The following is a 55,696-nucleotide window of genomic DNA, read 5'->3' on the forward strand; positions in this document are numbered from 1 at the left end:
TAGTCCTGGGGCACTCGGGGGTCGAACCGCACGGAACCGGCCTGCCTTCCTGGTGACCCATGCGTAAACAGCTCCTTCTCCTGTTTGTCGGGATGCCAGAACCGAGTGCAACTGGTGCAGTACCAGAACCAGTTGCCGGGGTCACGATCAGTGATCCTGGTCGTGTCCTTCCACATCAGAGGCGGGTTCGGGCAGCAGGGGCAATGCGGCGGCGTCAGCACCTGAGATGTTCCGTAGGACATGCCATCAGCCTCGTTTCCTTGCCCTGGCATGTCTGGGCGAGGTGCCATAGCCACCTGTTCGGGTGACGGCTGTCCGGGTGGACGGCCTGACCTTGCATCGCGGGGCCCGATTCGGTCGCCCTGAGCCATCGGCGACCGAATCGGGACTTGCCCCGACCCCGCCATGTCCGAATTTCCGTGAGGTCGGGGATTCGGCTGGTCCGGCAGAGGCGGGAGTTCATAGGGGTGTGTCAGTCGTGAGTCCGGAACCGGTGCGACAGGCGCCATTCCTTGATCAGTTGGTCAGCCTGTGCCCGAGCGGCCACGTCCAACGGGTCGATGTACTGCCAGTCGCACCGCCCCGGGTGGCCCTTGAAGATCGTGCATCCCGAGCCCATGGGATTCGACCTCTTCAGGCAGACCTCGACGTCCTCGATCCACTGTGCGACCTCGCCGTCACGCCAGCAGAGGAAGACATCAGTGCACGGGTCCGTGTTCGCGCCACTGCGGAGGAAGGCCGCGTGATGGTCGTGGGGCGCGCCTTCGACCACGCACTGGAACGAATCGAACGGCGCCCAGTCGATGTCCATGTGCGGGGATGGAATCAGCGCCGCACGGACTCGAACGTCGTCGTCCAACTCGACTTCGGCAGTGCACCGGAACATCAGATCCACGCTCCCGGCTCGAACCGGTAGGGGCGAGTGATCACTTCCTGGTAGGTCAAGTGGCCCGGGTTGGCCTTGAGATGACCGGCAGCCCAGTCCGAGCCGTCCTCCTGAGTCTCACTGCCGTCGCTGCGCTGCCCGCACCCCTTGCACACCATGGCGTAGAGGCTGGGGGCGGCTTCCTCGGTCCGGTCAGGCGTCAGCGTGTGCTCACGGAACCGGTACGTTGCCCGCGCCCTCACGCGTCCCTCCCACACGACGCGGCCTCCGGCTCCGGGCACATGCCGTAATGCACGTACGGGCGGCCGGACGGCTCCTCACCGTTCGGCCGCACCCTCCGGACCACCTCCAAACTCCCGAACGGCGTCCGGCACTTGCGGCACTGCTCGCCCTTCGGCGCATAGGTCTTGTACTCGACCTGGAGCGCGTCGGTCTCCTCCTCCACTCGCTGGTGCCTCTCGGGCGGCTGGGATGTAGCTTTGGGCACTGTCGTCAACCCCTTGTCGGTTGGTGACCACGCCCCCGGACGTTCGCCCGTCGCGGGGGTCTCTCGTTAAGTGAACGTCTTTGTCCGACCGGCGACTTGCACACTTCTTGCACAGTCGGCGGGCACAGTGCACGACGTTTTGGGAACATGGATGTGGCAACGTCACCGAGCGGGGAAGACGCCAGGTATGAGCGCTACGCAGGTACCCGGACCAGGCGCGAACGTGGCCGCGCGCCGGAAGGAGCACGGACTGAGCCAAGTAGCCCTCGCCCGAAGGGCAGGGGTGTCGGTGTCTTTACTGAGCAAGATCGAGGTCGGGGACCGGGCGCTCACCCAAGGGGTGGGGGCTGCCATTGCTCGGGCCATGAACCTCACTCTTGATGAACTGCTGGGCAGTGCACCGGAAGCAAACCTGAGTGAACTCAACTACGTCATTCGCAGGTTCGACATCCCAGGAGAACCGCCCGAGCGCCCGGAGAGGCTTCAAGGGGAAGTCGATGGATTGAACCAGCTCCGATGGAACACGGAGCTTTCCAAGGTTCTCCAGAGGCTTCCTGGAGTTCTTGCCCGGGTTACGAACCACGCTCATCTGACGCGACAACCAAAGGCATGGACTTTGGTGGCCGACGTCTATGGGATCGTCTATTGGCTAGCCGCGCGTCACAGGTGGATGCACCTTGCCGAATTGGCCACCATGAAACAGCGCGTAGCGTCTGAACGGGCCGATCCCATTGCGGCCATCGTTGCGGCACGCGATGACGCGGGTACGTTCCTCAACTCAGGCGATTTCTCTGGCGGTCTGGCTGTTATTGACCGTGCGATTGCCCAGGCCGAGTCGACACTCACCGGACGGGATCGCGCGTACGGTCTGGGCATTCTGCATCTGCGAGGCTTGACCCTTGCCGGACGGCTCAGGGACAAGCAGACAACTGATCGCCACATTGCGGCAGCCTGGCGTGCCGCAGGCGAGTTCTCCGAAGATATTGCCGAACATGGAATTCATTTCGGCCCCGAGAACACGGCTACCCACGTAATCTCCACAGCCTCCGACATGGACCAGCACCGCAGGGCATTGGATACCGCAGAAGACTTGATTCGAGAGGGCCTCACTCTCCCGGCAACGCGAGTGGCGCCGCTCTATCTGAACCTCGGACGCTCTCAACTCGCCTTGGGAGACCAGGACAGCACCCTTGGAAGCCTTGAAACGGCGTGGGAGGTGGCTCCCGAAATGGCCGCTGTTCACCCGACATCCCTTGAACTGACCCGAGTTCTGGTATCCAAACACAAGCGGAGTAACGAACGTCTGAGCAGGATTGCTCGGAGGGCCGGTCTCGCTGTCTGATTCCTCACGGACTTTCGGGGACCAGCCCCAGCTTGACCTCCAGACGGACCGAGCGTCACGCTTCCAGTTGCGACGGCCTCCACGGTGCCGGTGGCTGTCCGAACCGTACGGCCCGTGCGAAGAGTTCATCCGCTTCCGGGGTCAGACGCGCGGGCACGCGTTCCCGCTCCCTCGGCCACCGGCCCTGAGACACCGGCAGACCCGGGGAGAATCGCCTGAGGTACCTGACGTGTTGTCATACCGTTGGCCACGGGAACGGGGATGTCTCCCGTTCACCACAAACCAAGGCAAGAGATCTAGCGGCGGCGGCCGGGGCCGCCACCCCCCACAGGAGAGGCCCCGGCCGTCGCACGGTACGGGTCGCTCGGCGGCCCGTACTCTCTACTGCGTCGCGGATGCGTTTTCTGTCACACCCGGCGCTGTCATGGGTCGGCCGTACGGTGTGAGGGACATGGACGGCCGACGGTTTCAACCCGTAACGTGCCTTTCGCGCCGACGCGGACGACCGGTCAACGAGGACCCGGGCCGCCGAAGCGGTGCCGGTACGGGCGCACAGAGGGGCAGTTCGGGGTAGTGGGGGACGACGCGGAGCTGACGGCCGCGGTACTCGCGGCACGGGGCGGGGACGAGACCGCGTTCCGGACCGTGTACCGCGCGGTGCACCCGCGGCTCCTCGGATACGTACGGACGCTGGTGGGTGAGCCGGACGCGGAGGACGTCACCTCCGAGGCGTGGTTGCAGATCGCCCGCGATCTGGAGCGGTTCGACGGTGACGCGGACCGGTTCCGCGGCTGGGCCGCCCGGATCGCCCGCAATCGCGCGCTCGACCACATACGGATGCGGGGGCGCCGTCCCGCGATCGGCGGCGACGAGAGCGAGCTGGCCGGGAAGCCCGCCGAGTCGGACACGGCGGGCGAGGCGCTCGAAGCCCTCGCCACCGGCCGTACGCTCTCCCTCATCGCCCAACTCCCGCAGGACCAGGCCGAGGCCGTGGTGCTGCGCGTGGTCGTGGGGCTGGACGCCAAGAGCGCCGCCGAGACGCTCGGCAAGCGGCCCGGCGCCGTACGGACGGCCGCGCACCGCGGTCTGAAGCGCCTCGCGGAGCTGCTCGGCGCGGGGCCCGGGACGGATTCGGAATCGACCGGCATACTCGGCGCGATGCCTCCCCAGCGGGATGTGCGACGGCGCGCGGTGTCGCCCGCCGGTGTGACGCATTGGCGTTCGCGGACGCAGAAGGACATGTGATGGCCGACGAGCAGTACGAGTGGCTGGACAGCGACGCGGCGGAGCGTCTGCTGCGCGGCGAGCCGCTGGACGCCATCGACGCCGACGCGCGCGCACGCGCCGCGAGGATCGCCGAGGCCCTCGCCGCACTCGCCGGACCGCCCCCGATACCCGAGGTCGAACTGCCGGGCGAGAAGGCCGCGTTGGCCGCGTTCCGGGCCGCCCAGGCGAACGGCGCGGAGACGGCGCCCGCTCGCGCCGCCTCCGTACGGGTGGCCGACGCCGGGGTCGTCCGGCTCGGGGAACCCGGCCGGGGCGGGCGCCGGGTCCGCTGGGTGCGTCCGGTGCGCTTCGGGATGGCCGCCGCGGTGGCCGCCGCGATGGTCGGCGGGGTCGCGGTGGCGGCGGGCACCGGAGTCCTGCCGACGCCGTTCGACCACGAGCCGGGACCCGCCACGTCCGTGTCGGTCGCCGAGACCCCGGAGCGGCTCACCTCCACCCCGACGCCCGGCGACACGGAGACCGAACTCCCGGCGCCGCCGCCCGACGAGAAGAGCGGCGACCCCGAGAAGAACGGCTCCTCCCCCGCCGAGGCGCGCGAGGACGCCACCGCGACCGGGCAGCCGCAGGGCGGCTCCCCCGACGACGCCGCCCAGGACCGGACCCGCGCGTGGTGGACCGCGGTGCGCTCCTCCTGCCGCGACATCGCCGACGGCCGCGAACTCGGCGCGGACCGACGGCGCGACCTGGAGGACGCCGCGGGCAGCAGCGGCCGGATCAGGGCGTTCTGCAAGGGCGTCCTGAACGGCGGCGACGACCGCGGCGGTACGGGCGGCAACCAGGGGCGGGGCAACGGCCACAACGGGAACCAGCAGGGCCGCGGCAACGAGAACGACCAGGGCGACCAGGACGGCAACGGCGGTGACGGCGACAGCCACCAACGCCCCGGCCGCGGCGGCGTGGGCGGCAGGACCGACACCTCGTCCGACACGCACACCCTGGACCCGGTCACGCCGAGCGAGAGCGAGACGGGCCGCCCGAGCCCGGCGTACAGCGCGGTCGCCCGGCCCGCCGGAGCGGCGTCCGCTCTCGCCGACCGGCGCACCACCACCCGCTGACCTGCGGTTTCCCAAGTCTCCCGGCCCGTTTCGCGCCTGCCGTGACGCACGGTGTGACACTTTCGGCCGCCCCGGCGCAGTACTGAGTGAGCCGACTGGTCATCGGCGCTCGCACAGAGCCGGGGTTCCCCCCGTACCCACGGCTCGGTGCATCGGCGCGGGCGGGACACGTTCCCCCGGTCCCGCCCGCGCCCCCGTACCTCTCCTGGACCCCTGGGTCTCACCGATAGACGACGACCTTGTCACCGGTCCGCACCTGGGAGAACAGCGCCGCGATCGCGTTCTCGTCCCGTACGTTCACGCACCCGTGCGAGCCCCCGGAGTAGCCGCGCGCCGCGAAGTCGTACGAGAAGTGCACCGCCTGGCCGCCGCTGAAGAACATCGCGTACGGCATGGGCGAGTCGTAGAGCGTGGACACATGGTGGCGTGACTTCCAGTAGACGCTGAACACACCGTCCCGGGTGGGTGTGGGCTGCGAGCCGAAGCGAACCGCCATCGTCGAGACGGTCCGGCCGTCGATCATCCAGCGCAGTGTCCGGCTCTCCTTGCTGATACACAGCACGCGGCCCGTCAGACAGCGGGCGTCCGGCGCGGCGGCCGGCTGCCCGCCCATCAGATACAGCTCCCACTTGCCCGGTTCATGGGTCATCTGCCGCAGCCGCTGCCAGGTGACGGCGTCGACGGCGCCCGTCCGCGGCAGCCCGCGCTTGCCCTGGAAGCCCTGGACGGCCTTCTCGGTCAGGTCGTCGTACGACCCCGTGGGCCCGTCGAACAGCCAGGCCACCTGCCGCAGCCGGGCCTGCAGCTCGCGGACGCCGGGGCCCGAGTCCCCGCGCTTCCACAGGACGGCGGCCGGGGCAGCGGGCGCGGCACCCGGCGTGCCGCCGCCGGAGCCGGGCGTGGCCTGCGGGATCTCGACATGCACGGGCGAGCGGCCCTGCCCGTCCGTACCCTCGGTGCCCATCGGCTGGGCCTTGCAGGCGGCCGTCGCGGCGAGCACCGCGACCGAGCCGACTGCGACAAGTGCTCTCCCCATGACCTTGGTACGCATACCGCCCCCGTCGTCTCGTCGGTCCGCTCGGTCGCGGTCGACCGGTGTCCATGGGTGCCACCGGCCAGGGTGCCGGTGACATGCTGTCCGCGACAGTCCTTCGAGAGGTTTCCCGCGCGTGACCGTCGGCGAACTACGAGGCATGGTTGTGAGCAAGGTCCCAGTCTGCGGCTCTCCACCGGTCGCGCGGCCACCGCTACAGTCCGTCGCGAGGGCCGTCTGTACTGGCCGGTAACGAAGCCAGGTCACCGAAGCCAGATCACCAAGCCGAGTATTCGAAGCAACGCGGAGGCACAGAGCATGGCGCGCGAGTCGGAGTCCGGACTGCCCATCGAGCCGGTGTACGGGCCAGCGGCCCTGGACGGCTGGGATCCGGCCGAGAAGCTGGGCGAGCCGGGCGCGTACCCGTTCACCCGGGGGGTGTACCCCTCGATGTACACGGGGCGCCCGTGGACGATGCGCCAGTACGCGGGCTTCGGCACGGCGACGGAATCCAACGCGCGCTACCGGCAGTTGATCGCCAACGGCACGATGGGGCTGTCGGTGGCCTTCGACCTGCCCACCCAGATGGGCCATGACTCCGACGCGCCGATCGCGTCCGGCGAGGTCGGCAAGGTGGGCGTGGCGATCGACTCCGTCGAGGACATGCGGGTGCTGTTCGGCGGAATCCCGCTGGACAAGGTGTCCACGTCGATGACGATCAACGCGCCGGCCGCCGTCCTGCTCCTGCTCTACCAACTGGTGGCGGAGGAGCAGGGCGTCCCGGCCGACCGGCTGACCGGCACGATCCAGAACGACGTGCTGAAGGAGTACATCGCCCGCGGCACCTACATCTTCCCGCCGAAGCCGTCGCTGCGGCTGATCGCCGACATCTTCAAGTACTGCAGGACCGAGATCCCGAAGTGGAACACGATCTCGATCTCCGGCTACCACATGGCGGAGGCCGGGGCGTCGCCCGCGCAGGAGATCGCGTTCACGCTGGCCGACGGCATCGAGTACGTGCGCACGGCGGTCGCGGCAGGCATGGACGTGGACGACTTCGCGCCGCGCCTGTCGTTCTTCTTCGTGTCCCGCACGACGATCCTGGAGGAGGTCGCCAAGTTCCGCGCGGCGCGCCGGATCTGGGCGCGGGTGATGCGCGAGGAGTTCGGCGCGAAGAACCCCAAGTCGCTGATGCTGCGCTTCCACACGCAGACGGCGGGGGTCCAACTGACCGCGCAGCAGCCCGAGGTGAACCTCGTCCGGGTCGCGGTGCAGGGCCTGGCGGCGGTGCTCGGCGGTACGCAGTCGCTGCACACGAACTCCTTCGACGAGGCGATCGCGCTGCCCACCGACAAGTCCGCGCGGCTGGCGCTGCGTACGCAGCAAGTACTGGCGTACGAGACGGACGTGACGGCGACGGTGGACCCGTTCGCGGGCTCCTACGTCATCGAGAAGATGACGGACGACGTGGAGGCGGCTGCCGTCGAACTGATGGACAAGGTCGAGGAGTTGGGCGGCGCGGAGGCGGCGATCGAGCGCGGCTTCCAGAAGAGCGAGATCGAGCACAACGCGTACCGCATCGCGCAGGAGACCGACGCGGGCGAGCGGGTGGTCGTCGGCGTCAACCGCTTCCAGCTCGACGAGGAGGAGCCCTACGAGCCGCTGCGCGTCGACCCGGCGATCGAGGCCCAGCAGGCCGAGCGCCTCGCGAAGCTGCGCGCGGAGCGCGACCAGGCGGCGGTGGACACGGCGCTGGCCGATCTGAAGAAGGCCGCGGAGGGCACGGACAACGTCCTCTACCCCATGAAGGACGCGCTGAAGGCCCGCGCGACGGTGGGCGAGGTGTGCAACGCCCTGCGCGAGGTGTGGGGGACGTACGTACCGTCGGACGTCTTCTGAGCCGACCGGTCACCACGCGCGGCACCGGGACACCCGGCACCGGAACCAGCGGTTCCGAGGCCGGGTGTCCCGTACCCGGATGTTGCGTACCGGCCGCGTCTGTCAACTCACCTTGTCCGCCAGCTCCTTGAACTGGCTCCACGGCAGCGACGGGGTTCTCGCGTCCCACAGCTTCTGGGCCGTCGCCCGCAGCGGCATACGGATCCCGGACGCCACCTGCTCCTGGGTCTGCGCGCCCGCGCGGTCGGACCAGACCGCGAACACGCCGCCGAGGATCTGCGCGTCGTAGCGCTCGGGCACCGCGGTCGTGCCGCGCAGGACGCGCGGGGTCCACTGCTCGTAGATCCGCTGACCCGTGGGGTAGACGAAGGTCTGCGGCTCGCCGAGGACGTAGTAGAGGAACTCGTCGTTGTAGTTGATCATCTTGCGGCCGGTGCCCAGATACTCCGTGGGCTGCCGGGCGCCGATCTCCTTGCCGGTCCAGTACGCGACTTCGAGGTCCTGGTCCGGTGCCACCCCGCTCGACCGGTAGAAGCCGTCGTTCCACGCGCGCATCGTCCGGCCGTGCCCGCGCATCGTGCGCGCGCGGTCGTTCATCCAGCCGGTCGCGAGGTCCGCGACACCGGCCCGCGGCCCGAACCTGTCCCGCGCCGCGGCGGCGAGCTGCGGGAAGGACGCGGCCGGGTCGGACACCGTCAGGGCCTGGTACTCGTCGCCGCCCAGGTGCCAGTAGGAGCCGGGGAACAGCTCCGCGTACTCGTTCAGCAGATCGTCCACGATCTTCGCGGCGGCGGGCTTGGAGATGTCGATCGCTCCGCGCACGGGGGCGCCGGAGGCGTTGCGCAGTTGGAGGTCGGGGTGCGCGGCGAGCACCGCGCCGAGGTGGCCTGGCGAGTCGATCTCGGGCACCACGGTGATGTGCCGGCTGGCGGCGAGGTCGACGATCCGCTTGACCTCCGCCTTGGTCAGATGCGGCGAGGAGACGATCTCGGGGTGCGAGGAGGACTCGATACGGAAGGCCTGGTCGTCGGAGAAGTGCAGCCCGAGTTCGTTGTACTTCAGATCGCCCAGCTCCCGTACCCGGTCCTCGATCCAGCCGGCCGAGTAGGGCTTGCGCGCGATGTCGACCATGAACCCGCGCCGGGGCTTGGCGGGCGCGTCGCGCACGACGCCCTCCTGGGCCGTGCCGCCGCCGCGCACCTCCTGCTTGAGGGTGCGGGTGCCGTAGAAGACGCCCGCCTCACCCGGACCGGTGATCTTCACCCGGTTCTTCTCGACCGCCATCGTGTACGACTCGCGGTCGCCGCTCCCGGCCACGTCCAGTTCGACGTCGCCGTCCCGGGCGCCCTCGCGCCCCGCGTACGCCATCCCCAGCTCGTCGGCCAGCAGCCTGCCCGTGCCGGCGAGGGAGTCGCTGCCGACGACCACCCGGGAGCCGGAGCCGGGCCGCCAGCCCGGACCGTGCGCGGGGACGTGCTCGCGGACGGCGGGGACGGTGCGCGGGGTGTGGGAGAGGGGGTAGGTCGCGGAGGCCGTGCCCAGCGAGGCACCGGACCCGTTCGGCGAGCGGTCGCCGGAGGGCCAGAGCGCCACGGTCACGGCGACGGCACCCGCGACGACGGCCGCGCCGCCCAGCAGCAACCCGTTGCGCCTCCGGGACGTCTTCCTGTCCGGAACCCGTCGCCTGCGGCCGGTCACCGCGTCCCACCTCTTCCTGTGAACGGCCCTGTCCCGACCGTTGTCCCGACCGTGTGTCTCCGTCGTGCCTGACCTGCCACACCCGCCCGTATGCGCATTCGTCCGACTGTGTCCCGCATGTCACTCACCTCCGTACATGACCCCCTCTCCGAACCTATGGCCCCTGTCCGCTCCGCCTGTCCACCAGACGTTCCGAACCTCTTCCGTACGGGTGAAATCCTCCCCGTCGACGGACCGTCGACCGGCCGCCGTCGCTAACGTGACGCCGCGTCCCCCTCGTCCTCCCCTGCCGACCCGCATGTCCCGTTCCCAGGACGTCATGCACGCCACTCGCCGAGGATCCACGCTGCCTTCGCACCGTCTTCCGTCCCTCCCCGGCCGCACCGCCACGCCCGCGCGCCACCGTATACAGGCCCCGCCCGACCTGGAGCGGTTCAACTCCGCGGCCGTCGGCGAGGCCCGGCGCGCCCTGCTGAGCTGCTGCGGCAGCCTGCGCTGGGCCCGTCGCGTCGCCGAGCACCGCCCCTACCCGGACGTCGACTCCCTGCTGGCCGCGGCCGACGAGGCGGCGTACGACCTCACGCCCGCCGACCTCGCCGAGGCCCTGGCCACCGAGCCGCTGACCCTACTTCCCGACGGCGTGTACTCCGCGGCCCACATGGCTCTGAGCGCGGCGCACGCGGCCTACGAGAGTCGGTTCGGGCACACGTTCGTCATCTGTCTGGATGACATCGCGCCCGAGGAGGCCGCCGACCAGGTCCTGTTCGCCATCCGGTGCCGCCTCGCGAACGACCGGGAGGAGGAGCGGCTGCTCGCCGCCGAGGAGCTGCGCCGCCTGGCCCGGGGAAGGCTGACACGCCTGGTGCGCGGAGCCCGGGGACACCCCGCGGCGCACCGTACCCCCTCCGGCCCTTGACGCGCCGCGCCCCACAGGAATCGGACGACACGATCGGCGCGATCCGCGCCGTATCCCCGCATACCCCCAGGAATCGCCCGGCCATAACACCGCGAATAGCCCGTACGTGCCCCTTTGCATGCCAGTTTGATCACACAGCCAGACCCGCCGTGAGCCCCATGGCCGGCCGTCGCTAGGATGCTGGGGGCCGGTGGACCGTACCCGGCCGGGCCCGACCGACACAGAAGCCGGCGCGGCCCTAGTCCCCGCTCCCGGAGGGTTCTTCCGTGCCGGCTGGAACGCTGTACCGCGGCCGGGAAGGAATGTGGTCCTGGGTGGCTCATCGAGTCACCGGCGTCCTCATCTTCTTCTTCCTGTTCGTACACGTGCTGGACACCGCTCTCGTGCGTGTCTCCCCCGAGGCCTACGACAGGGTCGTGGCCACGTACAAGACGCCGATCGTCGCCGTGCTCGAATACGGTCTGGTCGCCGCCATCCTCTTCCACGCTCTGAACGGTCTGCGCGTCATCGCCGTCGACTTCTGGTCGAAGGGCCCGCGCTACCAGAAGCAGATGCTCTGGACCGTGATGGGCGTCTGGGTCGTGCTGATGCTCGGGGCCATCTACCCCGTCCTCGGCCACGCCGCTCGTGAACTGTTCGGGAGCTGACGCACATGTCCACGACTGAGACCACCGCTTCCGGCATCGGCCCCGTGGAGGGCGCCGCGCTGTACGACGTCGACAACCCGGCGCCGGTCATCGAGCCGCCGCGCAAGCGCACCAAGAAGACCCCGAAGTCCACCCGCGGCAACTTCGAGATGTACGGCTGGCTGTTCATGCGCCTGTCCGGCATCGTGCTGGTCGTCCTGGTCCTCGGCCACCTGCTCATCCAGCTCGTCCTCGACGGCGGCGTCTCCAAGGTCGGCTTCGCCTTCGTGGCCGGCCGCTGGGCGTCCCCGTGGTGGCAGATCTGGGACCTCGCGATGCTGTGGCTCGCGATGCTGCACGGCGCCAACGGCCTGCGTACCGTCATCAACGACTACGCGGAGCGGACCAACACGCGCCTGTGGCTGAAGGGCCTCCTGTACACCGCCACGGTGTTCACCATCCTGCTGGGCACGCTGGTGATCTTCACCTTCGACCCGAACATCCGCTAGGCACGGGGCTGCGAGAATCATGAAGATCCATAAGTACGACACCGTCATCGTCGGCGCCGGTGGCGCCGGCATGCGCGCCGCGATCGAGGCGACCAAGCGCAGCCGCACCGCCGTGCTGACGAAGCTCTACCCGACCCGCTCCCACACGGGCGCCGCGCAGGGCGGCATGGCCGCCGCGCTGGCCAACGTGGAGGAGGACAACTGGGAGTGGCACACCTTCGACACGGTCAAGGGCGGTGACTACCTGGTCGACCAGGACGCCGCCGAGATCCTGGCGAAGGAGGCCATCGACTCCGTCCTCGACCTGGAGAAGATGGGCCTGCCGTTCAACCGGACGCCCAACGGGACGATCGACCAGCGCCGGTTCGGCGGTCACTCCCGCAACCACGGCGAGGCGCCGGTCCGCCGGTCCTGCTACGCGGCCGACCGCACCGGCCACATGATCCTCCAGACGCTGTACCAGAACTGCGTCAAGGAGGGCGTGGAGTTCTTCAACGAGTTCTACGTCCTCGACCAGCTCATCACCGAGGTGGACGGCGTCAAGCGGTCCGCCGGTGTGGTCGCCTACGAGCTGGCCACCGGTGAGATCCACATCTTCCAGGCCAAGGCCGTGATCTACGCGTCCGGTGGCTGCGGCAAGTTCTTCAAGGTCACCTCCAACGCGCACACGCTGACCGGTGACGGCCAGGCGGCGGTCTACCGCCGGGGTCTGCCGCTGGAGGACATGGAGTTCTTCCAGTTCCACCCGACCGGCATCTGGCGCATGGGCATCCTCCTGACCGAGGGTGCGCGCGGCGAGGGCGGCATCCTTCGCAACAAGGACGGCGAGCGCTTCATGGAGAAGTACGCGCCGGTCATGAAGGACCTCGCCTCGCGTGACGTCGTCTCCCGCTCCATCTACACGGAGATCCGGGAAGGCCGCGGCTGCGGCCCCGAGGGCGACCACGTCTACCTCGACCTCACGCACCTGCCGCCGGAGCAGCTCGACGCCAAGCTGCCCGACATCACCGAGTTCGCCCGTACCTACCTGGGTATCGAGCCGTACACGGACCCGATCCCGATCCAGCCCACCGCGCACTACGCGATGGGTGGCATCCCGACGAACGTCGAGGGTGAGGTCCTCTCGGACAACACCACCGTCGTCCCGGGCCTGTACGCGGCCGGCGAGGTCGCCTGCGTCTCCGTCCACGGCGCGAACCGTCTCGGCACCAACTCGCTGCTGGACATCAACGTCTTCGGCCGTCGCGCGGGCATCGCCGCCGCCGAGTACGCGCAGAAGGCCCACTACGTCGAACTGCCGGAGAACCCGGCGCAGTTCGTCGTGGACCAGATCGAGCAGCTCCGCGCGTCGACGGGCACGGAGCGCGTGGCGGAACTGCGCCGCGAGCTGCAAGAGACCATGGACGCGAACGTCATGGTGTTCCGCACCGAGCAGACGATCAAGACGGCGGTCGAGAAGATCGCCGAGCTGCGGGAGCGCTACAAGAACGTGGCGATCCAGGACAAGGGCAAGCGGTTCAACACGGACCTGCTGGAGGCCGTCGAGCTGGGCAACCTGCTGGACCTGGCCGAGGTCATGGCCGTGTCGGCCCTGGCCCGCAAGGAGTCCCGCGGTGGTCACTACCGCGAGGACTACCCGAACCGAGACGACGTCAACTTCATGCGCCACACCATGGCGTACCGCGAGGTGGGCGACGACGGCACCGAGTCCATCCGGCTCGACTACAAGCCGGTCGTCCAGACCCGCTACCAGCCGATGGAGCGTAAGTACTGATGGCAACCCCTGTTCTGGACAAGGCGGAGGCAGAGGCCCAGGCCAAGGCTGCCGCCCTCATCACGGTCACCTTCCGGGTCCGCCGGTTCAACCCGGAGGTCTCGGCGGAGTCGGTCTGGCAGGACTTCCAGCTCCAGATCGACCCCAAGGAGCGCGTCCTCGACGGTCTGCACAAGATCAAGTGGGACCTGGACGGCACGCTGACGTTCCGCCGTTCCTGCGCCCACGGCATCTGCGGGTCGGACGCCATGCGGATCAACGGCAAGAACCGGCTGGCCTGCAAGACGCTGATCAAGGACATCAACCCGGCCAAGCCGATCACGATCGAGCCCATAAAGGGCATGACGGTCCTCAAGGACCTGGTCGTGGACATGGAGCCGTTCTTCCAGGCGTACCGGGACGTGATGCCCTTCCTGATCACGAAGGACACGAACGAGCCGACGCGTGAGCGTCTTCAGTCGGCGGAGGACCGGGAGCGCTTCGACGACACGACGAAGTGCATCCTGTGCGCCGCCTGCACCTCGTCGTGCCCGGTGTTCTGGAACGACGGCCAGTACTTCGGTCCGGCCGCCATCGTCAACGCCCACCGCTTCATCTTCGACTCGCGTGACGAGGCCGGTGAGCAGCGGCTGGAGGTGCTGAACGACAAGGACGGCGTGTGGCGTTGCCGCACGACCTTCAACTGCACCGACGCCTGCCCGCGTGGCATCGAGGTGACGAAGGCGATCCAGGAAGTGAAGCGTGCGCTGATCACGCGCCGCCTCTGACCCTCGCGGTCCCAGCGTGACATGGGCCCCGCTCCGGTTCGTACCGGAGCGGGGCCCATGTGCGTTGCGGCACAGGCCAGTTGACGAGTTGAACGCGTTCAAAAGGAGCGCTACAGTCTTCTCGACAGCGTTTTGAACGCGTTCAAGAAGGGGTGGGGGCATGGATCTCACGGTCATCGCTTACGTCATCTATCTGCTGGTCAGCGTCGCCCTGACGGTCTGGGTGGCACGCACGCTCAGCCGCAACGGACGGATCTTCCTCGAGGACGTCCTGCACGGGAACGAGAAGCTCGCGGACGCCGTCAACCATCTGCTGGTGGTCGGCTTCTACCTCGTCAACCTCGGGTTCGTCGCGCTGTATCTGCACGGCCAGGACACCATCGAGGACACCCGCGGCGTCTTCGAGGCCCTGTCGACCAAGATCGGCGTGGTGCTGCTGGTCCTCGGGGTGATGCACCTGGGCAATGTGTTCGTGCTCAACAAGATCCGGCGGCGCGGTGTGCTGGAGCGGGAGCAGATCCCGCCCGTGGAGCCGCAGGGCTGGGTCACACCCTCGACGGGGGCCTGAGCCGTGACGGCCACGGAGGTCACCGAGGTCCGGGGCGCCGCGCGCGTCCCGGTCCGCGGGCTCACCGTCCTGTACGACGCCGAGTGCGCGCTGTGCGTCTTCGTCCGCGACTGGCTGGTGCGGCAGCCGCAGTTGGTGCCGCTGGAGCTGGTTCCGGCCGGTTCGCCGGAGGCCCGGCGGCGCTTGCCGGGGCTCGACCACGGCGCCACCCTGGAGGAGATCACCGTCGTCGCGGACGCCGGTCAGATCTACCGCGGCTCCGCCGCCTGGGTCGTCACCCTGTGGGCACTGCGTGAGCACCGGGCCCTCGCCCACCGGCTGTGCACACCGGCGGGCGCCCGGCTCGCCAAGGGCGCGGTGCTGGCGGCGGCCAAGTGGCGCGGGGCGCGGAAGGGCGAGGCCTCGCGGGGTGGCGGCGACTCCCGATCCCGCGGGGCGCCGACGGGCGGAGCCCCGTGGGGCGGCCGGGCCTACCGGTCCGCCGAGGGCTGGACCTACACCCCGGCGCGCGGGTGGACGTACACCGAGCCCGACTGTGACGGCGGCACCTGCGTCACTCGTTAGGCTCTGTGTTCGTGCCTGCGAAGAACGACCGAGCCGACGAGGGCCCCGCGCCCACCAAGTCCGAGCAGACCCGCGCGCTCATCCTGGAGACCGCGATGCGGTTGTTCCAGGAGCGCGGCTACGACAAGACGACGATGCGGGCGATCGCCAAGGAGGCCGGGGTCTCCGTCGGGAACGCCTACTACTACTTCGACGGCAAGGAGCACCTGATCCAGGGCTTCTACGACCGGATCGCCGCCGAGCACCGGGTGGCGGTCCGGGAGGTCCTGGCGCGGGAGACCGACCTGGAGTCGCGGCTCGCGGGCGTTCTGAAGGCCTGGCTGGACATCGCCGCGCCGTACCACGAGTTCGCGGTGCAGTTCTTCAAGAACGCCGCCGATCCGGACAGCCCGCTCAGCCCCTTCTCTCCCGAGTCGGAGCATGCGCGCGTGGAGGCCATCGGTGTGCACCGGGAGGTGCTGGCGGGGGCGAAGACGAAGGTGCCCGCGGAGCTGCGGGACGTGCTGCCCGAGCTGATGTGGCTCTCGCAGATGGGGCTCGTCCTGTACTGGATCTTCGATCGGACCGAGGGGCGCGAGCGCAGCTACCGGCTGGCCGCGCGCGGCGCCCGCCTCACCTCGCGGGGTGTCGCGCTGGCCCGCTTCCGGGTGCTGCGGCCCCTCGTCCACGAGGTGCACGAGCTGTTCACGGACTTCCTGCCGGGGATGACGAAGGTGCTCCCCGACCCGTCCGCGCGCCGCGAAGCCCCCGCCCCGGACGAGCGCCCCTGAACCACCGGGTTCCGCTGCGGGACCGGCCCCGGCCTCAGAGATCACCCGTGTGGGTCGGATACTGGCAAGAGCACGGCAGCCCCACGCGAAGGACAGCGACCGATGAAGCTCAACCGTCCCGTCTCCTGGTTCCTGACCCTCTTCGGCGCCTGGTCGTGGGTGATCTGGACCACGTTCGTCAAGAACCTCTCCCATGACGCCAGCGGCCTCGCCTTCGAGAACGGCAGTCCGACGGCGTACTTCTGGGTGCACCTGACGCTCGCCATCGTGTCGTTCCTCCTCGGCACGGCGATCGGCGTGATCGGCCTGCGGAGCCTGCGCGCGCTCCGCCGCGAACGCCTCGGCTCACACTGACGTCCCAGCTCACGATGGGCGGTCGTCGTGGACGACCGTGATGTGGTGGTCGGGGCCGGGGGTCTCCAGTTCGTCGATCACGGCGACCGCCAGATCCTCGGCGCTGATCCATGACCGGCCGTCGGCGGCCGTGAGCAGGGTGTCGGTGCCGCGCCGACAGCGGCCGGTCCGCTCACCGGGTTCGAGCACGGCGGGCGGGCTCAGATAGACCCAGTCGCGCAGGGCATGGTCCTGGCAGGCGCGCAGTTGCGCGACCCCGGCTGCGGCGACGGGCCGCCAGGCGGCGGGCACATAGGTGGGGTTGTCCGCGACCAGCAGCCCGGGATCGCCGGGGCTGCGCAAGGCGCCCGCGCCGCCGACCACGAGGACGCGGCTCCCGGACTCGGCGGCGGCGTCCAGCACCGTACGGGTGGCACCGACCAGGAACTCCTGGTCGGCCGGGTGGGTCCGCACCGCGAGGACGGCGGCGTCCACGGTTCCGTGCGCACCGCAGAGCGCCTCCCGTACGGCGTCCGCGTCGGTCACGTCGACCGCGACCGGCGTCACGCGCGGGTCGTCGCTCCCAGGCTTCCGGGACAGGGCGAGCACCCGGTGTCCGCGTGCGCGGGCCTCGGTGATCAAGCGGCTGCCCACCATCCCGGTGGCGCCGAGCACCGCGATCTTCATACCTGCCGTCATCGAACCGCTCCTCATCGCTTCCGCCGTCGTCATCGCGCCCGCGCTCCCCGGATCTCCTCCGCCGTTCGCTCTTCTCGTACGGGCACGGGGTCTGCCGTGCGGTGTGCCCGACGGCCCAGCGGATTCGGGGAGTTGAGCTGGGCGGCGAGCAGGGCCGCCAGGGCGAGGGCGAAGCCGAGGCTCTGCGTGAGGCTCAGCGACTCGCCGAGTGCGACGACGCCGACGATGGTCGCGACCAGCGGAGACACCAGCACCAGCGGCGCGGACGCGCCCACCGGCAGCTTCCCGACCCCCCGGAACCACAGCGTGTACGCGATCAGGCCGCTCATGCTGCCGAGCCACAGATAGCCGCCGACCGCTCCGCCGTCGAGCTGCCGCGGCACACCCTCGACCGCGAGGGTGAGCGGGAGCAACAGCAGCCCGCCGACGCTCAGTTGCCAGCCCGCCAGGGCCATGGGTCCGACTCCCGCGGGGCGGCCCCAGCGCTTGGTGAGGACGACACCGGCGGCCATGGTGGCCGTACCGCCGAGACCGGCGATCACGCCGACGGCGTCCAGCTTCGCCGCCGGGCCGAGCACGACGAGCCCGACGCCGAGCACACCGATCACGCCCCAACCCAACCGCCAGGCCGTGGGCCGGTCATGGAGTGCCACCATGGCCAGCCCCGCGACCAGCAGCGGCTGGGCGGCGCCGAGGGTGGCGGCGACACCGCCGGGCAGTCGCTCCGCCGACAGGAACAACAGGGGGAAGAACGCGCCTATGTTGAGCGCGCCGAGGACGGCGGACTTCCACCACCACTCGCCGCGCGGCAGTACCCGGGTGAGCGCCAGCGCGAGCAGCCCGGCCGGTAAGGCACGCATCAGCCCGGCGAACAACGGGTGGCCGGGCGGCAGCAGTTGCGTGGTCACGGCGTACGTGGTGCCCCAGGAGGCGGGAGCGAGAGCGGTCAGCGCGAGGGTGGCCACCGGCAGCGTGCGCGAAGACGTCGAGGGGTTCATGTCACGAGTCTGCGCGCCCCCTTGTCCATGAGTCCAACACATGCTTGTCATCGCAGCCATGAACGAAGACGATGGCCGGATGGATCTCCAGCAGATGCGCTACGTCGTCGCGGTCGCCGAAACCCGTAACTTCACCCGCGCCGCGGAGCGCTGCTTCGTGGTGCAGTCGTCCCTCAGCCACCGGATCGCCGGTCTGGAACGGGAGTTGGGGGTCAAGCTGTTCGCCCGCTCCAGCCGCCGCGTCGAACTGACCAGCGCCGGGGAGGCGTTCCTCGTCGGCGCGCGTGAATGCCTGGCCGCCGCCGACCGCGCGGTCGCGGGTGCCGCCGCCGCGACCGGCGTGGTGCGCGGCCGGCTCGCGGTCGGCGTGATCGTGACCACGGCCGCCGTCGACGTACCCGAAGTGCTGACGCGGTACCGCGACCGGCACCCGGACGTCCGTGTCCTGCTGCGTTTCAAGGACAGCACCGATCTGGTGGCGGCGATCCGGGACGGCGACCTGGACATCGCCTTCCTCGGTCTGCCGGAGAGCGAACGGCTCACCGGTGTGGAGTCCGTCGTCCTCGACCGCGACAAGCATGTGCTGGTGGTACCGGCCGGGCATCGGCTCGCGGGTGCTTCCCAGGTCACGCTGCGCGAGATCGCCGAGGAGACGTTCGTGGACTTCGCGCACGGGTCGCCCGGCCGGACCCAGTCCGACGAGGCGTTCGCCGCCGCGGGCCTGGTCCGCGATGTCGCCTACGAGGCCACTGCCGTCGATCTGATGACACGGCTGGTCGCGCGCGGGCTCGGCGTCGCGCTGCTGCCGTCGGCGTTCATCCGGCCGCGGGCCGCGGGCGACCCCGACCTGGCGCTGGTCCCGGTGGTCGACGGGCCGCGGCGGATCGAGTACGTGGCGTGGAGCCGGTTCAACCCGAGCCCGGCCACCCGGGCGATGCTCGACGTCCTCGGCGTCGCCGCGCGGCCATGAGCCGTACGCGCGGCGGCGGTTGACGTGGCGCGAAGGCGATCGTGTGGCGCGAACCCGTGCACCGGACCCGAAGTAACCGGGACGCGGCGGGACTTCGCCTCGGGCGCCCTGTTACGTTCGCCACCGTGTCTGCCTTGAAGAAGATCGCCGGGCGCCGCCTGCCGGTCGCCTCCGCCGCCGTGTTGTCCCTCTCGCTCGCCCTGTCGGCGCCCGCGTCCGCCACCCCTCGGAGCCCCTCCGCCTCGCCCTCGGCGACGCCCCCGGCCGGGATGTCGACCATCGGCGGCGCCCGGCTCGGCAGACCGGGCACCCAGGTGAACCTCGGCGACGGCGCCCCCGTGCTGCCCAAGGGCCTCAGCGCGCGCTCCTGGATCGTCGCCGACGCCGAGTCCGGTGAGGTCCTGGCCGCGCACAACGCGCACTGGCGGCTGCCCCCGGCGAGCACGCTGAAGATGCTGTTCGCGGACACCCTGCTGCCCAAGTTCCCGAAGACCACGGAACACAAGGTGGAGCCCGCCGATCTGGAGGGCATGGGCGAGGGCTCCAGCATCGTCCCGCTCAAGGAGGGCGAGACCTACACGGTCCGCGACCTGTGGCTCGGGGTCTTCCTGCGCTCGGGCAACGACGCGGTGCATGTGCTGTCCGCGATGAACGACGGCGTCGCGCAGACCGTCGAGGACATGCAGGCGCACGCCGACGAACTCCAGGCCCTCGACACACGGGTGGTCAGCCCCGACGGCTACGACGCCAAGAAGCAGGTCTCCTCGGCCTACGACCTCACGCTGATCGCCCGCTCCGGGATGCAGAAGAAGGACTTCCGGGAGTACTGCTCGACAGTGCGGACGCAGTTCCCCGGCGAGACCGTGAAGAAGAAGGGCAAGAAGACCCGTACGTCCTTCGAGATCCAGAACACCAACCGGCTGCTGGCCGGGGACAGCGACGTCACGCCGTACCGGGGCATCGCGGGCGTGAAGAACGGCAACACCACGAACGCGGGCGCCACCTTCACGGGCGTCGCCGAGCGGGACGGCCGGGTGCTGCTCGTCACGGTCATGAACCCGGAGAAGAAGGATCACAACGAGGTCTACAAGGAGACCGCCAAGCTGTTCGACTGGGGGTTCGGCGCGGCGGGCAAGGTGACGCCGGTGGGTGAGCTGGTCGCCCCGAAGAGCGCGCGCACGAACGCCACGCCGGGGGCGAGTCCGTCCGCCCCGGCCGCGGGCAAGGAGTCCGCGGAGCCGGTGGCCGTCAAGAAGAGCGGTGGCTCCACCGGGATGGGAGTGGCGCTCGGTATCGCGGGTGGGCTTGTCGTCCTGCTCGCGGCGGGCGTCTTCCTGGTCCGTCGCCGCCATCCGCTGCCGGATCCGGTGCGCCGCCGGACCCGCCCCTGACCGTCTCCGTCTCCTCGTCCCCGACGGGCTGCGCGTCCTCCTCGCTCCTGACCGGCTCCTCGCCCTCGACCGGATCGTTCCTGGCCCGCGTCGCCGTCCAGGCGGCGCAGAACAGGACGAGCCTGGCCATCAGGTTGATCCAGAGCAGCAGCGCGACCGGCACCCCGAAGGCGCCGTACATGCTCTTCGCAGCGACGCCCTGGAGATAGCCGCTGAGCGAGACCTTGAGTAGTTCGAAGCCGATGGCACCGATCAGGGCGGCCGTCACCAGTCGGCGCCGGGGCGGCTCCACGCCGGGCAGCAGCGTGAGGACGTAGAGCAGGAGCAGGAAGTCGGTGAGGACCGAGACGGCGAACGCCGCGACACGCAGCAGCGCGGTCCCCCAGCCGCCCTGATCGAGTCCGAGCGGCCCGGCGAGCCAGCCGACGAGCGCGGAGGCGATGGTGGACGTGGCGAGGGTGACGAGGACCGCGCCGCCGAGCCCGAGGAGCACCCCGGCGTCCTTGAGCTTGCGCAGCAGGGGGTTCTCGTCGCCGTCCGGCAGCTCCCACACCGCGCGCAGACAGTCCCGTACCTGTCCCACCCAGTTGACGCCGGTGACCAGCAGCACGGCACCGGCGATGACGCCGACGGTGCCCGCGTTCTGGACCAGGGCGTGGATGTCGAGCTGGCTGGAGAGGCCCGGGAACTGGTCGGCGATCTTCGACTGGAGGTTGTTCTGCTGGGCCGTGCTGAGCGTGGCGGCACCGACCGCGGCGGCGACGGTCAGCAGCGGGAAGAGCGCCACGAAGCTGATGAAGGTCAGCGCGGCGGCGAGCCGACTCCACTTCACCCGGTCCAGGCGCTCATAGGCGCGCCAGACGTGTGTGGCCATGAGGCGGACGACCACCGGCCCGATGACGGGGAGCTTCTTCAGCCAATCCATGTTCGACTTCCCCTCGCCGCGCCCGGCACGGCCCTCGCCCATTCCGGTGAGGAGCCATGCGGGACGTCGAGATTGCTACGTTACGCCCGTTTCACGGCGCTACGGTCACGGTCATGCCTGCCCACAAGGACACCTTTGGCACCCCCCGGTCCCTGCTGCTCCTCGGCGGGACCTCCGAGATCGCGCTGGCCACCGCGCGCCGCCTCGTCGCCCGCGGCGCCCGTACGGTGTGGCTGGCCGGACGCCCCTCCCCCGCGCTGGAGGCAGCCGCCGCGCATCTGCGACGGCTCGGCGCCGACACCCGTACGGTCCCCTTCGACGCGCTGGACTCCGAGGCCCACGAGGGCGCGCTCGGCAAGGTGTTCGCGGAGGGCGCCGTCGATCTGGTGCTGCTCGCGTTCGGCGTGCTCGGCGACCAGGCCACCGACGAGCGGGACCCGGTGGCCGCGGCCCGGGTCGCGCAGACCAACTACACCGGGGCCGTCTCGGCGGGCCTGGTGTGCGCCGGGGCGCTGCAGGCGCAGGGCCGCGGCTCCCTGGTGGTGCTGTCGTCGGCCGCCGGGGAGCGGGCGCGGCGCGGTGACTTCATCTACGGCTCCAGCAAGGCGGGCCTGGACGTGTTCGCGCAGGGGCTCGGGGACGCGCTGCACGGCACCGGGGTGCACGTGATGGTGGTGCGGCCCGGGTTCGTGCGGACCCGCGGGACGTCCGGGCGTGCGGAGGGGCCGCTGCCCACCACACCGGAGCAGGTGGCCACCGCCATCGAACTGGGGCTGCGCAGGCGGTCGGAGGTGGTGTGGGTGCCGGGGTCCCTGCGGCTGGTGATGTCGGCGCTGCGGCATCTGCCTCGGCAGGTCTTCCGGCGGCTGACCAGCGTCTAGGTCAGCGCTCAGGACGCGGGAAGCGTGGCGTCCTGGGGCGCACCGGCCTGGGGAGGCACCATGGCGCTCCCGAAGGGGAACTCCCGCAGCTTGCGCCAGACGCCGTCCGCGCCCTGCTCGTAGAGCGCGAAGCCCGTGCAGGGCCAGGCGGCCTCGTAGTCGGAGAGTTCCTCGTGGGCCCGGTCCATCGCCGCCTCGTCGATGCCGTGCGCCACGGTGACATGCGGGTGGTACGGGAAGACCAGCTCGCAGGCGACAGGACCGGAGGCGTCGCGCACCTGCTTCTGGAGCCGGGCGCAGGCCTCGGCGCCGTCGGCGACCTTGACGAACACCACGGGCGAGACGGGCCGGAACGTGTCCGTGCCGGACAGCCGCATCGGGAACGGGCGCCCGGCCGCCGCGACGTCCGCGAGGTGCGCCTCGATGGCGGGCAGCCGGGCGGCGTCGACCTCGGTCGGCGGGAGCAGGGTGACATGCGTGGGGATGCCGTGCGCGGCGGGGTCACCGAAGCCCGCGCGCAGCTCCTGGAGCAGGCTGCCGTGAGGCTCCGGGACCGCGATCGACACACCGATCGTTACGGTCCCCACGTCGTCTCCTGTCGTCGTGCCGGTGTTCTTCGGTGCTTCGTGCGGCGACCGCCCGGGAGGGTGGCCGCCGCGGCGGGTTCAGTGCTTGGCGGGCAGGAAGCCCATCCTGTCGTACGTCTGGGCGAGGGTCTCCGCGGCGACGACGCGCGCCTTCTCCGCGCCCTTGGCCAGGATCGCGTCGAGCGTCTCGGGGTCGTCGAGGTACTGCTGGGTGCGCTCCCGGAACGGCGTCACGAAGTCGACCACGACCTCGGCGAGGTCCGTCTTGAGGGCACCGTAGCCCTTGCCGTCGTACTTCTGCTCCAGTTCCTCGATGCCGGTTCCGGTGAGGGTGGAGTAGATGGTCAGGAGGTTGCTGACGCCCGGCTTGTGCTCCACGTCGTAGCGGATGACGGTGTCCGTGTCCGTGACCGCGCTCTTGACCTTCTTGGCGGTGGCCTTCGGCTCGTCGAGCAGGCTGATGACGCCCTTCGGCGTGGCCGAGGACTTGCTCATCTTGGCCGACGGGTCCTGGAGGTCGTAGATCTTCGCCGTCTCCTTGAGGATGTACGCCCGCGGGACCGTGAAGGTCTCGCCGAAGCGGCCGTTGAAGCGCTCGGCGAGGTCGCGGGTCAGCTCGATGTGCTGACGCTGGTCCTCGCCTACCGGGACCTCATGGGCCTGGTACAGCAGGATGTCGGCGACCTGGAGGATCGGGTACGTGAACAGGCCGACGCTCGCGCGCTCGGCGCCCTGCTTGGCGGACTTGTCCTTGAACTGGGTCATCCGGCCGGCCTCGCCGAAGCCCGTGAGGCAGTTCATGACCCAGGCGAGCTGGGCGTGTTCGGGCACATGGCTCTGGACGAAGAGCGTGCACCGCTCGGGGTCGAGCCCGGCGGCGAGGAGCTGGGCGGCGGCCAGGCGTGTGTTGGCGCGCAGCACCTTCGGGTCCTGCGGGACGGTGATCGCGTGCAGGTCGACGACCATGTAGAACGCGTCGTGGGTCTCCTGGAGGTCCACCCACTGGCGGACGGCGCCGAGGTAGTTGCCGAGGTGGAACGAGCCGGCCGTGGGCTGGATTCCGGAGAGCACGCGAGGACGGTCTGAAGCCATGTCCCCCATTCTCTCAGGTCCGCACGGCACGTCCGGAACTGGTCTGCAACAGGATGGGACCCAAGCGTCACCGACGGTGTAACAAGGGGACATGACAAGACGCGGGGGCGGGGTCCGGGGGCTCGGCGGGCTGGTGGCGGCGCTGGGGGCGACGGCGGCGGTACTGGCGTGGAGCGCGGCCCCGGCGGAGGCTGTGGGCAAGCTCTCACCCGGCCTCGCCCTCGTGGTGGCGAACGACACGGGCCGCACGACGACCCTGCGCCGGGGGGACCGGGACTTCACGCTGCTGTGGCGACTGCTGGGGCCGACGGAGACGAGGAGCGAGCGGGTGCCGGAGGCCTGGCGCCAGGGTCGCTACCCGCGCGTGCGCGCCACGGTGGTGTGGGGGCTGCCGGGGGTCGGGGGGTGGCCGCAGACGCAGCGCCCGCCCGGCGGTGACGTGGCCATCGACCGCGAGGACCAGGTGTTCCTAGCGGAGGACGGTACGGCGTGGGTGCGCTCGGATCCGGCGCCCGACGTCGATGACGACGACATCCGGTGGCGCCGGGCGCCGCGGGATGTCTTCGACCGACTGGAGAAGAGCGGGCTGTGGGACCCGCCCGCCACCGAGGCAGCCGACGCCTCGGAGCGCCTGCGCTGGGGGGCCTGGGGGCTCGGGGCGGGGCTCGTTCTGGGCGGCGGTGGCGGGTATGTCGTACGGCGTGCGGCGGACCGGCGCGGGAGGTCACCGGCCGAGCCGCGGCACGAACTCATCGACCTCTGACGGGCAGCGGGGCCGCGTGCCGTGGCGCGGCCCCGTGCTCGGCGGTGGTGGTCAGCCCAGGTCGATCTCCGGGTACAGGGGGAAGCCGGTCAGCAGGGCGGAGGCGCGATGGGCGATCTCGTCCGCGGTCTTCGGGTCCAGGACGTGCTGGGCCTTGGACGGGGCGCCCTTGCTCGTCGTGCCGGGCACGGTGGTGGTGAGGACGCGGTCGATCAGGGCCGCGATCTCGTCCATCTCCGCCGTGCCCAGGCCGCGCGTGGTGAGCGCGGGGGTGCCGATACGGATGCCGGAGGTGTACCAGGCGCCGTTCGGGTCGGCCGGGATGGCGTTGCGGTTGGTGACGATGCCGGAGTCCAGCAGGGCGGCTTCCGCCTGGCGGCCGGTGAGGCCGTAGGAGGAGGCCACGTCGATCAGGTTCAGGTGGTTGTCCGTGCCGCCGGTCACGAGCGTGGCGCCACGGCGCATCAGACCCTCGGCCAGCGCGCGGGAGTTGTCCACGATCCGCTGGGCGTAGGCGCGGAAGGAGTCCTGCCGGGCCTCCGCCAGCGCGACCGCCTTCGCCGCCATCACATGCGGGAGCGGGCCGCCGAGCACCATCGGGCAGCCGCGGTCCACCTGGTCCTTGAGCGAGTCGTCGCACAGGACCATGCCGCCGCGCGGGCCGCGCAGCGACTTGTGGGTGGTGGTCGTGACGATCTGGGCGTGCGGTACGGGGTCGAAGTCGCCGGTGAGGACCTTGCCCGCGACCAGCCCCGCGAAGTGTGCCATGTCGACCATGAGCGTGGCACCGACCTCGTCGGCGATCTCGCGCATGATCCGGAAGTTCACCAGCCGGGGGTAGGCCGAGTAGCCCGCGACGATGATCAGCGGCTTGAAGTCGCGGGCGGACGCGCGCAGCGCCTCGTAGTCGATCAGCCCGGTGGCCGGGTCGGTGCCGTAGGAGCGCTGGTCGAACATCTTGCCGGAGATGTTCGGGCGGAAGCCGTGCGTGAGGTGGCCGCCCGCGTCCAGGGACATGCCGAGCATGCGCTGGTTGCCGAAGGCGCGGCGCAGGTCGGCCCAGTCCTCCTCGGAGAGGTCGTTGACCTGGCGGACGCCCGCCTTCTCCAGCGCGGGGGCCTCGACGCGCTGGGCGAGCACGGCCCAGAAGGCGACGAGGTTGGCGTCGATACCGGAGTGCGGCTGGACATAGGCGTGGCGGGCGCCGAAGAGCGCCTTGGCGTGCTCGGCGGCGAGGGACTCGACGGTGTCGACGTTGCGGCAGCCGGCGTAGAAGCGGCGGCCGACGGTGCCCTCGGCGTACTTGTCGCTGAACCAGTTGCCCATCGCCAGCAGCGTCGCCGGGGACGCGTAGTTCTCGGAGGCGATCAGCTTGAGCATCTCGCGCTGATCGGCGACCTCCTGGCCGATGGCGTCGGCGACGCGCGGCTCGACGGCGCGGATCACGTCGAGGGCGGCGCGGAAGGCGGTGGACTCGGTGGAGAGGGACTGCGGCTCGGGCATATCGGCCTCCGGGGCGTGGCAAGCGATCACGGTTCACGGTCGGCCCAGGCGCACGGCACTCGCTCGAAGGCCCTCGGGGACCGGGGCCGCTCCCCGATGGTCGGTCCCATCCCAGCGCGCCAGTCACGGCCCGCGGTCAGCCTACCGGGCGCGTCGGGGCGCCCCGTGTCCTCGTCCACCATGCGAGCGACGGCAGGAAGGCGACGATGGGTAAGGGGGCCGCCCGTCCTCGGAGGCCGGAAGGGGCTCATGTGAAGACCACCGACACGATCATCGCCGCGATCGAGGCCCACAGCGCGCACAACTACCACCCCCTCCCGGTCGTCGTGGCGACGGCGGAGGGCGCGTGGATGACGGATGTCGAGGGGCGCCGCTATCTCGATCTGCTGGCCGGGTACTCGGCGCTGAACTTCGGCCACGGCAACCGGCGGCTCCTCGACGCGGCGAAGGCACAACTGGAACGGGTGACGCTGACGTCGCGGGCCTTCCACCACGACCGGTACGCCGCGTTCTGCGCGCAGCTCGCCGAGTTGTGCGGCATGGAGATGGTGCTGCCGATGAACACGGGCGCCGAGGCCGTGGAGACCGCGGTGAAGACCGCCCGCAAGTGGGGCTACCGGGTCAAGGGCGTGCCCGCCGAGATGGCCAAGATCGTGGTCGCGGCGAACAACTTCCACGGCCGTACGACGACGATCATCAGCTTCTCCACCGACCCGGAGGCGCGCGCGGACTACGGTCCGTACACACCGGGCTTCGAGATCGTGCCGTACGGCGACCTGACCGCGATGCGCGCGGCGCTGACCGAGAACACGGTGGCGGTGCTGCTGGAGCCGATCCAGGGCGAGGCGGGGGTGCTGGTGCCGCCGCCCGGGTATCTGCGGGGGGTGCGCGAGCTGACCCGCGAGCGGAACGTCCTCTTCGTCGCCGACGAGATCCAGTCGGGGCTCGGCCGCACGGGCCGCACCTTCGCCTGCGAGCACGAGGACGTCGTACCGGATGTGTACGTGCTCGGGAAGGCGCTCGGCGGCGGGATCGTGCCGGTGTCGGCGGTGGTGTCGAGCAGGAACGTGCTCGGGGTGTTCCGCCCTGGCGAGCACGGGTCGACGTTCGGCGGGAACCCGCTGGCCTGCGCGGTGGCACTGGAGGTGATCGCGATGCTGCGCTCCGGTGAGTACCAGGCGCGGGCGGCGGAGTTGGGCGAGCGGCTGCACCGCGAGCTGGCCCCGCTGACGGACACGGGCCGGGTGACCGCGGTGCGCGGACGCGGGCTGTGGGCGGGCGTCGACATCCATCCGCGGTACGGGACGGGGCGGGAGATCAGCGAGAAGCTGCTGGACCTGGGGGTCCTGGTGAAGGACACCCACGGCGCCACGATCCGTATCGCCCCGCCCCTGGTGATCAGCGAGGAGGACCTGGACTGGGGGGTGGCCCGGTTGCGCGCGGTCCTCGGTGCCTGAGGGCTGTGCGGTCAGAGGATCACATGCGGCAGGAAGCGGGCGTACTCGTCGGTGATCAGACCGGAGGACTCACGGATGCCGAGGCCCGCCGACTCGCCGTCGACGACCCAGGCGCCGAGGACGACATGGTTGCCGTCGAACGCAGGCAGGGGCGCCAACTCCTGGTAGCAGCACGCCTCTTCGCGGACGACCGGGGCGGCGCCCGGCTCGTGGATCGTCACCCCCGCGCCCTCGCGGCCGAGGAGCGGCTTGGCGACGTAGCCCGTGGTGTGCGCCAGGTCCCGCGGGCCGTCGAGGTGGGCCGGGAGCAGGTGGGGGTGGCCCGGATACAGCTCCCAGAGGATCGCGAGGAGCGCCTTGTTGCTGAGCAGCATCTTCCAGGCCGGTTCGATCCACAGGGTGCTGCCCGTGCCGCCGCCGTTGTCCAGGGTGTCGAGGACATGGTCGGCGAACGCGTCCATGGTGAGCCATTCCCAGGGGTAGAGCTTGAAGCAACTGCGGATGAACCGGAGCCGGTTGTCGACGAAGCGGCCGGAGAGCGGGTCCCAGCCGATCTCCTCCATGGAGATCCAGTCGGTGTCGAGCCCGGCCTGTTCCGCGGTCTCCTTCAGATAGGCGACCGTCATCAGGTCCTCGCCGAGTTCGTCGTCCGAGGAGTGCGCGAAGTGGAGCCGGCTGCCGGGCGGCAGCAGGTCGGCCTGTCGCTTCCAGGCGGCGACGAGCCGTTCGTGGAGGGAGTTCCACTGGTCGGCGCCCGGGAAGCGTTCCTCCATCCAGAACCACTGCGGCGAGGCGGCCTCGACCAGGGACGTGGGGGTGTCGGCGTTGTACTCCAGGAGCTTGGCCGGGCCCGTGCCGTCGTAGTGCAGGTCGAAACGGCCGTAGACGGAGGGGAGTTCGGCGCGCCGCTGCCAGGCCTCGGCGACGGCCCGGACGACGCGCGGGTCGGTGATGCCGAGGTCGGCGAAGCGGTTCTCGGCGACGATGTGCCCGGCCGCGGCCAGACACATGCCGTGCAGTTCCTCGACGACCTCCTCCAGCGCCTCCACCTCGGGGAGCGAGAAGACGTAGTACGCGCTCTCGTCCCAGTAGGGGCGCAGGGAGTTGTCCGGGTAGCGGGTGAGCGGATAGATGAGGCCCTGGGCCTCGACCGTCTGCTGCCAGCCAGGGCGGGGTTCGATCGTGCGACGTTCCACGGGGTGCTCAGCCGCCGGATCCGCCGTGGCCGCCACCGAAGCCGCCGCGGTGGACTCCGCTGTGGCTGTCGCCGTACGAACCCGAGCCGCCCGAACCGCCCGAGCCCTTGCCGGGCTTGACGAACGAGCCGTCCTTGACCCAGCCGCGCTTCTTCTTGCCGCCGTAGTACCAACCCCCGTTGACCCGGGCCTTGGTGGTGGTGCAGTTCTTGTCCGCGACGACCCGGTAGCCCTTGCCGTAGGTGTAGCTGTTGCGGTCGACGCACCGCTTGTCCGGATCCGAGTCCGAGGAGCAGGCGGTGAGCGTGGCGGCGAGCAGTCCCATGCCGCCGAGGAGGACCGCGCCTGACCGCAGTTGTCGCCGTGTGTCCGCCATGTTCGTGTTCGCCCCCGTGCGATGAGTGTGTCAAGACATTCGGTATGAGCCATGAGCCATGAGCCATGAGCTGTGAGCCGTAAGCCGTGTGCGATCAGATTAGACACTCGCTGGCGCGTTCGAACCCCGCCCTCTTCCTACCGCGTCCCCTTAGAGTCGCTCTGTGCTCTTTGGAATGGTGTGTGCGCTGGGTGCGGCGGTCTGTTTCGGTACGGCGACCGTCTTGCAGGCGGTCGCGACCCGTACGGCGGGGCGGGGCGGGGGCGGGGACGCGGCCCTCCTGCTGCGGGCGCTGCGGCAGTGGCGGTACCTGGCGGGGCTCGCGCTGGACGGGCTCGGGTTCCTGCTGCAGATCGCGGCGCTGCGCTCGATCCCGATCTACGCGGTGGGCGCGGCGCTCGCGTCCAGCCTCGCGGTGACGGCGGTGGTCGCGGCCCGGCTGCTGCGGGTGCGGCTGACCCGGAGCGAGTGGGCCGCGGTGGCGGTGGTGTGCGGGGGGCTGGCGATGCTGGGGCTGGCGTCCGGCGCGGAGGGCGACCGGGCCGGGTCGACGGCGCTGAAGTACGTGACGCTGGCGACGGCGGTGGCGGTGCTGCTGCTCGCTCTGGCCGGGGGACGGCTGCCGGAACGGGGCCGGTCCCTGACGCTCGGGCTGGGGGCCGGATTCGGGTTCGGGGTGGTCGAGGTGACGGTACGGCTGATCGACGGTCTGGCGCCGTCCGCCCTGCTCACCAACCCGGCGACGTACGCGCTGCTGCTCGGCGGATCGGCGGCCTTCCTGCTGCTGACCACGGCCCTGGAGCGGGGGTCGGTGACGGCGGCCACCGCGGGCATGGTCATGGGCGAGACGCTGGGCCCCGCGGTGGTGGGGGTGATCTGGCTGGGCGACCGGACCCGGGAGGGGATGGCCTGGCTCGCGGTGCTGGGGTTCCTGGTGGCGGTGGTCGGCGCGCTGCTCCTGGCGCGGTTCGGGGAGGCGCCGGTCGAGGGGGCACAAGTCGGCGCGGCGCCGGTCGAGGCAGCTCCCGTCGAGGGCGCGTGACGCCGTACCCCGTCGGTCACGGCAGCACGCGGCACAGCGCCTCCAGTGCCGCCGCCCACGCGTGGTCCGGCGGTGTCGCGTAGCCCACGACCAGGGCGTCGGGCGCCTCGGTGACGGAGTGCGCGTGGCGATAGCGCCCCAGCCCGTGCAGCGCGAGCCCCTGCCAGGCCGCCGCCTGGACCACCGTCCGCTCGGTGCCGGGCGGAAGGCGCAGCACCGCGTGCAGGCCCGCCGCTATGCCCGTGACCCGGATGTCGGGGGCGCGGACGGCGAGCGCCTCGGTCAGGGCGTCGCGCCGCCGCCGGTAGCGCAGCCGCGCGGCGCGCACATGACGGTCGTACGCGCCCGAGGTGAGGAACTCGGCGAGCGTCAACTGGTCCATCGAACCGCAGGTGTCCGCCTCGCCCTTCGCCGCCACCGCCTCCTCGGCCAGCCCCGGCGGCAGCACCATCCAGCCGAGGCGCAGCCCGGGGGCGAGGGACTTGCTGGCGGTGCCCAGATAGACCACATGGTCCGGGTCCAGGCCCTGCAACGCCCCGACCGGCTGGCGGTCGTAGCGGAACTCGCCGTCGTAGTCGTCCTCCAGGACCAGTCCGCCGGTGCGCCGCGCCCAGTCGACGACGGCCGCGCGCCGGTCCGGGTGCAGGGGTACGCCCATGGGGAACTGGTGGGCGGGGGTGAGCAGGACGGCGGCCTGGTCCGTCAACGCGTCGGTGCGGGTGGCGCGTTCGTCGAACGGAAGCGGATCGGTACGCAGGCCGGTCGCCGCCAGTTGGTCGTAGTGGACGTCGAGGCCGAACGACTCGACGGCGATGGTGCGGACGCCGCGTGCCTGCAGCGCCGCGCCGAGGATCTTCAGACCGTGCGAGATCCCCGCGCACACGAGGATCCGGTCCGGGTCGGCGCGCACCCCGCGCGCCCGGGACAGATACTGCGCCAGCGCGGTGCGCAGTTCGACGCGACCGCGCGGATCGCCGTAGCCGAAGGCGTCGTTGGGCGCCACGGCGAGGGCGCGGCGGGCTGCCTTGAGCCACTCCGCGCGCGGGAAGGAGGACAGGTCGGGGGTGCCGGGCACCAGGTCGTACACGGGGCGGCTCCGCTTGCGGGGCCGGGGGGCGGGCGCGGCCTTCGGTCCCGGCGAGGTGCGCTCGGCCACCCGGGTGCCCGAACCCTGGCGGGCCGAGAGCCAGCCCTCGGCGACCAGGTCTCCGTAGGCCTCGGCGACCGTGTTGCGCGCGATCCCCAGGTCGACGGCGAGCGAGCGGGAGGAGGGCAGCCTGGTGCCCGGGGCCAGCCTGCCGCTGCGGACCGCCTCCCGCAGGGCGTTCGTCAGGCCTTTGCGCAGGCCCGGCCCGGTCGGTTCGAGCAGGAGATCGACCCCTAAAGTGGCCCAGGATTTCGCCATGGGAATGGACCATACCGCTGGGCTGCACGGTCCGTAGGGTCGAAGCATGATCGCAGAGAACAACGCACAGAACGACGCGCAGAACGACGCACAGTACGCGCACGAAGAGCCCGCCCGACTGCAGTGGGCCCAGCAGGCTCCCGACGTCTACAAGGCCATGGTCCGGCTGGACGTGGCCGCCCGGCGGGGTGTCGACCCGAAGCTGTACGAACTGGTCAAGATCCGCGCCTCGCAGGTGAACGGCTGCGCCTTCTGTCTCGACATGCACACCAAGGACGCGCTCGCGGCCGGGGAGACCGTCGAGCGGATCGTGCAGCTCAGCGCGTGGCGGGAGTCGCGGCACTTCTACACCGAGAAGGAACTCGCGGCGATCGAGCTGACCGAGGCCGTGACGCTCATCACCGAGGGGGGCGTGTCGGACGAGGTGTACGAGAAGGCCGCCAAGCACTTCGACGAGGCCGAACTCACGCAACTGATCGCCGCGATCACGGTGATCAACGCCTGGAACCGGTTCGCCATCACCGCGCGCATGACGCCGGGTCACTACGAGCCGGGCAAGCGCAACTGACCGTTCCTCCTTGGCGGGAGGAGCCGAACGAGTATCACGCGGGCGGAGTTCTTGTCCTTACCGGACGAGGCTCCGCACAGTGATTACCGAAAGAACCCGGCGCCGCGCCAACCGGCGCCGGATGTGCGGAATTTCACGCACCTTCAGTGACCTGTTTCACGGTCTTCGATATCCACACCCCTCGACAGCTCGACGCAATGTCCGCATTCCCTCCACAAGTTGTCGGGAGAACACCGCCAAACGCCTTGGTGTGACATCTCCCTGAGGTTGCCCGAGGCACCGAATCAGTGATTCGATCACGGCAATGACGAGAACCGGAGGGAGCGACGTGGGTTGCTCACATGCCATGGCGTGTCCCCTGTTCCCCCTGCTCAAGGCGAGCTTGCAGGGGTGGCGCGACTACTACTGCGACAGCGCGGACCAATGGCACGACTGTGCTCGCTACCGGCTGTCGCTCACCGGTGAGCCGGTGCCGATCAGCTTGCTGCCCAACGGGGCCGCGGCACGGCACCTCGAAGCGGCCACCGGTCCGGCCCGCCCGACGCAGGCACAGCCTCATCCGACACAGACACAAGGCCATCCGGCACAGGCGCAGGCGTATCCGGCACAAGCGCAGGCCTACCCGGCGCAGGCGTATCCAGCACAAGCACAGGCCTACCCGCCCCCGCAGGCCCAGCCGCCAGGAGCCGATCCGTGGGCACCGGAGGCCGGAGCGTGGTCCCAGCCGACCCCCACACCGACCCCCACACCGGCACCGACACCGACGCCTCCGCCGTCCGCGCGGACTCCGCGCGAGCCCGGCCGCAAGCGCGGCTGGTGGGCTCGGCTCACCGAGTGGATGAGGAGCCCGGCATGAGCCCCTACTGGCCCTGGTGGGCGGGCGCTGTCGGGCTCGCGCTGGTCATCGTCAACCACACCCTCACCACCGACCGGTCCTTCGGGGTCTCGTCGGCCTGGGACCGGGTGCTGCACTGGCGCAGGGAACGCCGACTCGAGCGGGCGGAGGAGGAGTTCACCGACGAGCAGGCGCTGGTCGACGCCCTCGCCGCGGCCACGGCGGAGCACTTCGGCACGGCGGCCCCCAACACCCACGCCGCGCACGGGACTTCGTACGGTGATCCGCAGGCGTACTACGGCGCCCCGCAGGCCCCGTACGCCACGCCGCAGACGTACTGCGACACCCCGCAGACCCCGTACGCCGCACCGCAACCGACCGCCCCGGTGGTCGAACCCGTGGCGGAGGAGCGCTCCTCCGCCATGAACCGGCGCCCGGCGCCGCTGGTCACCCAGGCCTCCCTGCTGGTGTCGATCTTCCTCGGCGGGCTCATCGCCTCGCTCGTCTCCGGACGGTTCGAGATCCGCTTCGACATGGGGCCGGGCTTTCGCGACCTGGTGACCGGCAACCCCCTCACCATGGTCGTCCTGCTGTTCCTGGGCGGCGTGCTGGTGGGCTTCGGCACCCGGCTGGCCGGGGGCTGCAGCTCGGGCCACGGACTCAGCGGCTGCGGTCGGCTGCAACCGGTCAGTATCGTCGCGACCGCCGTGTTCTTCGGCACCGCCGCCGGAGTGTCGTTCCTGCTCTGGAAGGTGATCTGATGCGCACCCGAGGCGCGCTCCTGCTGGCCAACATCATCTCCGGGCTGGCTCTCGGCTTCACCCTCAGCAATATCGGCTTCGTCGACTACGCCGAGCTGAACCGCATGTTCACCTTCCAGGACCCGCGGATGCTGCTGTCCTTCGCCGGTGCCGTCGTGATCATCGCGGCCGTGTTCGCCGTGCTGCGGGTCCGCCGCACGCCGGGGCGCGTCCACGCGGGCGTCGTCATCGGCGCGGTGCTGTTCGGCACGGGCTGGGCGATCTCGGGCGGCTGCCCGGCCATTCCGATCGCCCAGCTCGCGGGCGGGTATCTGCCCGCCCTGGTCACCATCGTCGGTGTCGTGGTCGGAACCCGGCTGTGCCGCTGGGCCAGTGGCCGGTACTTCAAACTCGACCGGGGTTCCTGCGGGTTGTGACGCCGCGGCGGTCACCGCGCGGCGTTATCTCTTCCCGAATTCACCGACGTTCCCGAAGTGGCCTCGCTGCTTTCCGACAACGCAGCCTGAATACGAAAGGCCCACACCGGCTGCCGGAGGGACGCGGTCACGCACCCCTCCGGCGGATGCGATCAGCGCGTCCACGCCCGCCATGTCGAAGTGTGGTTATCCACCCACCTCATCGCCGCCTCGGTCGGGGTCAGCTTCTGGTCGGCAATCAGGAGCGCTACCTCGTTCTGGTCCTGTGTCGTCCACCTGAACTTCTTCAGGAACGTCGCCGCCTTGCCGCCGTTCTTCGCGAAGTCGGTGTTCAGGTACTTCTGGAGCGGGGTGTGCGGGTACGCGCAGGCGACCTTCGTCGCGTCCGCGTCGCACCCCTTCGTGTACGGCGGCAGTTCCACCTCCGTCATCGGGACCTTCTCGAACAGCCACTGCGGCGCGTACCAGTACGTGAGGAACGGCTTGCGTTCCTTCGCGAACTGTTTGATCTGGGTGATCTGCGCCGCCTCCGAACCGGAGAACACCACCTGGTAGTTCAGCTTCAGGTTCTTCACCAGCGCCTTGTCGTTGGTGACGTAGGAGGGCGAGCCGTCGAGGAGTTGGCCCTTGCCGCCGCTCTCCGCGGTCCGCAGGTGCGACGCGTACGCGTTGAGGTTCTTCCAGTCGGTGACCTCGGGGTGCTGCCGGGCGAAGTACGTCGGTACGTACCAGCCGATGTGGCCGGTGACCCCGAGGTCGCCGCCGCGCGTGATCGTCCCCTTGTCCTCGACGTACCGCTTCACCTGGTCGGGGTGGCCCCAGTCCTCCAGGATCGCGTCGACCCGGCCCTGGCTGAGCGCGTCCCAGGCCGGTACCTCGTCGACCTGCACGGTGTCGACGCGGTAGCCGAGTTCGTGCTCCAGGAGGTACTGGGCCACGGCCACGTTGGCCTGCGCGCCCACCCATGACTGCACGGACAGGGTCACGGTCTTCGCGCCCCGCGCGCCCGCGAAGGGCGAGGCCTGCCGGGTCATGTCGGCGGCGCCGCAGCCGGTCGTCAGCGTCAGCGCGGCCACGGCGGCCGTGAGCGCCGTACGGCGGGAGACACCGAAGGTGGACACAGCCATGTCACGCTCCCTTCTTCGGGTGGTGTCCGGTGGGCTGGGTCACCCGGTCGAGCATCAGGCCGAGGCAGACGATCGCCGCGCCGGCCACCAGACCGGTCGCCAGATCGCCCTGCGCGAGGCCGAAGACGACGTCGTAGCCGAGCGCGCCACCACCGACCAGGCCACCGATGATGACGACGGCGAGGACCAGCACCACGCCCTGGTTGACGGCGAGCAGCAACGCCGGGCGAGCCAGCGGGAGTTGGACCTGACGCAGTTGCTGGCCGCTGGTCGCGCCGAGCGAGCGGGCCGACTCCAGGGCCGCCGGGTCGACCTGGCGCAGCCCCTGCGCGGTGATACGGACGACGGCCGGGAACGCGTACACGATCGCCGCCGCGACGGCGGGCGCGCGGCCGACGCCGAAGAGCGCGACGACCGGGATCAGGTACACGAACTGCGGCAGCGTCTGGAAGACGTCCAGGACCGGGCGCAGCAGCCGTTCGAGGCGGTCGCTGCGGGCGGCGGCGATGCCCGTCGCGAGCCCGAGGACGAGGGTGACGGCGACGGCCGCGAGGACCTGGGACAGCGTGTCCAGGGACGGCTTCCACACGCCGAGCACGCCGGTCGCGGCCATCGCGAGGACGGCGGTGAGCGCGGTGCGCCAGGTGCCGATCAGCCAGGCGAGCGCGGCGACGACGAGCAGCACCGACCACCAGGGCAGCCACTGCAGGCCCGCCCGGACCGGGTCCAGGACCCAGGTCGTGAAGCGGGCTGCCCAGTCGGCGGTGCCGCCCACGTACGGGACGCCCGTGTAGAGGTGGGCGGTCATCCAGTCGACGGCGCGGTTCACCGGGGCGGCGATCGGTACGGTCCAGGACGCGGGCCAGTCCGGGCGACCGAGGAGGCGTACGGCCAGGGCGACGGCGACGGTGACCCCGGCGGCGTACGCCCACCCGGCCCGGCCGCCGGGTCCGGGGCGTTCGCCCGCCGCGCCCGTGACCCGGTCCAGGACGACCGCGAGCAGCACGATCGGGATGCCCGCGGCGAGTGCGGCGCCCACGTCGACCGAGGCGAGTGCCTGGTAGACGCGGTCGCCGAGGCCGCCGCCGCCGATCACGGAGGCGATGACCGCCATGGAGAGCGCCATCATGATCGTCTGGTTGAGGCCGAGGAGCAGTTCCCGGCGGGCCAGCGGGAGACGGGCGGTCAGCAGGCGCTGGCGCGCGGTGGTGCCGAGCGACTCGACCGCTTCGAGGACCTCCTTGTCGGCGTCGCGCAGTCCGAGCGCGGTGAGCCGGGCCATCGGCGGGGCCGCGTAGACGACCGTGGCGAAGACGGCCGCGGGGACGCCGATGCCGAAGACCAGGACGACGGGCAGGAGGTACGCGAACGCCGGGAACACCTGCATGGTGTCGAGGACGGGGCGCAGCGCCCGGTAGGTGCGGTCCGACAGCCCGGCGGCGAGTCCGAGCACGGCGCCGAGCGCGACGGAGGCGAGCACCGCGACCACCATGAGCGCCAGCGTCTGCATGGTGGGCACCCACATGCCGAGCAGCCCGCAGGCGAGGAACGCGGCCGTCGTAGCGAGGGCCAGGCGCATCCCCGCGGTACGCCACGCCAGCAGCCCGGCGGCGACCGTCACGCCCGCCCAGCCCGCCGCGAGGAGCACCAGGTAGACGGCGCGTACGGACAGGACGACGGCGTTGCTGAGGTGGCCGAAGAAGTAGAGGAAGAGGGGGTGGCTGTCGCGGTTGTCGATGATCCAGTCGCTGGTGCGGGCGAGGGGCGCGGAGAGGTCGACGGTCAGCGCGTGCGGCCAACTGCCGCTGCCCCAGCGGGCGTTCAGCAAGGGTACGAGGATCGCCGCGGCGACCGCGAGCAGGAGCAGCTTGCCTGCGGACCGGTTCCGGAGGACGCCGGGAAGGACGGCGGCGCGAGAGGCGGTGGTGGTCGTGGTGAGTGCGGCCATCAGGCCGCCTTGTCGTGGCGTTCAGGCCGTTGCCCGGCCTCCGGCGCCCGACGCCCAGGACCCTGCTCGGTGCCCGCCACGACACGGAGCAGCCGGTCGTGGTCGACGACCCCCAGGCAGCGTCCCTCGTCCATGACCCGGGCCGGTGACCCGGTGCGGGCCACCGCCTCGATGGCCTCCGCCACCGTCGCGTCGGGCGGCAGTGCCGGGCCGTCCGCCGTCTCCTCGGCGGACGCGGCGCGCATGGCCGTACGGACGGTCACCACCTGCTCCCGCGGCACGTCCCGGACGAAGGCGCGGACGTAGTCGTCGGCCGGGGAGCCCACGATCTCCTCGGGGGTGCCCAGTTGCACCAGACGGCCGTCGCGCATCAGGGCGATCCGGTCGCCGAGCTTGAGCGCCTCGCTCAGATCGTGGGTGACGAAGACCATCGTGCGGCCCTCCTCGCGGTGCAGCCGGACCACCTCCTCCTGCATATCGCGCCGGATCAGCGGGTCGAGCGCGCTGAACGGCTCGTCGAACAGCAACACTTCGGGGTCGACGGCGAGCGCGCGGGCGAGCCCGACCCGCTGCCGCTGGCCGCCCGAGAGCTGGGCGGGGCGCCGCTGCTCCATGCCCTCCAGGCCGACCTTGGCGACGAAGGCGGCGGCCCGTTCGCGGCGCTCGGCCCGCCCCACGCCCTGGATCTCCAGGCCGTACGCCACGTTGTCGAGGACCGTACGGTGCGGCAGCAGGCCGAAGTGCTGGAAGACCATCGCGGCCCGGTGGCGGCGCAGTTCGCGCAGCCGGGCCTTGTCCATGGCGCGGACGTCCTCGCCGTCGATGGCGAGGGTGCCTGCGGTCGGCTCGATCAGCCGGGTCAGACAGCGCACCAGCGTGGACTTGCCGGAGCCGGACAGGCCCATGATGACGAAGACCTCGCCCTTGCGGACATCGAAGCCCACATCGCGGATCGCGGCCGTGCAGCCGGTGCGCTCGCGCAGTTCGGCAGCGCTCAACGCGGCCAGCTCGGGGTCGGCGGGCACACGCTCCGCCTTGGGCCCGAAGACCTTCCACAGGCCCGCCACCGAGAACACCGGCGTATCGACCTCGGTGCGGACAGAGGTACTTGAGGCATCCGTACTCATCGGGCGTCACCCCCGGCCGGAGCGCCACCGAGCAGATCGGCGCACTTCTCCCCCACCATCAGTACGCCGACCATCGGGTTCACCGCGGTCATGGTCGGGAAGACGGACGCGTCGGCGATCCGGATGCCGTCCAGGCCGCGTATCCGCAACTCGGGGTCCACCACGGTGAGTTCGTCGCTCTCGGCGCCCATCTTGCAGGTGCCCGCCGGGTGGTAGACGGTGTGGGCGACCTTGCGGGCGTAGTCGCTCAGTTCCTCGTCGCCGGTGATGTCCGGGCCGGGGCAGACCTCCCGCTTGAGCCAGCCCGCCAGCGGCTCGGTCTTCGCGATCTCACGGGCGATCCGGATGCCGTCCACGAGGGTGCGGCCGTCGTAGTCGTCCTCGTCGGTGAAGTAGCGGAAGTCGAGCGCGGGCTTGTCCTCGGGGTCGGCGCTCGTCAGGTAGAGGCGGCCACGGCTCTTCGGCTTGGGGATGTTCGGGGTCATGGAGACGCCGAACTCCGGCCGCTCGTAGCCGATTCGCTCCGGGTTGTCGGTGAACGGGATCTGGTAGAAGTGGAACATCAGGTCCGGGCCCGCGTGGTCGGGGTCGCGGCGTACGAACAGCCCGGCGTCGCTGTCCATCGCGGAGTTCTCCGGGATCGGACCGTGCGTCTCCCACACGATCACCGACTCGGGGTGGTCGAGCAGGTTCTCGCCGACCCCCGGCAGATCGTGCACGACGGGGATGCCGAGCTTGTCCAGGTCCTCCTTCGGGCCGATGCCGGAGTGCAGCAGCAGCCGCGGGGAGTCGACGGCGCCCGCGCACAGGACGACTTCGCGGCGGGCCCGTACGAGGATCTCCTCGCCGTCCTGGGTGCGCACATGCACGCCCTCGGCCCGGGTGCCGTCCATCTCCAGTCGGTACGCCCAGGTCTCCAGGAACAGCGTCAGGTTGGGGCGCTCGTCCATCACCGGGTGCAGATACGCGACGGACGCGCTGGAACGCTTGTTGTTCTCGGGGTGGTAGGCGAGGTCGAAGAAGCCGACGCCCTCGGTGAACGGCTTCTTGTTGAAGCCCTCGACACGCGGGACGCCGAGGGTCGCCTGGGCCGCGTCCACGAAGTCGCGGGCGATGGCGTTGCGGTCGTTCTCGTCCACCGGAACGATGTTGTTGAGGAGCCGGGCGTAGTACGCCTCCATCGGGACGGCGCCCCAGCCCTCGGCCCCGGCGGCCTCCCACTCGTCCCAGTCGGAGGGCAGCGGCTTGAACGCGATCAGCGTGTTGTGCGAGGAGCAGCCGCCGAGCACGCGGGCGCGGCTGTGCCGGATGTGCGAGTTGCCGCGCGGCTGTTCGGTGGTCGGGTAGTCGTAGTCGAGTTCGCCGCCCAGGAGGCCCAGCCAACGGCGCAGGGTGAGCACGTCGTCGCGGCCGACGTCGCTGGGGCCGCCCTCGATGACGGCCACCGTGACGTCCGGGTTCTCGGTGAGGCGGGAGGCGATGACGGACCCCGCGGTACCGCCGCCGATGACGACATAGTCGTAGGTGTGCGCGGTCTGGTGCATGGCAGGTTGCTCCAAGGTGCTGGTGGGGGTGGGGGTGCTGCGGGAGGTCGAAGGGTGGGGCGGGTTCAGCCCGCGAACCAGCGGACCGGCTTCGGCGCGAGGTTCTGGTAGATGTGCTTGGCCTCGCGGTATTCGGCCAGGCCCGCGGGGCCCAGCTCGCGGCCGACACCGCTCTTGCCGAAGCCGCCCCACTCCGCCTGCGGAAGGTAGGGGTGGAAGTCGTTGATCCAGACGGTGCCGTGGCGCAGGCGCCCCGCGACGCGCCGGGCACGGCCGGCGTCGGCGGTCCAGACGGCGCCCGCGAGTCCGTACTCGGTGTCGTTGGCGAGCGCGACCGCCTCGTCCTCCGTGCGGAAGGTCTCCACGGTCAGCACGGGCCCGAAGACCTCCTCCCGTACGACCTTCATCTGCCGGTGGCACTGGTCGAGGACGGTCGGCTCGTAGAAGTAGCCGCTTGCGGGCCGGGTCGCGCTCGGCTGGGGCCGCTTGCCGCCGCAGCGCAGCACTGCCCCTTCCGCGAGCGCGGCGGCGACGTACTCCTCGGTCCGCTCGCGCTGTCGCGCGGAGACCAGCGGGCCGCACTCGACACCCTTCTCGGTGCCGCGACCGAGGCGGATCAGGCTTGCGCGGCGGGCCAGTTCGGCGACGAAGCGCTCGCGCAGGGACTCCTCCACGATGAGGCGGGCGCCCGCCGAGCAGACCTGCCCGCTGTGGATGAAGGCCGCGTTGAGGGCCTGGTCGACGGCGGTGTCGAAGCCCTCCTCGGTGGCACAGGCGTCGGCGAAGACGACGTTGGGGTTCTTGCCGCCGAGTTCGAGGGCGACCTTCTTGACGCCCACCGCGGCGGCCTGCGCGACCTTCGTACCGCTGACGAGCCCGCCGGTGAAGGAGACGAGGTCGACGTCGGGATGCTCGGCGAGCCGGGCGCCGACCGAGTGCCCGGGGCCGGTGACGATGCCCGCGACTCCGGCGGGCAGCCCGGCCTCGGCGAGCAGCTCGATCAGGGCGATGGTGGTCAGCGGCGTGATCTCGCTCGGCTTGACCACGAAGGTGTTACCGGCCGCGAGCGCGGGCGCGATCTTCCAACTCGCCTGCAGCAGCGGGTAGTTCCAGGGTGTGATCAGAGCGCAGACACCGACGGGCTCCTGTACGACGACGCTGTGGACGTCCGGGGAGCCCGCGTCCACGACACGGCCCGCGCTCTCGGCGGCGACGAGAGCGGCGAAGTAGCGGAAGGCGTCGGCGACACAGTCGATGTCGATCCGGCCCTCCTCCAGCGTCTTGCCCGTGTCCCGGCTCTCCAGCAGCCCCAACTCCTCGCGGTCGCGCAGGAGAAGGGCGGCGACGCGCTGCAGGAGCGCGGCCCGCTCGGCGGCGGGCGTACGCGGCCAGGGGCCCTCGTCGAAGGCGCGGCGGGCGGCGGCGACCGCCGCGTCGGCGTCCCGCTCGTCCCCCTCCGCCACCAAGGTGATCGGCGTGGCATCCGCGGGATCGAGGATCTCGCGGGCGGCGCCGGAGGCGGCTTCGCGCCACTCCCCGTCCACGTGAATCGTCTGCTGCGCCTGCCGCGCCTGCTGTGGGGCCATGAGTCGGTACTGCCTTCCGTTCCTGTCCGGTTCCCCTGCGTCACATACGTGTCACGCTCGGGTACCGGGTGCGTCTGCCCCTGAGCTGGGGATGCATGCGCATTCGATGCCCGAAAGTGCGCCGCGTCACTGAACATGCGGGGGAAAGGGGGCAAACGTACGGTGGACTGGGCACCCATGGAGGTGACGCGATGACCGTGACGCATCGCCGCACGACGGCGACGACCTGTACGGTGACGGCCGCGACCGCGGCACTCCTGATCACCTCGGGGACCACCGCCTGGGCCGAGACCGGCGGTGACTCGAGCGCGCAGCAACTGGCCACGACGGCGCGTGAACAACTGCGGAACACGAACTCGCTGCGGCTCGACTACGTGGACCGGAGCCCGGAGACGGCGGCCAGCTTCAGCCGCGCGGCCAAGCTGGACCTCGCGCTCGACAGCAAGGGCAACTGCACGGGCGTCATGACGATGGGCGCGCACGGCGGCACCGTGAAGCTCGTCAAGCACGGCGGCGACGTCTGGCTGAAACCGGACAAGGCCTTCTGGAAGGCCGAACTGCCCGGCCGGCAGGGCGCGCACGCGGCGCAGGTGTTCAAGGACCGCTATATCCACGGCCCGGCGTCCGACGACCTCCTCAAGGGCGTGGCGGCGATGTGCGACCTCAAGGCCCTGCAGAAGGGCACCACGTCGTCCCAGCCGCAGTCGCTGGAGCGGGGCGCTGAGACGACGCTGGACGGTACGCGGGTGATCCCGCTGACGTCCCGGTCGAACTCCATGACGTCGACGCTGTATGTGACGGCGGACGAACCGCACCGGTTGTACCGCGCGGCCCAGAAGGGTCCCGGTACGGATCTGAGTCTGACCTTCACGGACTACGGCAAGCCGGTCCCGTCCCGGACCCCGTCCGCTCACCAGTCCGTGGACGTCTCGAAGTTCAGGGAAGTGCTGCAGGAGCGGCAGACCTGACGACCGGTCGGCCCTGAACGGCCGCAGGCCCCGCTCCGGGTGACCGGAACGGGGCCTGCGGGACTGCTTACGGAAGAACCGTGACGGCTCGGGCTCAGACGAGGCCGAGCGCGCGAACGGCCTCGCGCTCCTCCTCCAGCTCCTTCACCGACGCGTCGATGCGGGCACGGGAGAACTCGTTGACGTCCAGGCCCTGGACGATCTCGTAGCTGCCGTTCTTGGTGGTGACCGGGAAGGAGGAGATCAGGCCCTCCGGGACGCCGTAGGAGCCGTCCGACGGGATGCCCATGGAGGTCCAGTCGCCCTCGGCGGTGCCGTTGACCCACGTGTGCACGTGGTCGATGGCGGCGTTGGCGGCGGAGGCGGCCGACGAGGCACCGCGGGCCTCGATGATGGCGGCACCGCGCTTGGCGACGGTCGGGATGAAGTCCTCGGCCAGCCACTTCTCGTCGTTGACGACCTCGGCGGCGTTCTTGCCCGCGACCGTGGCGTGGAAGATGTCCGGGTACTGGGTGGCGGAGTGGTTGCCCCAGATGGTCAGGCGCTTGATGTCGGCGACCGAGGTGCCCGTCTTCTTCGCGAGCTGCGTGAGCGCGCGGTTGTGGTCCAGGCGGGTCATCGCGGTGAAGCGCTCGGCCGGTACGTCCGGGGCGGCGGCCTGGGCGATCAGCGCGTTGGTGTTGGCCGGGTTGCCGACGACGAGGACCTTGATGTCGTCCGCGGCGTGGTCGTTGATGGCCTTGCCCTGCGGCTTGAAGATGCCGCCGTTGGCCTGGAGGAGGTCACCGCGCTCCATGCCCTTGGTGCGCGGGCGGGCGCCCACGAGGAGGGCGACGTTGGCGCCGTCGAAGGCCACGTTCGGGTCGTCGCTGATGTCGATGCCCTGGAGGAGCGGGAACGCGCAGTCGTCCAGCTCCATCGCCGTGCCCTCGGCGGCCTTCAGCGCGGGGGTGATCTCCAGCAGGCGCAGCTTGACCGGCACGTCCGCGCCGAGGAGCTGGCCGGAGGCGATGCGGAAGAGCAGTGCGTAGCCGATCTGGCCGGCCGCGCCGGTGACGGTGACGTTCACGGGAGTGCGGGTCATGGCGTTCTCCGTATGACAGCAGGCGGTGGGGGCTTGTCGCCCCGGAGGGTGCGGGATCCCCGCTCCGGCTGGTGACCGGTGCCGACCACGGCGATCGATCACCGGTACGAATGATCGATCACTTGGCGTCAAGAGAGATCCACCCGTCAGGCTATCGCGCATCCGGCATCCGAGACGGCCGGGTCCCTGTGGCCCGGCCCACACAGCCGGTACGGGGCCGGTACGAGGCAAGGCGAACACCCGGTACGGAGCACGGCGAACACCCGGTGTCGGGCACGGCGACCGCCTGTCCGGAAGGGGTGAGCGGAGGGGTGAGGCGGTCGCCGTGTGGCGTCCGGCCGGAAGGCCCGGGGCCTTCCGGCACTGCTGGACTCCCGTGGGGGGTAACGGTCCGCATGCCCCGTGCGCGGACACTCATGCGTACCGCGCGCCGATTGTTTTCACCGAGCGGTGCGCGCCCGCGTTCCGTACGCCCCTCCCTCTGACGTCCCGCTCCCCCGCACGCCGTGTCCGCCCCGGCCCCGTAGGGTCAGACCGTGCACCCCGTACGGTCAGGCCGTGCACCCCGTGCGGCCCGACCGCAGCGACACGCAGGCCTTCGCCTCCGCCGGGCTCTTCACGGCCACCATCGGGGTGTACGCGTCCGCCTTCCCGGGGACGTCGACCGACCCGCGCTGTCGGGGTGTCGCCCCCGCGGACACCTCGACCGTGTCCCCTTGAGCGGCCCCGGTGATCCGGGCCCACGCCGCGCCGCAGGTCTTGCTGTAGCGGACCTCGACGAGGGTCGTGCCGACGGTGACGCTGGTGGCGCTCCGCGCCAGCGTGCCGCCGCAGCCCATGGCCTCCGGGTCCTTGCCGGTGCAGCTCGCGCCGCCGCACTTGACGCCGGGCGGCAGATCGGGGGACGGGCTCACGAGCGCGGGGGACGGCTTCGCCGCGCTCTCGCTCTTCCTGCCGTCCCCGTCGGTCAGGGCGAAGGCCACCCCGATCACCACGAGGGCCCCGACCACGCCCGCGGCGAACATCGCCAACCGCCGCTTGGGACGCGCCTGTTCCGGCGGACCGCCGCCGTCGCGCGGGAGGCCGTCGGCCGTCACCGGTCCGTACGTCCCCGGCGTACGGACCGGGCTGTCCGGCGCCCTGCCCGTGTCTCTCCGCTGCCCGGCGGGACCCCGGTACGTCCGTGAACTCCCCTCGGCGTCCCGGGCCTCCGTGGCGGTCGGCTGCTGCGGCACGGACGGCACCACGCCCGCGGCGCCCGCCGTCGCCGTGGCGCCGCGCGGTGGTGCCGTCCTGCCACCGCGGTCGTCGATCTCCGGAGCCGCCCCGAACTCCCCCAGTTCCGCGCGGGCCTGGGAGATCCGTATGGCCTCCATGGTCCTGTCGTGGCGCAGCTCCGAGCGGCTCCAGGCGCGCTCGGCCAGCTCCCACATCGTCGTCAGATGGACCGGGTTCGTACCGGTCACCTCGGCCAGCGCCACGATCGCGCCCTTGGGCGCGAGCAACCGGCCGTTGAGGTAACGCTCCCAGGACGTCTTGCTGTAGCCCGTGCGGTCGGCCACCGCGGAGACACTCAGCCCGCTGCGGTCCACGAGCCGTCGCAGTTGGCTCGCGAACTCCCTCAGTTGCGGGTCGAGTTCCTCGGGCAAGGCCCTCCAACGCGGCATCGCTTCCCCCCTCTTCCCCCGTTTCCTGCGGTCTTCCCCATGCGTGGTGCCCGCTGCCGTGTCCCCGTTCTGGTTACCCACGGGAACGGGTCCGGCCAGGGTCTTGCTTGCCGAACCGGGGGCGCACGGGAGCATTCGGGCAATCCCCCACACCTCGCACGCCCGTTGTGCGCGGCCGAGTTCGCTCATACGGCCGGGAACAACGCTAGCCCGGACGTACGGATGATTCGACGCGGATGCGCGAACTTGTCAACACATCGACACAACGGGGACACAGCGGAGACCTCGGCATGCGGTGACCGTGCCGAGCGACGCGGCGAGTCCTGTCGGCGAGGTCAACGCACGCCGCGCGGAAGGGCGTTCGGCCGAGCGTTCGGGTGCGTTGATCCGCAGGCACGTAGCGGAACGGTCACTTCCGTGCCACAGCGGACCGTCAGCGGTTGAAGAGTCACCGCAGGTCGATGAGGGTGGTTCTCGGGCGGTCCCCCCGCCCCAAGGCGCCCGGCCTCCCACGGGGGAGAGGCTGGGCGCCGCCCTTTCCAGGGCTTGCGCGTTCTCCGTACTCACGTGTCACGCGTCATGGGCACTCACGTGGTGTAAGTGCCCAAGCGGGCGGGCGAGTTCACGTGCGGATCGTGAAGTGCAGGGTCTCGTCCAGGAACGGGAACTCCAGCCAGGCGTTCGGCTGGGCCATCAGCGCGCACAGCACGATGGCGCCGCCCAGCAGCGCGTACGTCACCATGTCCGTGAAGCGGGAGCGCACCGCCAGCATGCCCACGTCCGGCAGCATCCAGCGCATCACGGCACCGCCCAGCAGCGCCGCCCCGACCAGGATCGTGCCGAAGCGGAAGGCGTCCAGCGCGGTCACCAGCAGCCCGAGGGCGGCGACGCCCAGGACCGCGAGGACCGGCCACTGACGGGCGGGCGCGGGAGCGTCACCGGGCGCCGCCCGGCCACCGCCCTCGGGCCGCGCCGTGTCGCGGGTGATACGCGGGAACCGCCGCGTGGTACGCCGTGGCCTGCCCTGAGCGTCAGGGGCGCTGACGGCGTCCGCCACGCCGGGCTCGGAGTCCGTGGCCCGCGTCGCCACGGACTCCTTCTCCCGGAGGCCTTCGGGCCTGTCCTCAGCCGACACTGCGCTCCGCCGCCTCGACCACGTTGACGAGAAGCTGGGCACGGGTCATCGGGCCCACGCCGCCCGGGTTCGGGGAGATCCAGCCCGCCACCTCGGCGACGTCGGGGTGGACATCACCGACGATCTTGCCTTCGGCGGTGCGCGAGACGCCGACGTCGAGCACGGCCGCGCCCGGCTTGACGTCCTCGGCCCGGACCAGATGCGCGGAGCCCGCCGCGGCGATGATGATGTCGGCCCGCTTCAGGTGCGCCGAGAGGTCGCGGGTGCCGGTGTGGCACTGGGTGACCGTGGCGTTCTCGCTGCGCCGCGTGAGCAGCAGCGGCATCGGGCGCCCGATGGTCACGCCCCGGCCGACCACCACGACCTCGGCGCCCTTGATCTCCACGCCGTGACGACGCAGCAGGGTGAGCACGCCGTTGGGGGTACAGGGCAGCGGCGCCGGCTCGTTGAGGACCAAGCGGCCGAGGTTCATCGGGTGCAGGCCGTCCGCGTCCTTGTCCGGGTCCATCAGCTCCAGGACGCGGTTCTCGTCGATGCCCTTGGGCAGCGGGAGCTGCACGATGTAACCGGTGCAGGCCGGGTCGTCGTTGAGCTCGCGGACGACCGCCTCGATCTCCTCCTGCGTGGCCGTCGCGGGCAGTTCGCGCTGGATCGAGGCGATACCGACCTGCGCGCAGTCACGGTGCTTGCCCGCGACGTACTTCTGGCTGCCGGGGTCGTCCCCGACCAGGATCGTGCCGAGGCCGGGCGTGACGCCCCTCTCCTTCAGCGCCGCCACGCGGGCGGTCAGATCGGACTTGATCTCTGCTGCGGTGGCCTTGCCATCGAGAATCTGGGCGGTCATGCCCCCATCCTCCCGGATGAACCACCCCTGGTTCCAATCCGGGGACCCGTTGCCCGTCCCTCTTCGCATCCGTGACCAGCGATGTTGCACTTGCACAACACAAATGAGGGAACGCTGGACAAATGCGCGCGGCTTTGAGAACGATGAACGGACAGTGCCGCGGGCGGTTTCCGGGGGGACGAACCGCATCTGTAGAACTCTCCTCCGATCCCTACCGCGCTCGTCCCCGCACGTGAGCAAGACGGAGGAAAGACCGCTCATGAGTTTCGGTGATCAGAACAACCCCTACGGACCGCCCCAGGGCCAGCAGCCCGGCTACGGCCAGCCGCAGGGTCAGCCCGCTTACGGCCAGCCGCAGGGCCAGCCCGGTTACGGCTATCCGCAGGCGCCTCCGCTCGGGGACTACGGCCAGCAGCCCGTCCTGACGACCATGCCCGGCACGGTCAGCACGGCCCGTGTACTGATGTGGGTCATCGTCGGCCTTCAGGTGATCGGGGTGATCATCTACGCGCTCCTCGTGAGGACCATCAGCGTCGCCAAGAACGACGCGGAGTTGAAGGACAACTCGGCCTTCCAGCAGCTCGCCGACCAGTCGTCAGGCGTGGTGTGGGCGTGCATGATCTTCGCCGTGGCCTGGCTGGTGTTCGCGATCGTGCTGGCCGTGAAGTTCAACTCGGGTGGCAACGGCGTCCGCATCACGATCATGGTCTTCGCCATCATCACCGCGATTCTCGGTATCTACCCGTTCCTCGTCGTCGGTCTGCTGCACACCGTGCTGGCCATCCTCGTCGCGGTCTTCGTAGGCAACGCCAACGGCTCCGCCTGGTTCAACCGCCCGCGGCAGGTGGGCTACTGACCGGAACACCTCTCAACACGCCACCGCACACAGGGCCGTGTCCCACCCGCGAGGGGGGAACACGGCCCTGTGTCGTAAGCGACTTGCCCTGACAGCGACTTGCGCTGACTGCGACTTGCTGTCAGCGCCTCGCCGTCAGTGGAAGAAGTGGCGCGTGCCCGTGACGTACATGGTCACGCCCGCCTTCTTCGCGGCCTCCACGACGAGTTCGTCACGGATCGAACCGCCGGGCTGCACGATCGCCTTGACGCCCGCGGCGATCAGGATCTCCGGCCCGTCGGGGAACGGGAAGAACGCGTCCGAGGCGGCGTACGAACCCCGGGCCCGCTCCTCCCCGGCCCGCTCGACGGCGAGCTTGCAGGAGTCCACGCGGTTGACCTGACCCATGCCGACGCCGACCGAGGCACCGTCCTTCGCGAGCAGGATCGCGTTGGACTTGACGGCGCGGCAGGCCTTCCAGGCGAAGGCAAGTTCGCGCAGTTCGGCGGGGGAGAGCGCCTCGCCCACGGCGAGGGTCCAGTGCGCGGGGTCGTCGCCCTCGGCCTGGAGCCGGTCGGTGACCTGAAGGAGCGCGCCGCCGTCGATCTGCTTGAACTCGACCGTGTTCGACGGGCCGTTCGGGGCCTTCAGCACCCGGATGTTCTTCTTCTTGGTGAGGGCCTCCAGCGCGCCCTCCTCGTAGTCGGGCGCGACGATGACCTCGGTGAAGATCTCGGCGACCTGCTCGGCCATCTCCCGGCTCACCGGGCGGTTGACGGCGATGACACCGCCGTACGCGGACAGCGGGTCGCAGGCGTGCGCCTTGCGGTGCGCCTCGGCGACGTCCGCGCCGACCGCGATGCCGCAGGGGTTGGCGTGCTTGATGATCGCGACGCAGGGCTCGTCGTGGTCGTACGCGGCACGGCGCGCGGCGTCCGTGTCCGTGTAGTTGTTGTACGACATCTCCTTGCCGTGCAACTGCTCGGCGTCGGCGAGGCCGCCGCTCTCGCCGTCCACGTAGAGGGCGGCGGGCTGGTGCGGGTTCTCGCCGTAGCGCAGCGTGTTCTTGCGCGCGAAGGTGGCGCCCAGGAAGTCCGGGAACCGGGCCGCCGCATCGTCGACGGGCGCGTACGAGGACGCGAACCAGGAGGCCACGGCCACGTCGTACGCGGCGGTGTGCTGGAAGGCCTCCGCCGCGAGGCGCCCCCGCGCGGTGAGGTCGAAGCCGCCGTCGCGGACCGCCGCCAGCACGTCGGCGTACCGGGCCGGGCTGGTCACCACGGCCACGGACGGGTGGTTCTTGGCGGCGGCGCGGACCATGGAGGGCCCGCCGATGTCGATCTGCTCGACGCACTCGTCGGGGGACGCCCCCGAGGCGACCGTCTCGCGGAAGGGGTAGAGGTTCACGACGACGAGGTCGAACGGCTCCACGCCCAGTTCGGCGAGCTGCGCCCGGTGGCTGTCCAGGCGCAGGTCGGCGAGGATGCCCGCGTGCACCTTGGGGTGCAGGGTCTTGACCCGCCCGTCCAGGCACTCGGGGAAGCCCGTCAGTTCCTCGACCCTGGTGACGGGAACACCCGTCGCGGCGATCTTCGCGGCGGTGGACCCGGTGGAGACCAGCTCGACGCCGGCCTCGTGGAGTCCGCGGGCGAGATCCTCCAGCCCGGTCTTGTCGTAGACGCTGACAAGCGCGCGCCGGATGGGCCGCTTCGTGCTCTCGGCGGTCACAGGATTACTACCTTTCGTCCCTCAATGCGATAGCCGTTGCGGGCGATACGCCCCACGACCTCGACGAGCAGCCTTCGCTCGACGTCCTTGATGCGCTCGTGCAGAGCGCTCTCGTCGTCCTCGTCCCGGACCTCCACCACGCCCTGCGCGATGATCGGTCCGGTGTCGACGCCGTCGTCGACGAAGTGGACGGTGCACCCGGTGACCTTGGCGCCGTACGCGAGTGCGTCCCGTACGCCGTGGGCGCCGGGGAAGCTGGGGAGCAGGGCGGGGTGGGTGTTGACGAACCGCCCGCCGAACCGCGCGAGGAACTCCTTGCCCACGATCTTCATGAACCCGGCGGAGACGACGAGATCGGGCTCGTACGCGTCGACGGCCTCGGTGAGGGCGGCGTCCCACGCCTCCCGGCTCTCGTGGTCCTTGACCCGGCACACGAACGTCGGCAGCCCGGCGCGCTCGGCGCGGGCCAGCCCCTCGATGCCGTCGCGGTCGGCGCCGACGGCGACGACCTCCGCGCCGTAGACGGCGGCGGACATCTCGGCGATGGCGTCGAGGAGTGCCTGGAGGTTGGTGCCGGACCCGGAGACCAGGACGACCAGGCGCTTGACCGGGGACTCGGTGACGGTCTCGGCCACGGACTCGGCCACGGCGGGGCCCTTTCTCGCGGAGTGCGGTCGCTCGGGAGAGCGTTTGTACGGTCGTACGAATGCTTCGCACCCCGGGATACGGGGAAGTCTACGAAACGGCCGACCGCCAGCAACGATACCGGCACACAGGACGGCCCCCACGGGACGGGGATGTGGCCGGAAGGTAGCGTCTGGGGAGGAGACGCCCTGGGAAACCCGGTTCGACGCGGGGAACGCCGCGCCCGCGTGGGACGTTGATCCGGAACAGGCGCACCTGCCCGAGGCGCGCCTGCGTCGCGGCGGCTCCGTAGGTACGCCGCACGCCAGAACCACAAGGGGAAGACGCACACTTGATGCCGGTCCGCAGTCTCCGACTCCTTCCGCTGCTGCTGCGCGAGCGGCGCCCCTCGTCCGTGCCACCCCTGCGGAACGAGGAGGGCGGTGAGTCCGCGAACGGCGGGGCGGGTCCGCGGAAGCCCGCGGACGACAACCCCTTCGCGCCGCCGCCGGAGGGCGCGCCGGACCGTCCCTGGCAGCCCCGGCATCCGGCGCCCGGCCAGGGGCAGGGACACGGCCAAGGGCAAGGACAGGAGGGCTCCGGCGACGGGGGCTCCGCCTGGGGTCAGTGGAGCGACCGGCAGCCGGGCCCGGCGACGGGCGGCCACTTCGGCGAGCGTCCGGGCAGCCAGGGCGGGCAGAACGGCCAGGGCGGCCCCGAGGGGCCCGGCGGTGGCGGCGGCCTGCGCTGGGATCCCACGGACCCGGCCCAACGCCGCGCGCGCTATGCGCTCCTCGGCGGCATGTGGGCGTTCTTCTTCGCCCTCTTCGACTGGCTGCCCGTGGCCCTGCTGCTGGGCGCGCTGGCGCTGTACTGGGGCGTGAGCGCCCTGCGCGCCAAGCCGCGTACGCCCTCCCCCGACGCGAAGAACCCCGCCCCGCCGTCGCGCCCGCAGACGACGGCGGCGATCAGCGGCCTGGTCACGGCGTCGCTGGCGCTCCTGGTGGTGGCGATCATGTTCACGGCCCAGCTCGTCTACCGCGACTACTACACATGCGTCGACGACGCGTTGACGCACGAGGCGAAGCAGTCGTGCAGCACGCTGCTGCCGAAGGAGCTGCAGGGGATGCTGGATTCGGAGTGAGAGCGGGTGAGAGCGGGTGCGAGGGGCCGGTGACGCGGTCGCTCAGGCACCTGCTCCACCCGTACGTGTCCCGCCGGGGTCCTGCGGCTTCCGCGCCGGGCTCCCCTCGGGAGGCAGCGCCTCGTACGGCTTGAGGTCCGGGTCCTCCCATGCCGTCCGGTTCCGGCTCCGGTCGGTCGGGCGGTCGCTTGCGCGTGATGCGGGTGCCGGGGCGCCGACCGGTTCCGGGAGCGCGGGCGCGGGGACCGGGATCACGGGCGTCGCCGCCTGAGATACCCGGCGCGCTCGGGGCTTCCCCGGCTGTGTCGTACGCCCGCGCAGCCCCCACGCGCGTACCGCCAGCCCCACCGGCATCCCCACCCCCACCGTCCAACCGGCCGCGGCAACCCCCACCTGCCACCCCACCGGGCCGAACCGCGCGAGCGCGGCCACCCCGAGCGGCCCTCCCCCCGCCTGCGCGAGCCCGCCGAGCAGCACCCCGCACAGCGCCCCCGCCGCCACCACCGCGCCCGCCGTCCGCCGGGCCGACCACGCGGTGTCCCGGCACGCCGCCCGCGCCACCAGCCACCCCACGGCCACCCCCGCCGCGACCGGCACCGCCCCCACCGCCCAGCGCACCGGCCCGCCTCCGCCGCCGGGGACCGCCGCCAGCAGCGGGAACGGCGGCAGCGACGCCGAGTGCCGCGCCGCGACCAGCGGTCCGGTCAACCGGCCCGCGCCCAGCAGGAACCCGGGCCCGAGCCCGTACGCCGCTCCCCACACCGCCGCGTTGGGCATCAGGGCGACCGCCAGCAGCAGGACCGCGCACCGCCCCGGCCAGCCGCCCGCCTGCTGCAGCACCGCCAGCCGCGCCGCGTCGCCGTGCCACACCAGCGAGGTGCCCACGATCACCGCGCCCCCGCCCACCAGCACCACCGTCCCGGCCACCGCGCCCCGCACGGCGCTCCGCAGCCACGCCTGTCCCCCGCGCTCAGGGCTTCCGAGCGCCCAGCGCATCCGCCGCGCCAGAGGCCGCCACGGGCGCCCGTACGCCGTCCACACCCCGGCCCCCGCCGCCGCGACGGCCAGCAGCGGCAGACATCCGGCCGTCCAGGTCCATGACGGCCGCAGGGTCCCGCCCGAGGCGTACAGCGCCACGCCCGCGCTCACCCCGAGATAGCCCGCCACCGTGCCGCACCACACCGTGCGCACGGCGAGGAGCGGCGCGGCGCCCCCGGCCTCCGTCGCCTCTCCCTCCGTCGCGTCACGCGCCGCCCGGTACAGCAGCCAGACCGGCAGCAGGGTCGTCAGCAGGGGGGTGACGCCGACGGGCGCGGGCACGCCGGAGAGCGTCTCGATGCGGACGAGGTCGACGCCGTGCGCGAGCAGCCACAGCGAGGCGGCCAGGTGCAGGGCGTCGTCGGGTCCGCTGTCGGGGTACGGGAAGCTGATCCACAGCGTCATCACGAGGAGGGCGAGCACACCGAGCCCCAGCGTCGCGGCGACGGCACCGGCCAGCAGGCAGGCGCCCGGTCCGGGCGACCGGTCACACGAGCGGGGACGCGGGGGCGAGGGCGTGCGGTGGTCGGTCCATGGCGTCACGCCGCCATGCTCCCAACACCGGGCACATTCCCGGCGTAACGGACGAAGCTCGGATGTGTCGCCCGTACGGGACACCTCTGTGACGTGTGCTCAGCACGCGGACGGGCCCGCACTCCGGTGGGGAGTGCGGGCCCGTCCGTAGGGCGCGTGCGGCCCGGTCGGCGTCAGCCGACGTCGGCCGTGATCAGCCGGCGAGGATGGCGCGGGCGAGCTTCGCCGTCTCGGTCGGCGTCTTGCCGACCTGGACGCCGGCGGCCTCCAGGGCCTCCTTCTTCGCCTGGGCGGTGCCCGACGAACCGGAGACGATGGCGCCCGCGTGACCCATGGTCTTGCCCTCGGGCGCGGTGAAGCCCGCGACGTAGCCGACGACCGGCTTGGTCACGTTCTCCTTGATGAAGGCCGCGGCCCGCTCCTCGGCGTCGCCACCGATCTCACCGATCATGACGATCAGGTCGGTCTCGGGGTCGTCCTGGAACGCCTTGAGCGCGTCGATGTGCGTGGTGCCGATGATCGGGTCACCGCCGATGCCGACGCAGGTCGTGAAGCCGATGTCACGCAGCTCGTACATCATCTGGTACGTCAGCGTGCCGGACTTCGAGACCAGGCCGATACGGCCCGGCTTGGTGATGTCGGCCGGGATGATGCCGGCGTTGGACTGGCCCGGGGTGATCAGACCGGGGCAGTTCGGGCCGATGATCCGGGTCTTGTTGCCCTTCTTGCCGGCGTACGCCCAGAAGGCGGCGGTGTCGTGGACCGCGATGCCCTCGGTGATGACGACGGCGAGCGGGATCTCGGCGTCGATGGCCTCGATCACGGCGTCCTTGGTGAACTTCTCCGGGACGAAGATGACCGTGGCGTCGGCGCCGGTCTTCTCCATCGCCTCGGCCACGGACCCGAACACCGGGATCTCCGTGCCGTCGAAGTCGACGACCTGGCCGGCCTTGCGCGGGTTCACGCCACCGACGATGTTCGTGCCGGAGGCCAGCATGCGGCGGGTGTGCTTCTGACCCTCGGAGCCGGTCATGCCCTGGACGATGACCTTGGATTCCTTGGTGAGGAAGATAGCCATGGTGTGTGTGACCTCGTCCCTTACTTCGCGGCAGCAGCCAGCTCGGCGGCCTTGTCGGCCGCGCCGTCCATGGTGTCCACACGCTGCACGAGCGGGTGGTTGCGGTCGTCCAGGATCTGGCGACCCAGCTCGGCGTTGTTGCCGTCGAGGCGCACGACCAGCGGCTTGGTGACCTCTTCGCCCTTGGCCTCGAGGAGCTCCAGCGCCTGCACGATGCCGTTGGCGACCGCGTCGCAGGCGGTGATGCCGCCGAAGACGTTGACGAACACGGACTTCACGTCCGGGTCGCCGAGGATGATCTCCAGGCCGTTCGCCATGACCTCGGCGGAGGCACCGCCACCGATGTCGAGGAAGTTGGCGGGCTTGACACCCTTGTGGTTCTCACCGGCGTAGGCGACGACGTCCAGGGTGGACATGACCAGCCCGGCGCCGTTGCCGATGATGCCGACCTCACCGTCGAGCTTGACGTAGTTGAGGTTCTTCTCCTTGGCGGCGGCCTCGAGCGGGTTGGCCGCGGCCTTGTCGCGGAGCTCCTCGAACTCGGGGTGACGGAACTCGGCGTTCTCGTCCAGGGACACCTTGCCGTCGAGGGCGATGACGTCACCGGAGGCGACCTTCGCCAGCGGGTTCACCTCGACCAGGAGGGCGTCCTCCTTGATGAACACCTCCCACAGCTTCACCAGGACGTCGGCCACCTGGTCGGCGACCTCGGCCGGGAACTTCGCCGCGGCGACGATCTCCTGGGCCTTCGCCTTGTCGACACCGTCGATGGCGTCGATCGCGATCTTGGCGACGGCCTCGGGACGGGTGGCCGCGACCTCCTCGATCTCCATGCCGCCCTCGACGGACGCGATGGAGAGGAAGGTGCGGTTGGCACGGTCGAGGAGGAAGGAGACGTAGTACTCCTCGAGGATCTCCGGAGCCGTCTCGGCGATCATCACCTTGTGGACCGTGTGGCCCTTGATGTCCATGCCGAGGATGTCCGTGGCGCGGGCCACGGCCTCGTCCGCCGAGGCGGCCAGCTTCACGCCACCGGCCTTGCCGCGACCACCGACCTTCACCTGCGCCTTGACGACCGACTTGCCGCCCAGCCGCTCGGTGATCTCGCGCGCCGCCTCAGGCGTGTCGATGACTTCACCGGCCAGCACCGGTACACCGTGCTTGGCGAAGAGGTCCCTCGCCTGGTACTCGAACAGGTCCACGCGCTTCCGTCCCTATCAGTGATCTCGCGGTTCGTGGTTCGTTGGTTGCGTGGGCGTGCCGCGCAGGGCAACGTGACGTCCGCAGTGTCACTAGGGAGGCGCAC

Annotated in this window: 52 protein-coding genes, 1 pseudogene and 1 riboswitch; of the genes and pseudogenes, 26 read left to right on the plus strand and 27 right to left on the minus strand. The window is 70.9% G+C overall.

What is annotated here, in order from left to right:
* Positions 1-472: 472 nt before the first annotated feature.
* A complete protein-coding gene (locus NGF19_RS26120; RefSeq protein ID WP_252427956.1) occupies positions 473-886 on the minus strand; it encodes a hypothetical protein in 414 nt (137 codons plus the stop codon).
* The gene (locus NGF19_RS26125; protein ID WP_252427957.1) at positions 886-1,128 is read right to left on the minus strand and encodes a DUF7848 domain-containing protein; all 243 of its coding nucleotides are present in this window, start codon (positions 1,126-1,128) and stop codon (positions 886-888) included. The genes NGF19_RS26120 and NGF19_RS26125 overlap by 1 nt, the downstream gene beginning before the upstream one ends.
* Before the next feature lie 432 nt (positions 1,129-1,560).
* On the opposite strand from NGF19_RS26125, the gene NGF19_RS26130 reads away from it, so the two are divergent.
* The 3 genes from NGF19_RS26130 to NGF19_RS26140 all read left to right on the plus strand — a co-directional run bounded on the left by NGF19_RS26130 (position 1,561) and on the right by NGF19_RS26140 (position 5,057).
* The gene (locus NGF19_RS26130) at positions 1,561-2,715 is read left to right on the plus strand and encodes a helix-turn-helix domain-containing protein (RefSeq protein ID WP_252427959.1); all 1,155 of its coding nucleotides are present in this window, start codon (positions 1,561-1,563) and stop codon (positions 2,713-2,715) included.
* A 573-nt stretch (positions 2,716-3,288) separates the two neighbouring features.
* The gene (locus NGF19_RS26135) at positions 3,289-3,960 is read left to right on the plus strand and encodes an RNA polymerase sigma factor (protein ID WP_252427961.1); all 672 of its coding nucleotides are present in this window, start codon (positions 3,289-3,291) and stop codon (positions 3,958-3,960) included.
* Positions 3,960-5,057 (plus strand): hypothetical protein, encoded by a 1,098-nt coding sequence (locus NGF19_RS26140; RefSeq protein WP_252427963.1) that lies wholly within the window; start codon positions 3,960-3,962, stop codon positions 5,055-5,057. Before NGF19_RS26135 ends, NGF19_RS26140 begins: the two co-directional genes overlap by 1 nt.
* Before the next feature lie 220 nt (positions 5,058-5,277).
* On the opposite strand, the gene NGF19_RS26145 is transcribed toward NGF19_RS26140, so the two are convergent.
* Positions 5,278-6,093, minus strand: a complete 816-nt coding sequence (locus NGF19_RS26145; RefSeq protein WP_252427965.1) for a L,D-transpeptidase family protein — start codon at positions 6,091-6,093, stop codon at positions 5,278-5,280.
* 315 nt (positions 6,094-6,408) lie between these two features.
* On the opposite strand from NGF19_RS26145, the gene NGF19_RS26150 reads away from it, so the two are divergent.
* Positions 6,409-7,989, plus strand: a complete 1,581-nt coding sequence (locus NGF19_RS26150) for an acyl-CoA mutase large subunit family protein (RefSeq protein ID WP_252427967.1) — start codon at positions 6,409-6,411, stop codon at positions 7,987-7,989.
* Positions 7,990-8,091: 102 nt separating this feature from the next.
* Here the strand turns inward: NGF19_RS26150 and NGF19_RS26155 are convergent, their stop codons facing one another.
* The gene (locus NGF19_RS26155; RefSeq protein ID WP_252427969.1) at positions 8,092-9,687 is read right to left on the minus strand and encodes a beta-N-acetylhexosaminidase; all 1,596 of its coding nucleotides are present in this window, start codon (positions 9,685-9,687) and stop codon (positions 8,092-8,094) included.
* A gap of 298 nt (positions 9,688-9,985) precedes the next feature.
* On the opposite strand from NGF19_RS26155, the gene NGF19_RS26160 reads away from it, so the two are divergent.
* The 9 genes from NGF19_RS26160 to NGF19_RS26200 all read left to right on the plus strand — a co-directional run bounded on the left by NGF19_RS26160 (position 9,986) and on the right by NGF19_RS26200 (position 16,535).
* Positions 9,986-10,603 carry a 2-oxo-4-hydroxy-4-carboxy-5-ureidoimidazoline decarboxylase gene (locus NGF19_RS26160; RefSeq protein ID WP_252427971.1) on the plus strand — a complete coding sequence of 206 codons (618 nt, stop codon included), beginning with the start codon at positions 9,986-9,988 and terminating at the stop codon, positions 10,601-10,603.
* Positions 10,604-10,869: 266 nt separating this feature from the next.
* Positions 10,870-11,250, plus strand: coding sequence for a succinate dehydrogenase, cytochrome b556 subunit (gene sdhC / locus NGF19_RS26165; RefSeq protein ID WP_308288552.1), 381 nt, complete (start codon positions 10,870-10,872; stop codon positions 11,248-11,250).
* A 5-nt stretch (positions 11,251-11,255) separates the two neighbouring features.
* On the plus strand, positions 11,256-11,738 hold the full coding sequence (locus NGF19_RS26170; protein ID WP_252427972.1) for a succinate dehydrogenase hydrophobic membrane anchor subunit: 483 nt from the start codon (positions 11,256-11,258) through the stop codon (positions 11,736-11,738).
* 19 nt (positions 11,739-11,757) lie between these two features.
* Entirely contained in the window at positions 11,758-13,512 is a 1,755-nt protein-coding gene (sdhA, locus tag NGF19_RS26175) for a succinate dehydrogenase flavoprotein subunit (RefSeq protein WP_252427974.1), read from the plus strand.
* Positions 13,512-14,279: a succinate dehydrogenase iron-sulfur subunit gene (locus NGF19_RS26180; protein WP_252427976.1), complete on the plus strand. Its 768-nt coding sequence runs from the start codon at positions 13,512-13,514 to the stop codon at positions 14,277-14,279. The genes sdhA and NGF19_RS26180 overlap by 1 nt, the downstream gene beginning before the upstream one ends.
* 160 nt (positions 14,280-14,439) lie before the next feature.
* The gene (locus NGF19_RS26185) at positions 14,440-14,847 is read left to right on the plus strand and encodes a hypothetical protein (protein ID WP_252427978.1); all 408 of its coding nucleotides are present in this window, start codon (positions 14,440-14,442) and stop codon (positions 14,845-14,847) included.
* 3 nt (positions 14,848-14,850) lie between these two features.
* Positions 14,851-15,411, plus strand: a complete 561-nt coding sequence (locus NGF19_RS26190; protein ID WP_252427980.1) for a thiol-disulfide oxidoreductase DCC family protein — start codon at positions 14,851-14,853, stop codon at positions 15,409-15,411.
* A gap of 11 nt (positions 15,412-15,422) precedes the next feature.
* Positions 15,423-16,181 carry a TetR/AcrR family transcriptional regulator gene (locus NGF19_RS26195; RefSeq protein ID WP_252427982.1) on the plus strand — a complete coding sequence of 253 codons (759 nt, stop codon included), beginning with the start codon at positions 15,423-15,425 and terminating at the stop codon, positions 16,179-16,181.
* 102 nt (positions 16,182-16,283) lie between these two features.
* Positions 16,284-16,535 carry an SCO4848 family membrane protein gene (locus NGF19_RS26200; protein ID WP_252427984.1) on the plus strand — a complete coding sequence of 84 codons (252 nt, stop codon included), beginning with the start codon at positions 16,284-16,286 and terminating at the stop codon, positions 16,533-16,535.
* A 9-nt stretch (positions 16,536-16,544) separates the two neighbouring features.
* Here NGF19_RS26200 and NGF19_RS26205 read toward each other — a convergent pair whose 3' ends face one another.
* A complete protein-coding gene (locus NGF19_RS26205) occupies positions 16,545-17,213 on the minus strand; it encodes an NAD(P)-dependent oxidoreductase (RefSeq protein ID WP_252427986.1) in 669 nt (222 codons plus the stop codon).
* A 29-nt stretch (positions 17,214-17,242) separates the two neighbouring features.
* Complete coding sequence (locus NGF19_RS26210; RefSeq protein ID WP_252427988.1) at positions 17,243-18,211, minus strand: EamA family transporter; 969 nt, start codon at positions 18,209-18,211, stop codon at positions 17,243-17,245.
* Positions 18,212-18,290: 79 nt separating this feature from the next.
* On the opposite strand from NGF19_RS26210, the gene NGF19_RS26215 reads away from it, so the two are divergent.
* Both NGF19_RS26215 and NGF19_RS31300 read left to right on the plus strand, forming a co-directional pair.
* Positions 18,291-19,181 carry a LysR family transcriptional regulator gene (locus tag NGF19_RS26215; RefSeq protein WP_252428061.1) on the plus strand — a complete coding sequence of 297 codons (891 nt, stop codon included), beginning with the start codon at positions 18,291-18,293 and terminating at the stop codon, positions 19,179-19,181.
* A gap of 125 nt (positions 19,182-19,306) precedes the next feature.
* The gene (locus NGF19_RS31300; protein ID WP_443735604.1) at positions 19,307-20,572 is read left to right on the plus strand and encodes a D-alanyl-D-alanine carboxypeptidase family protein; all 1,266 of its coding nucleotides are present in this window, start codon (positions 19,307-19,309) and stop codon (positions 20,570-20,572) included.
* Here the strand turns inward: NGF19_RS31300 and NGF19_RS26225 are convergent.
* A pseudogene (locus NGF19_RS26225) lies at positions 20,526-21,497 on the minus strand (YihY/virulence factor BrkB family protein); the annotation flags it as partial. The gene NGF19_RS31300 and the pseudogene NGF19_RS26225 overlap by 47 nt on opposite strands.
* Before the next feature lie 113 nt (positions 21,498-21,610).
* Between NGF19_RS26225 and dprE2 the strand changes: the two are divergent.
* Complete coding sequence (gene dprE2 / locus NGF19_RS26230) at positions 21,611-22,378, plus strand: decaprenylphospho-beta-D-erythro-pentofuranosid-2-ulose 2-reductase (protein ID WP_252427991.1); 768 nt, start codon at positions 21,611-21,613, stop codon at positions 22,376-22,378.
* Between the two features lie 8 nt (positions 22,379-22,386).
* On the opposite strand, the gene NGF19_RS26235 is transcribed toward dprE2, so the two are convergent.
* Entirely contained in the window at positions 22,387-22,965 is a 579-nt protein-coding gene (locus NGF19_RS26235; RefSeq protein ID WP_252427993.1) for a 2'-5' RNA ligase family protein, read from the minus strand.
* 78 nt (positions 22,966-23,043) lie between these two features.
* Positions 23,044-24,057, minus strand: a complete 1,014-nt coding sequence (gene trpS / locus NGF19_RS26240) for a tryptophan--tRNA ligase (protein WP_252427995.1) — start codon at positions 24,055-24,057, stop codon at positions 23,044-23,046.
* Positions 24,058-24,148: 91 nt separating this feature from the next.
* Here trpS and NGF19_RS26245 point away from each other — a divergent pair, with 91 nt between their 5' ends.
* The gene (locus NGF19_RS26245; RefSeq protein ID WP_252427997.1) at positions 24,149-24,820 is read left to right on the plus strand and encodes a hypothetical protein; all 672 of its coding nucleotides are present in this window, start codon (positions 24,149-24,151) and stop codon (positions 24,818-24,820) included.
* A gap of 51 nt (positions 24,821-24,871) precedes the next feature.
* On the opposite strand, the gene NGF19_RS26250 is transcribed toward NGF19_RS26245, so the two are convergent.
* The gene (locus tag NGF19_RS26250) at positions 24,872-26,323 is read right to left on the minus strand and encodes a glycine hydroxymethyltransferase (RefSeq protein WP_252427999.1); all 1,452 of its coding nucleotides are present in this window, start codon (positions 26,321-26,323) and stop codon (positions 24,872-24,874) included.
* A gap of 35 nt (positions 26,324-26,358) precedes the next feature.
* Positions 26,359-26,460: riboswitch (ZMP/ZTP riboswitch) on the minus strand.
* Between the two features lie 69 nt (positions 26,461-26,529).
* On the opposite strand from NGF19_RS26250, the gene rocD reads away from it, so the two are divergent.
* The gene (rocD, locus tag NGF19_RS26255) at positions 26,530-27,780 is read left to right on the plus strand and encodes an ornithine--oxo-acid transaminase (protein WP_252428001.1); all 1,251 of its coding nucleotides are present in this window, start codon (positions 26,530-26,532) and stop codon (positions 27,778-27,780) included.
* A gap of 11 nt (positions 27,781-27,791) precedes the next feature.
* Here the strand turns inward: rocD and NGF19_RS26260 are convergent, their stop codons facing one another.
* Entirely contained in the window at positions 27,792-28,976 is a 1,185-nt protein-coding gene (locus tag NGF19_RS26260) for a glutathionylspermidine synthase family protein (RefSeq protein ID WP_252428003.1), read from the minus strand.
* Positions 28,977-28,983: 7 nt separating this feature from the next.
* Positions 28,984-29,352 carry a hypothetical protein gene (locus tag NGF19_RS26265; protein WP_252428005.1) on the minus strand — a complete coding sequence of 123 codons (369 nt, stop codon included), beginning with the start codon at positions 29,350-29,352 and terminating at the stop codon, positions 28,984-28,986.
* 175 nt (positions 29,353-29,527) lie between these two features.
* Here NGF19_RS26265 and NGF19_RS26270 point away from each other — a divergent pair, with 175 nt between their 5' ends.
* Positions 29,528-30,394, plus strand: a complete 867-nt coding sequence (locus NGF19_RS26270; protein ID WP_252428063.1) for a DMT family protein — start codon at positions 29,528-29,530, stop codon at positions 30,392-30,394.
* A 16-nt stretch (positions 30,395-30,410) separates the two neighbouring features.
* Here NGF19_RS26270 and pdxR read toward each other — a convergent pair whose 3' ends face one another.
* Positions 30,411-31,799 (minus strand): MocR-like pyridoxine biosynthesis transcription factor PdxR, encoded by a 1,389-nt coding sequence (pdxR, locus tag NGF19_RS26275; RefSeq protein ID WP_252428007.1) that lies wholly within the window; start codon positions 31,797-31,799, stop codon positions 30,411-30,413.
* Positions 31,800-31,845: 46 nt separating this feature from the next.
* Here pdxR and NGF19_RS26280 point away from each other — a divergent pair, with 46 nt between their 5' ends.
* The 4 genes from NGF19_RS26280 to NGF19_RS26295 all read left to right on the plus strand — a co-directional run bounded on the left by NGF19_RS26280 (position 31,846) and on the right by NGF19_RS26295 (position 34,379).
* Positions 31,846-32,367, plus strand: coding sequence for a carboxymuconolactone decarboxylase family protein (locus NGF19_RS26280; protein ID WP_252428009.1), 522 nt, complete (start codon positions 31,846-31,848; stop codon positions 32,365-32,367).
* A 346-nt stretch (positions 32,368-32,713) separates the two neighbouring features.
* Complete coding sequence (locus tag NGF19_RS26285; protein WP_252428011.1) at positions 32,714-33,223, plus strand: hypothetical protein; 510 nt, start codon at positions 32,714-32,716, stop codon at positions 33,221-33,223.
* On the plus strand, positions 33,220-33,963 hold the full coding sequence (locus tag NGF19_RS26290) for a YeeE/YedE family protein (RefSeq protein WP_252428013.1): 744 nt from the start codon (positions 33,220-33,222) through the stop codon (positions 33,961-33,963). Before NGF19_RS26285 ends, NGF19_RS26290 begins: the two co-directional genes overlap by 4 nt.
* On the plus strand, positions 33,963-34,379 hold the full coding sequence (locus NGF19_RS26295; RefSeq protein WP_252428015.1) for a YeeE/YedE thiosulfate transporter family protein: 417 nt from the start codon (positions 33,963-33,965) through the stop codon (positions 34,377-34,379). The genes NGF19_RS26290 and NGF19_RS26295 overlap by 1 nt, the downstream gene beginning before the upstream one ends.
* Before the next feature lie 152 nt (positions 34,380-34,531).
* Here NGF19_RS26295 and NGF19_RS26300 read toward each other — a convergent pair whose 3' ends face one another.
* The 5 genes from NGF19_RS26300 to NGF19_RS26320 all read right to left on the minus strand — a co-directional run bounded on the left by NGF19_RS26300 (position 34,532) and on the right by NGF19_RS26320 (position 41,711).
* Positions 34,532-35,506, minus strand: a complete 975-nt coding sequence (locus NGF19_RS26300; RefSeq protein WP_252428017.1) for an ABC transporter substrate-binding protein — start codon at positions 35,504-35,506, stop codon at positions 34,532-34,534.
* Between the two features lies 1 nt (position 35,507).
* The gene (locus tag NGF19_RS26305; protein WP_252428019.1) at positions 35,508-37,454 is read right to left on the minus strand and encodes an ABC transporter permease; all 1,947 of its coding nucleotides are present in this window, start codon (positions 37,452-37,454) and stop codon (positions 35,508-35,510) included.
* Positions 37,454-38,581, minus strand: a complete 1,128-nt coding sequence (locus tag NGF19_RS26310; protein WP_252428021.1) for a quaternary amine ABC transporter ATP-binding protein — start codon at positions 38,579-38,581, stop codon at positions 37,454-37,456. Before NGF19_RS26310 ends, NGF19_RS26305 begins: the two co-directional genes overlap by 1 nt.
* Positions 38,578-40,125, minus strand: coding sequence for a GMC family oxidoreductase (locus NGF19_RS26315; protein WP_252428023.1), 1,548 nt, complete (start codon positions 40,123-40,125; stop codon positions 38,578-38,580). Before NGF19_RS26315 ends, NGF19_RS26310 begins: the two co-directional genes overlap by 4 nt.
* A gap of 65 nt (positions 40,126-40,190) precedes the next feature.
* Complete coding sequence (locus tag NGF19_RS26320) at positions 40,191-41,711, minus strand: aldehyde dehydrogenase family protein (protein ID WP_252428025.1); 1,521 nt, start codon at positions 41,709-41,711, stop codon at positions 40,191-40,193.
* 191 nt (positions 41,712-41,902) lie between these two features.
* On the opposite strand from NGF19_RS26320, the gene NGF19_RS26325 reads away from it, so the two are divergent.
* Positions 41,903-42,679: a hypothetical protein gene (locus NGF19_RS26325; RefSeq protein WP_252428027.1), complete on the plus strand. Its 777-nt coding sequence runs from the start codon at positions 41,903-41,905 to the stop codon at positions 42,677-42,679.
* 94 nt (positions 42,680-42,773) lie between these two features.
* Here the strand turns inward: NGF19_RS26325 and NGF19_RS26330 are convergent, their stop codons facing one another.
* The 4 genes from NGF19_RS26330 to NGF19_RS26345 form a co-directional block, all read right to left on the minus strand.
* Positions 42,774-43,763, minus strand: coding sequence for a malate dehydrogenase (locus NGF19_RS26330; protein ID WP_252428029.1), 990 nt, complete (start codon positions 43,761-43,763; stop codon positions 42,774-42,776).
* Positions 43,764-44,314: 551 nt separating this feature from the next.
* A complete protein-coding gene (locus NGF19_RS26335; protein WP_252428031.1) occupies positions 44,315-45,430 on the minus strand; it encodes an XRE family transcriptional regulator in 1,116 nt (371 codons plus the stop codon).
* A gap of 622 nt (positions 45,431-46,052) precedes the next feature.
* On the minus strand, positions 46,053-46,520 hold the full coding sequence (locus tag NGF19_RS26340; protein WP_252428033.1) for a DUF3017 domain-containing protein: 468 nt from the start codon (positions 46,518-46,520) through the stop codon (positions 46,053-46,055).
* Between the two features lie 34 nt (positions 46,521-46,554).
* A complete protein-coding gene (locus tag NGF19_RS26345; RefSeq protein WP_252428035.1) occupies positions 46,555-47,409 on the minus strand; it encodes a bifunctional methylenetetrahydrofolate dehydrogenase/methenyltetrahydrofolate cyclohydrolase in 855 nt (284 codons plus the stop codon).
* Positions 47,410-47,668: 259 nt separating this feature from the next.
* On the opposite strand from NGF19_RS26345, the gene NGF19_RS26350 reads away from it, so the two are divergent.
* Positions 47,669-48,265: a hypothetical protein gene (locus tag NGF19_RS26350; protein WP_252428037.1), complete on the plus strand. Its 597-nt coding sequence runs from the start codon at positions 47,669-47,671 to the stop codon at positions 48,263-48,265.
* A gap of 135 nt (positions 48,266-48,400) precedes the next feature.
* Here the strand turns inward: NGF19_RS26350 and purH are convergent, their stop codons facing one another.
* Both purH and purN read right to left on the minus strand, forming a co-directional pair.
* A complete protein-coding gene (purH, locus tag NGF19_RS26355; RefSeq protein WP_252428039.1) occupies positions 48,401-49,972 on the minus strand; it encodes a bifunctional phosphoribosylaminoimidazolecarboxamide formyltransferase/IMP cyclohydrolase in 1,572 nt (523 codons plus the stop codon).
* The gene (gene purN / locus NGF19_RS26360; RefSeq protein WP_252428041.1) at positions 49,969-50,619 is read right to left on the minus strand and encodes a phosphoribosylglycinamide formyltransferase; all 651 of its coding nucleotides are present in this window, start codon (positions 50,617-50,619) and stop codon (positions 49,969-49,971) included. Before purN ends, purH begins: the two co-directional genes overlap by 4 nt.
* 332 nt (positions 50,620-50,951) lie before the next feature.
* Between purN and NGF19_RS26365 the strand changes: the two genes are divergently transcribed.
* Complete coding sequence (locus NGF19_RS26365; protein WP_252428043.1) at positions 50,952-51,740, plus strand: hypothetical protein; 789 nt, start codon at positions 50,952-50,954, stop codon at positions 51,738-51,740.
* Between the two features lie 42 nt (positions 51,741-51,782).
* On the opposite strand, the gene NGF19_RS26370 is transcribed toward NGF19_RS26365, so the two are convergent.
* The 3 genes from NGF19_RS26370 to sucC form a co-directional block, all read right to left on the minus strand.
* Positions 51,783-53,321 (minus strand): cell division protein PerM, encoded by a 1,539-nt coding sequence (locus NGF19_RS26370; RefSeq protein WP_252428045.1) that lies wholly within the window; start codon positions 53,319-53,321, stop codon positions 51,783-51,785.
* 184 nt (positions 53,322-53,505) lie between these two features.
* Positions 53,506-54,390 (minus strand): succinate--CoA ligase subunit alpha, encoded by an 885-nt coding sequence (gene sucD, locus NGF19_RS26375; protein WP_252428047.1) that lies wholly within the window; start codon positions 54,388-54,390, stop codon positions 53,506-53,508.
* A gap of 20 nt (positions 54,391-54,410) precedes the next feature.
* Positions 54,411-55,592 (minus strand): ADP-forming succinate--CoA ligase subunit beta, encoded by a 1,182-nt coding sequence (gene sucC, locus NGF19_RS26380; RefSeq protein ID WP_252428049.1) that lies wholly within the window; start codon positions 55,590-55,592, stop codon positions 54,411-54,413.
* Positions 55,593-55,696 lie beyond the last annotated feature (104 nt).

This window comes from Streptomyces macrolidinus (genome assembly GCF_023887685.1).
Classification (GTDB): Bacteria; Actinomycetota; Actinomycetes; order Streptomycetales; family Streptomycetaceae; genus Streptomyces; species Streptomyces macrolidinus.

Coding starts and splice junctions, on each gene's coding strand:
- NGF19_RS26120 (WP_252427956.1), bottom strand. CDS start 886: ATGTTCCGGTGCACTGCCGAAGTCGAGTTGGACGACGACGTTCGAGTC.
- NGF19_RS26130 (WP_252427959.1), top strand. CDS start 1,561: ATGAGCGCTACGCAGGTACCCGGACCAGGCGCGAACGTGGCCGCGCGC.
- NGF19_RS26140 (WP_252427963.1), top strand. CDS start 3,960: ATGGCCGACGAGCAGTACGAGTGGCTGGACAGCGACGCGGCGGAGCGT.
- NGF19_RS26145 (WP_252427965.1), bottom strand. CDS start 6,093: ATGGGGAGAGCACTTGTCGCAGTCGGCTCGGTCGCGGTGCTCGCCGCG.
- NGF19_RS26150 (WP_252427967.1), top strand. CDS start 6,409: ATGGCGCGCGAGTCGGAGTCCGGACTGCCCATCGAGCCGGTGTACGGG.
- NGF19_RS26160 (WP_252427971.1), top strand. CDS start 9,986: ATGTCCCGTTCCCAGGACGTCATGCACGCCACTCGCCGAGGATCCACG.
- NGF19_RS26170 (WP_252427972.1), top strand. CDS start 11,256: ATGTCCACGACTGAGACCACCGCTTCCGGCATCGGCCCCGTGGAGGGC.
- sdhA (WP_252427974.1), top strand. CDS start 11,758: ATGAAGATCCATAAGTACGACACCGTCATCGTCGGCGCCGGTGGCGCC.
- NGF19_RS26180 (WP_252427976.1), top strand. CDS start 13,512: ATGGCAACCCCTGTTCTGGACAAGGCGGAGGCAGAGGCCCAGGCCAAG.
- NGF19_RS26185 (WP_252427978.1), top strand. CDS start 14,440: ATGGATCTCACGGTCATCGCTTACGTCATCTATCTGCTGGTCAGCGTC.
- NGF19_RS26200 (WP_252427984.1), top strand. CDS start 16,284: ATGAAGCTCAACCGTCCCGTCTCCTGGTTCCTGACCCTCTTCGGCGCC.
- NGF19_RS26205 (WP_252427986.1), bottom strand. CDS start 17,213: ATGACGGCAGGTATGAAGATCGCGGTGCTCGGCGCCACCGGGATGGTG.
- NGF19_RS26210 (WP_252427988.1), bottom strand. CDS start 18,211: ATGAACCCCTCGACGTCTTCGCGCACGCTGCCGGTGGCCACCCTCGCG.
- NGF19_RS26215 (WP_252428061.1), top strand. CDS start 18,291: ATGGATCTCCAGCAGATGCGCTACGTCGTCGCGGTCGCCGAAACCCGT.
- dprE2 (WP_252427991.1), top strand. CDS start 21,611: ATGCCTGCCCACAAGGACACCTTTGGCACCCCCCGGTCCCTGCTGCTC.
- trpS (WP_252427995.1), bottom strand. CDS start 24,057: ATGGCTTCAGACCGTCCTCGCGTGCTCTCCGGAATCCAGCCCACGGCC.
- NGF19_RS26245 (WP_252427997.1), top strand. CDS start 24,149: ATGACAAGACGCGGGGGCGGGGTCCGGGGGCTCGGCGGGCTGGTGGCG.
- NGF19_RS26250 (WP_252427999.1), bottom strand. CDS start 26,323: ATGCCCGAGCCGCAGTCCCTCTCCACCGAGTCCACCGCCTTCCGCGCC.
- rocD (WP_252428001.1), top strand. CDS start 26,530: ATGGGTAAGGGGGCCGCCCGTCCTCGGAGGCCGGAAGGGGCTCATGTG.
- NGF19_RS26265 (WP_252428005.1), bottom strand. CDS start 29,352: ATGGCGGACACACGGCGACAACTGCGGTCAGGCGCGGTCCTCCTCGGC.
- NGF19_RS26270 (WP_252428063.1), top strand. CDS start 29,528: ATGGTGTGTGCGCTGGGTGCGGCGGTCTGTTTCGGTACGGCGACCGTC.
- pdxR (WP_252428007.1), bottom strand. CDS start 31,799: ATGGCGAAATCCTGGGCCACTTTAGGGGTCGATCTCCTGCTCGAACCG.
- NGF19_RS26280 (WP_252428009.1), top strand. CDS start 31,846: ATGATCGCAGAGAACAACGCACAGAACGACGCGCAGAACGACGCACAG.
- NGF19_RS26285 (WP_252428011.1), top strand. CDS start 32,714: ATGGCGTGTCCCCTGTTCCCCCTGCTCAAGGCGAGCTTGCAGGGGTGG.
- NGF19_RS26290 (WP_252428013.1), top strand. CDS start 33,220: ATGAGCCCCTACTGGCCCTGGTGGGCGGGCGCTGTCGGGCTCGCGCTG.
- NGF19_RS26295 (WP_252428015.1), top strand. CDS start 33,963: ATGCGCACCCGAGGCGCGCTCCTGCTGGCCAACATCATCTCCGGGCTG.
- NGF19_RS26300 (WP_252428017.1), bottom strand. CDS start 35,506: ATGGCTGTGTCCACCTTCGGTGTCTCCCGCCGTACGGCGCTCACGGCC.
- NGF19_RS26305 (WP_252428019.1), bottom strand. CDS start 37,454: ATGGCCGCACTCACCACGACCACCACCGCCTCTCGCGCCGCCGTCCTT.
- NGF19_RS26310 (WP_252428021.1), bottom strand. CDS start 38,581: ATGAGTACGGATGCCTCAAGTACCTCTGTCCGCACCGAGGTCGATACG.
- NGF19_RS26315 (WP_252428023.1), bottom strand. CDS start 40,125: ATGCACCAGACCGCGCACACCTACGACTATGTCGTCATCGGCGGCGGT.
- NGF19_RS26320 (WP_252428025.1), bottom strand. CDS start 41,711: ATGGCCCCACAGCAGGCGCGGCAGGCGCAGCAGACGATTCACGTGGAC.
- NGF19_RS26325 (WP_252428027.1), top strand. CDS start 41,903: ATGACCGTGACGCATCGCCGCACGACGGCGACGACCTGTACGGTGACG.
- NGF19_RS26330 (WP_252428029.1), bottom strand. CDS start 43,763: ATGACCCGCACTCCCGTGAACGTCACCGTCACCGGCGCGGCCGGCCAG.
- NGF19_RS26335 (WP_252428031.1), bottom strand. CDS start 45,430: ATGCCGCGTTGGAGGGCCTTGCCCGAGGAACTCGACCCGCAACTGAGG.
- NGF19_RS26345 (WP_252428035.1), bottom strand. CDS start 47,409: ATGACCGCCCAGATTCTCGATGGCAAGGCCACCGCAGCAGAGATCAAG.
- NGF19_RS26350 (WP_252428037.1), top strand. CDS start 47,669: ATGAGTTTCGGTGATCAGAACAACCCCTACGGACCGCCCCAGGGCCAG.
- NGF19_RS26365 (WP_252428043.1), top strand. CDS start 50,952: ATGCCGGTCCGCAGTCTCCGACTCCTTCCGCTGCTGCTGCGCGAGCGG.
- sucD (WP_252428047.1), bottom strand. CDS start 54,390: ATGGCTATCTTCCTCACCAAGGAATCCAAGGTCATCGTCCAGGGCATG.